Source organism: Clostridium grantii DSM 8605, from assembly GCF_900129965.1.
In the GTDB taxonomy this organism is placed as follows: Bacteria; Bacillota; Clostridia; order Clostridiales; family Clostridiaceae; genus Clostridium_AF; species Clostridium_AF grantii.
Genome location: NZ_FQXM01000020.1, coordinates 1 through 57,671, shown reverse-complemented (window position 1 = coordinate 57,671; position 57,671 = coordinate 1). Strand labels below are relative to the sequence as shown.

General features: G+C 28.5%; 45 protein-coding genes and 3 pseudogenes (1 of these 48 running past the window's edge). 12 read left to right on the top strand and 36 right to left on the bottom strand.

Annotated features, from left to right (window positions below; genetic code table 11):
- The 3 genes from BUB83_RS15370 to BUB83_RS15360 form a co-directional block, all read left to right on the top strand.
- A protein-coding gene (locus BUB83_RS15370) for an NAD(P)/FAD-dependent oxidoreductase (RefSeq protein WP_073339442.1) crosses the window boundary here: on the top strand, positions 1-1,045 show its 3' portion. The gene continues 134 nt to the left of window position 1, outside the view; the window shows 1,045 of its 1,179 coding nt (coding positions 135-1,179); its start codon lies off the left edge, out of view; it ends in the stop codon at positions 1,043-1,045.
- Between the two features lie 300 nt (positions 1,046-1,345).
- Entirely contained in the window at positions 1,346-2,158 is an 813-nt protein-coding gene (locus BUB83_RS15365; RefSeq protein WP_073339441.1) for a glucosaminidase domain-containing protein, read from the top strand.
- Positions 2,159-2,244: 86 nt separating this feature from the next.
- Positions 2,245-3,309 (top strand): 4Fe-4S dicluster domain-containing protein, encoded by a 1,065-nt coding sequence (locus BUB83_RS15360; RefSeq protein WP_073339439.1) that lies wholly within the window; start codon positions 2,245-2,247, stop codon positions 3,307-3,309.
- 67 nt (positions 3,310-3,376) lie between these two features.
- Here BUB83_RS15360 and BUB83_RS15355 read toward each other — a convergent pair whose 3' ends face one another.
- From BUB83_RS15355 to gltB, 10 genes and pseudogenes are all read right to left on the bottom strand, one after another.
- Entirely contained in the window at positions 3,377-4,153 is a 777-nt protein-coding gene (locus BUB83_RS15355) for a spore coat protein (RefSeq protein WP_073339437.1), read from the bottom strand.
- A 133-nt stretch (positions 4,154-4,286) separates the two neighbouring features.
- The gene (locus BUB83_RS15350) at positions 4,287-5,954 is read right to left on the bottom strand and encodes a DUF5050 domain-containing protein (RefSeq protein ID WP_073339436.1); all 1,668 of its coding nucleotides are present in this window, start codon (positions 5,952-5,954) and stop codon (positions 4,287-4,289) included.
- A 107-nt stretch (positions 5,955-6,061) separates the two neighbouring features.
- On the bottom strand, positions 6,062-7,474 hold the full coding sequence (locus tag BUB83_RS15345; protein WP_073339434.1) for a HAMP domain-containing sensor histidine kinase: 1,413 nt from the start codon (positions 7,472-7,474) through the stop codon (positions 6,062-6,064).
- Positions 7,467-8,153, bottom strand: coding sequence for a response regulator transcription factor (locus tag BUB83_RS15340; RefSeq protein ID WP_073339432.1), 687 nt, complete (start codon positions 8,151-8,153; stop codon positions 7,467-7,469). The genes BUB83_RS15345 and BUB83_RS15340 overlap by 8 nt, the downstream gene beginning before the upstream one ends.
- Positions 8,154-8,335: 182 nt before the next feature.
- The gene (locus BUB83_RS15335; protein WP_073339431.1) at positions 8,336-9,733 is read right to left on the bottom strand and encodes an ATP-binding protein; all 1,398 of its coding nucleotides are present in this window, start codon (positions 9,731-9,733) and stop codon (positions 8,336-8,338) included.
- A 155-nt stretch (positions 9,734-9,888) separates the two neighbouring features.
- Positions 9,889-10,017 (bottom strand): annotated as a pseudogene (locus BUB83_RS15330) (ATP-binding cassette domain-containing protein); the annotation flags it as partial.
- A gap of 1 nt (position 10,018) precedes the next feature.
- Positions 10,019-10,324, bottom strand: coding sequence for a nucleotidyltransferase domain-containing protein (locus tag BUB83_RS15325; protein ID WP_073339429.1), 306 nt, complete (start codon positions 10,322-10,324; stop codon positions 10,019-10,021).
- The gene (locus tag BUB83_RS15320) at positions 10,321-10,728 is read right to left on the bottom strand and encodes a nucleotidyltransferase substrate binding protein (RefSeq protein WP_073339427.1); all 408 of its coding nucleotides are present in this window, start codon (positions 10,726-10,728) and stop codon (positions 10,321-10,323) included. Before BUB83_RS15320 ends, BUB83_RS15325 begins: the two co-directional genes overlap by 4 nt.
- Before the next feature lie 320 nt (positions 10,729-11,048).
- Positions 11,049-12,485, bottom strand: coding sequence for a glutamate synthase subunit beta (locus BUB83_RS15315; RefSeq protein ID WP_073339426.1), 1,437 nt, complete (start codon positions 12,483-12,485; stop codon positions 11,049-11,051).
- A 14-nt stretch (positions 12,486-12,499) separates the two neighbouring features.
- Entirely contained in the window at positions 12,500-17,014 is a 4,515-nt protein-coding gene (gene gltB, locus BUB83_RS15310) for a glutamate synthase large subunit (RefSeq protein WP_073339424.1), read from the bottom strand.
- A 561-nt stretch (positions 17,015-17,575) separates the two neighbouring features.
- Here gltB and BUB83_RS15305 point away from each other — a divergent pair.
- Both BUB83_RS15305 and BUB83_RS15300 read left to right on the top strand, forming a co-directional pair.
- Complete coding sequence (locus BUB83_RS15305; RefSeq protein ID WP_073339423.1) at positions 17,576-17,785, top strand: H-type small acid-soluble spore protein; 210 nt, start codon at positions 17,576-17,578, stop codon at positions 17,783-17,785.
- 5 nt (positions 17,786-17,790) lie between these two features.
- The gene (locus BUB83_RS15300) at positions 17,791-17,991 is read left to right on the top strand and encodes a hypothetical protein (RefSeq protein ID WP_073339422.1); all 201 of its coding nucleotides are present in this window, start codon (positions 17,791-17,793) and stop codon (positions 17,989-17,991) included.
- A gap of 106 nt (positions 17,992-18,097) precedes the next feature.
- On the opposite strand, the gene BUB83_RS15295 is transcribed toward BUB83_RS15300, so the two are convergent.
- The 7 genes from BUB83_RS15295 to BUB83_RS15265 form a co-directional block, all read right to left on the bottom strand.
- Positions 18,098-18,439 (bottom strand): hypothetical protein, encoded by a 342-nt coding sequence (locus BUB83_RS15295; RefSeq protein ID WP_073339420.1) that lies wholly within the window; start codon positions 18,437-18,439, stop codon positions 18,098-18,100.
- 69 nt (positions 18,440-18,508) lie between these two features.
- On the bottom strand, positions 18,509-19,147 hold the full coding sequence (locus BUB83_RS15290) for a hypothetical protein (protein WP_073339419.1): 639 nt from the start codon (positions 19,145-19,147) through the stop codon (positions 18,509-18,511).
- A 10-nt stretch (positions 19,148-19,157) separates the two neighbouring features.
- Positions 19,158-20,021, bottom strand: a complete 864-nt coding sequence (locus tag BUB83_RS15285; RefSeq protein WP_073339417.1) for an ABC transporter ATP-binding protein — start codon at positions 20,019-20,021, stop codon at positions 19,158-19,160.
- A gap of 30 nt (positions 20,022-20,051) precedes the next feature.
- A complete protein-coding gene (locus BUB83_RS15280) occupies positions 20,052-21,164 on the bottom strand; it encodes an ABC transporter permease (protein WP_073339416.1) in 1,113 nt (370 codons plus the stop codon).
- 17 nt (positions 21,165-21,181) lie between these two features.
- Complete coding sequence (locus BUB83_RS15275; protein WP_073339414.1) at positions 21,182-21,430, bottom strand: hypothetical protein; 249 nt, start codon at positions 21,428-21,430, stop codon at positions 21,182-21,184.
- Entirely contained in the window at positions 21,405-21,968 is a 564-nt protein-coding gene (locus tag BUB83_RS15270) for an RNA polymerase sigma factor (RefSeq protein WP_073339413.1), read from the bottom strand. Before BUB83_RS15270 ends, BUB83_RS15275 begins: the two co-directional genes overlap by 26 nt.
- A 229-nt stretch (positions 21,969-22,197) precedes the next feature.
- The gene (locus BUB83_RS15265) at positions 22,198-22,575 is read right to left on the bottom strand and encodes a hypothetical protein (RefSeq protein WP_073339411.1); all 378 of its coding nucleotides are present in this window, start codon (positions 22,573-22,575) and stop codon (positions 22,198-22,200) included.
- A gap of 345 nt (positions 22,576-22,920) precedes the next feature.
- Between BUB83_RS15265 and BUB83_RS15260 the strand changes: the two genes are divergently transcribed.
- Positions 22,921-23,580: a LysM peptidoglycan-binding domain-containing protein gene (locus BUB83_RS15260; protein ID WP_073339410.1), complete on the top strand. Its 660-nt coding sequence runs from the start codon at positions 22,921-22,923 to the stop codon at positions 23,578-23,580.
- A gap of 115 nt (positions 23,581-23,695) precedes the next feature.
- Here BUB83_RS15260 and BUB83_RS15255 read toward each other — a convergent pair whose 3' ends face one another.
- From BUB83_RS15255 to BUB83_RS15230, 6 genes are all read right to left on the bottom strand, one after another.
- Positions 23,696-26,131, bottom strand: a complete 2,436-nt coding sequence (locus BUB83_RS15255) for a glycogen/starch/alpha-glucan phosphorylase (protein WP_073339462.1) — start codon at positions 26,129-26,131, stop codon at positions 23,696-23,698.
- A 37-nt stretch (positions 26,132-26,168) separates the two neighbouring features.
- Positions 26,169-27,605 (bottom strand): glycogen synthase GlgA, encoded by a 1,437-nt coding sequence (glgA, locus tag BUB83_RS15250; RefSeq protein WP_073339408.1) that lies wholly within the window; start codon positions 27,603-27,605, stop codon positions 26,169-26,171.
- Between the two features lie 146 nt (positions 27,606-27,751).
- Entirely contained in the window at positions 27,752-28,726 is a 975-nt protein-coding gene (locus BUB83_RS15245; RefSeq protein WP_073339407.1) for a 3'-5' exoribonuclease YhaM family protein, read from the bottom strand.
- A 14-nt stretch (positions 28,727-28,740) separates the two neighbouring features.
- Positions 28,741-32,544, bottom strand: coding sequence for a helicase-exonuclease AddAB subunit AddA (gene addA, locus BUB83_RS15240; RefSeq protein WP_073339406.1), 3,804 nt, complete (start codon positions 32,542-32,544; stop codon positions 28,741-28,743).
- Positions 32,544-35,975, bottom strand: coding sequence for a helicase-exonuclease AddAB subunit AddB (gene addB / locus BUB83_RS15235; protein ID WP_073339405.1), 3,432 nt, complete (start codon positions 35,973-35,975; stop codon positions 32,544-32,546). Before addB ends, addA begins: the two co-directional genes overlap by 1 nt.
- Positions 35,976-36,246: 271 nt before the next feature.
- A complete protein-coding gene (locus tag BUB83_RS15230; protein WP_073339404.1) occupies positions 36,247-37,809 on the bottom strand; it encodes a P-loop NTPase family protein in 1,563 nt (520 codons plus the stop codon).
- A gap of 481 nt (positions 37,810-38,290) precedes the next feature.
- Between BUB83_RS15230 and BUB83_RS22750 the strand changes: the two are divergent.
- Together BUB83_RS22750 and BUB83_RS15215 are read left to right on the top strand one after the other, a co-directional pair.
- Positions 38,291-39,007: pseudogene (locus tag BUB83_RS22750) on the top strand (ABC transporter ATP-binding protein).
- A 13-nt stretch (positions 39,008-39,020) separates the two neighbouring features.
- A complete protein-coding gene (locus BUB83_RS15215) occupies positions 39,021-39,698 on the top strand; it encodes a hypothetical protein (RefSeq protein WP_073339400.1) in 678 nt (225 codons plus the stop codon).
- A gap of 144 nt (positions 39,699-39,842) precedes the next feature.
- Here the strand turns inward: BUB83_RS15215 and BUB83_RS15210 are convergent, their stop codons facing one another.
- The 6 genes from BUB83_RS15210 to BUB83_RS22860 form a co-directional block, all read right to left on the bottom strand.
- On the bottom strand, positions 39,843-40,865 hold the full coding sequence (locus tag BUB83_RS15210; protein WP_207649341.1) for an Rpn family recombination-promoting nuclease/putative transposase: 1,023 nt from the start codon (positions 40,863-40,865) through the stop codon (positions 39,843-39,845).
- Positions 40,866-41,051: 186 nt separating this feature from the next.
- The gene (gene prfH / locus BUB83_RS15205; protein WP_242950693.1) at positions 41,052-41,666 is read right to left on the bottom strand and encodes a peptide chain release factor H; all 615 of its coding nucleotides are present in this window, start codon (positions 41,664-41,666) and stop codon (positions 41,052-41,054) included.
- A 10-nt stretch (positions 41,667-41,676) separates the two neighbouring features.
- Positions 41,677-42,774 (bottom strand): RNA ligase RtcB family protein, encoded by a 1,098-nt coding sequence (locus tag BUB83_RS15200; RefSeq protein ID WP_073339397.1) that lies wholly within the window; start codon positions 42,772-42,774, stop codon positions 41,677-41,679.
- 152 nt (positions 42,775-42,926) lie between these two features.
- A complete protein-coding gene (locus tag BUB83_RS15195) occupies positions 42,927-44,798 on the bottom strand; it encodes an EAL domain-containing protein (protein ID WP_073339396.1) in 1,872 nt (623 codons plus the stop codon).
- Positions 44,799-44,980: 182 nt separating this feature from the next.
- A complete protein-coding gene (locus tag BUB83_RS15190) occupies positions 44,981-45,553 on the bottom strand; it encodes a hypothetical protein (RefSeq protein ID WP_073339394.1) in 573 nt (190 codons plus the stop codon).
- Between the two features lie 76 nt (positions 45,554-45,629).
- The gene (locus tag BUB83_RS22860; protein WP_073339393.1) at positions 45,630-45,944 is read right to left on the bottom strand and encodes a PspC domain-containing protein; all 315 of its coding nucleotides are present in this window, start codon (positions 45,942-45,944) and stop codon (positions 45,630-45,632) included.
- 384 nt (positions 45,945-46,328) lie between these two features.
- Here BUB83_RS22860 and BUB83_RS15180 point away from each other — a divergent pair, with 384 nt between their 5' ends.
- Positions 46,329-47,624: a dicarboxylate/amino acid:cation symporter gene (locus BUB83_RS15180; protein WP_073339392.1), complete on the top strand. Its 1,296-nt coding sequence runs from the start codon at positions 46,329-46,331 to the stop codon at positions 47,622-47,624.
- A 167-nt stretch (positions 47,625-47,791) separates the two neighbouring features.
- Here BUB83_RS15180 and BUB83_RS15175 read toward each other — a convergent pair whose 3' ends face one another.
- The 7 genes from BUB83_RS15175 to BUB83_RS15145 form a co-directional block, all read right to left on the bottom strand.
- Entirely contained in the window at positions 47,792-48,028 is a 237-nt protein-coding gene (locus BUB83_RS15175; RefSeq protein ID WP_073339391.1) for a DUF2164 domain-containing protein, read from the bottom strand.
- A gap of 32 nt (positions 48,029-48,060) precedes the next feature.
- Entirely contained in the window at positions 48,061-50,034 is a 1,974-nt protein-coding gene (locus BUB83_RS15170; protein ID WP_073339389.1) for an SPFH domain-containing protein, read from the bottom strand.
- Between the two features lie 334 nt (positions 50,035-50,368).
- Positions 50,369-51,679 (bottom strand): DUF4179 domain-containing protein, encoded by a 1,311-nt coding sequence (locus BUB83_RS15165; RefSeq protein WP_073339388.1) that lies wholly within the window; start codon positions 51,677-51,679, stop codon positions 50,369-50,371.
- Positions 51,676-52,194: an RNA polymerase sigma factor gene (locus tag BUB83_RS15160; RefSeq protein WP_073339386.1), complete on the bottom strand. Its 519-nt coding sequence runs from the start codon at positions 52,192-52,194 to the stop codon at positions 51,676-51,678. Before BUB83_RS15160 ends, BUB83_RS15165 begins: the two co-directional genes overlap by 4 nt.
- A 148-nt stretch (positions 52,195-52,342) precedes the next feature.
- Positions 52,343-53,032, bottom strand: a complete 690-nt coding sequence (locus BUB83_RS15155; protein ID WP_073339385.1) for an LrgB family protein — start codon at positions 53,030-53,032, stop codon at positions 52,343-52,345.
- Complete coding sequence (locus tag BUB83_RS15150) at positions 53,029-53,379, bottom strand: CidA/LrgA family protein (RefSeq protein WP_073339383.1); 351 nt, start codon at positions 53,377-53,379, stop codon at positions 53,029-53,031. The genes BUB83_RS15155 and BUB83_RS15150 overlap by 4 nt, the downstream gene beginning before the upstream one ends.
- 80 nt (positions 53,380-53,459) lie before the next feature.
- Positions 53,460-55,793 (bottom strand): hydratase, encoded by a 2,334-nt coding sequence (locus BUB83_RS15145; RefSeq protein ID WP_073339382.1) that lies wholly within the window; start codon positions 55,791-55,793, stop codon positions 53,460-53,462.
- Between the two features lie 385 nt (positions 55,794-56,178).
- Here BUB83_RS15145 and BUB83_RS22025 point away from each other — a divergent pair, with 385 nt between their 5' ends.
- The 3 genes and pseudogenes from BUB83_RS22025 to BUB83_RS15135 all read left to right on the top strand — a co-directional run.
- A complete protein-coding gene (locus tag BUB83_RS22025; RefSeq protein ID WP_159434100.1) occupies positions 56,179-56,355 on the top strand; it encodes a hypothetical protein in 177 nt (58 codons plus the stop codon).
- Between the two features lie 199 nt (positions 56,356-56,554).
- Positions 56,555-56,665 (top strand): annotated as a pseudogene (locus BUB83_RS15140) (IS607 family transposase); the annotation flags it as partial.
- Positions 56,643-57,671, top strand: a 1,029-nt coding sequence (locus tag BUB83_RS15135) for an RNA-guided endonuclease InsQ/TnpB family protein (RefSeq protein WP_073339380.1), incomplete at its 3' end; no start/stop codon positions are given. The pseudogene BUB83_RS15140 and the gene BUB83_RS15135, both read left to right, overlap by 23 nt.

Below are 57,671 nucleotides of genomic sequence, written 5' to 3'. Positions count from 1 at the left end.
ACCTCAAGTTTCTAAATCTATAGTACATGAAGTTCCTGCAAAAAGATTTTATCTTACAAATGAACAATGGTTTCTAGATAACCAAATACATATTGAATTAAACACTACCGTAGAAGAAATTAATACTGATAATTCTTATATTGTCATAAAAGGAATTGGTTCTCTTAAATTTGATAAACTGATAATTGCTGCTGGTGCTAACAATTTTATACCTCCAACTGAGGGCATTGAAAAAGAAGGGGTTTTTTCTTTAAGAACAATTCAAGATGCTGAAAATTTAAAATTTTATATGAAAAACTCTAAAAAAGCTGTAGTCATAGGCGCAGGTCTTTTAGGCTTAGAAGCTGCTTGGGAATTAAAGCAACTAGGTTTAGATGTAAAAGTTGTTGAACTTGCTCCTTGTGTTCTTCAAAGACAACTAGATTTAGAAGGAAGTAATATAACAAAAGATCTTCTTAAGGCTAGTGGAATTGAATTTATTTTAGGAGATGCTTGCTGTGAAATCTTAGGAAAAGAAAAAGTAGAAGGTATAAAATTAAAAAGTGATAGAGTATTAGATACTGATATACTTCTTTATTCTATAGGAATTAGACCAGACATAGAACTTATTAAACAAACAAGTATTGAAATTAATAGAGGAATCGTTGTAAATGACAAAATGGAAACCAATATTCCAAATATTTATGCTTGCGGAGATATAGCTGAATTTAAAAAGTGTATTTTAGGAACTTGGCCATCTGCTATAGAAATGGGTAAAGTTGCCGGTTTAAATGTGGTTGGAGAAGAATCTAAATTTGAAACCTTTGTTACTTCCACTCTTTTCAATGCAATGAATGTAAAAATATTTTCATGTGGAGATTTAAATGATGAATACAAAACTTATACTCTAGATAATTTAGATGAAAATAATTTTGGGAAACTTTTCTTTAAAGATAATATTTTAGTTGGCGCATACTTAATAGGAAACATTTCTAAGTCAACTAAAATTGTTACATGTATAAAAAATTCTTTATCTTATGATGATGTTTTAGCTAAAATATTATAATAAATTTTATAAAAGGAAAGCAATAACAAAATACATATTTTGTTGTTGCTTTCCTTTTTATGTTAATATTTATACCTTTACATGATTAAAATAATTTTTTTTATATTTTTTTTTAGCATTTTACTTAACCTTTCAATATTTTTGTGATAGGATAGGAAAGTATTATTTTGAATGGTTTTGTCCATAATTTGTATATTTGTAAATTTTTGATAAAAATTTATTTATTTTCACTTTATTTCTAGTGACATTTATTTCCATTTAAAGTATAATATTTATACAACAGAAAGGTAGGTATATAACATGAATAATTTTCCAATTCAACAATTTACCAGCATAAATGAAAAAGGTAGTTTAAATTTTTCAAACAATAAAAAACAGGATAAACCAAATGATAAAGTTAAACTAGTGGCTTTTAATTTATTATTTTTTACAACTTTAATGCTTTTTAACTCTAAAAATAGTTACGAAGATGGTTTTGCACAAAGTAATGATACTTCATTATCTGGAGATGTAAATTTGTTGAACAACTCTGTTTTAGAACCATTAAAGCCAATCAATCTTCTGCCCAGTAACTTATCTGCTCCTGCAGATAATAAACAAAACCTCTTAACAGCAACTTTAGTGCCCGAAAAAAAAGAAATAACTATTGAACCTAAATTAAACTCTTATGCACAATATAACACTTTATCCTCAGAATTCCGATATAAGAATATTGACGAGGAAAGTTTACGAACTTACTTACAAAACAGAAATTCAATTCTAGCAGAAGAACCTTATTTCTCCACTATAATAAATGTGGCTATGAGTTACGACATAAATCCACTTTTTCTATTTGCAATAACAGGACAAGAACAAAGCTTTGTTCCTACAACATCTAGTAGTCACTCTAAAATAGCAAATAATCCTTTTAATGTACACGGCAGTTGGAAAAAATATAATACTTCCATTGACGACTCCGCAAATATTGTATGTAAAACTTTAATAAATTTAAGTAAGAATAAACCCTCAGATTATGATACTATTAAATGGATAAATAAAAAATATGCATCTGATACTTCATGGTCCTCTAAAGTCTCAAAAATTCTTAATATGTTAGAAGAAATATCAGGCTAAGATTATATCTATATCCATACAGTTCTGTATGCATATAATTTATCGTTTTTTATATTAATTATAATTTATAAAAGGTGGTTTTTTATATGAATAAAGTTGATGAAAGAGATATAATGTTTTCTCGTATGAATTTGAATAAAGATTGGCCTGAATATAAAGATTATTATTCAAGAAATCCAGATAAATTAGAAATAGATGAAGAATTAAGAAACTTACCTTTACTTGGTGAAGAAGGTTCTGTTACTTATAATTCTATTAACTCACCTATTGTGGGCGCAACTTTTCAGTATTTGGCTGACATAAAAAAGTATGCTGAAGGTGATATTTCCCCTACACAGATTCAACTTTCTCCTAATGATATAACTTTAAAACTAAAAGAACTTTCAAAGTTTTTTGGTGCAAAATTAGTTGGAATTACAGAAATGAAAGATTATCATTACTATAGCCATAGAGGAAGAGAAAAAGATAGCTATGGTGATAAGATTGATTCTACCCATAAATATGGAATAGTTTTTGCTGTGGAAATGGACAAAGACTTCATTAATGCTGCTCCTAACCTTCCTGAAGCCGTGGCCGTTGTAAAAGGTTATTTGGATGCTGCAAATATAGGTATGTTTTTATCTTATTATATAAGATCCCTTGGTTATGATGCTAGAAATCATATGGATGGTAATTACCTTGTTATAGCTCCTTTAGTAGCTAAAGATGCAGGCCTTGGTGAATTAGGTCGTCATGGACTTCTTATAACAAAAGAATACGGTCCTCGAATAAGACTGGGGGTAGTAACCACAGATTTAAATCTTATAGCTGATAGTGAAATAGATTTTGGCATTCAAGAATTTTGTAATGAATGTGGAAGATGTGCAAAAACTTGTCCTGGAAAATGTATTCCTAAGGAAGAAAAACATATAATAAATGATGAATTGAGATGGCAAATCAACCCAGAACAATGTTATAAAAGATGGCGTTCTCTTGGAACAGATTGTGGTATTTGTTTGAGCAATTGCCCCTTTTCACAAGATGTATCTTTAGATTTAATAAATGAGATGAAAAACTCTAAAGAAATAAGAGAAAAAATATTAATAGATTTTCAAGAAAAGTATGGAGTAAGGCCTTTTAATAGGGAATTACCTGAATGGATTAAAAAATAGAGGCATATATAGAACAAAGGCCAGTATCACTTTACTGAAAAATTGTAAAGTGATAATGGCTTATGATCTATATTCTTTTTTCCTTTATATCACTTCCATATACCGCCAAATACTCAAACCAAGGTTGGAAATCCCTTTCTTTCCATTGAAGTGAAGTTTGAACCACACCCAAAGAATCCGCATTATATAACCCAATAACTCGACGTAAAGTGAAAAGCTCATAAACTCTATCTCCATTATAATCAATAGGATATAGTCCACTTAAAGGATTGACATAACCCTGAATTGGTTCCTTTAGTTTTCCATTTTCATCGTAAAGCTTAGATAAGTATTCTTCCCCTTTATCTTGAATATCAATAATATATTTCTTCATTAAATTCTCACTTATAACCTCTACCTTGTAATTATCTTGGTAGTTAACTTGATATTTATATTCATTATTATATACTTCATAGTCAAATAATTTTTTAACTTTATTATTCAAATAAGAAAAAATATAATACCAACTCATGCCACCACTTCCACCAGAGAAAATACTGATTAATATATCATCTACTTTATTTCCTGTAAAATCACCTAAAAACAACCTAGGATTATACCCCCCATCACTTTCAAATGATATCATTTCCACAAAATAAGTAGCACCATCAATAATAACTAATCTTATATTCTCTATAAAACTACTTTCCTCTCCAAAATTCTTTTCACCAATCAAATACACAATATCAAAAACTCCATCACCTGTAACATCCCCATATTTAAAATCAAGTATAAGAGTGTTTTCCTTTAATTGCTGTGTCAAAAGATATGCTGGGTTAATTGGGCTAAAAGGATAATAAAACATAGTACGCTCCTCTTTAATTACTTATAAATAAACATATTCTAGTTTATTTATATTTTGCCTATGTTTTTATTTTATGCCAAAGCTTTTCTAATGTAACCATTATAAATACAGAAACTAAAAGTCATATATAATATTACAGTTTTGGTGAAAAATCCACCTTCCAAATCCCGTCTTCATCTTTACTTAATATAAATACCTGAGAGGATTCTGGGATTTCTTCATCATTTTCTAGAAGCCTAGAATTATTAAAAATAATTGTAGCTTCTGTATTACCTTTACTATATCTAATCTGGATAGTCTCTGCATTATTAAGAGTATTTTTAACATTATCATTATTGGCTATATTATTAAAGTATTGCTGCTTCAATACGCCCTCTGAATCTTTATCCTTAGCGTATAACTCAACAGCCATTTTGTAATTATTTGTTTCTGCGCTATATATAAAGAATCTACATATGGATAAGGGTTCTAAATCTTTTAAAAGACTATCATCGAAATCTATAAAATAATTATTATAAATAATATCCTCTTGAATAGATAATTTTAGTAAATTTACATCTTCTCTTATATTATCCTCAAGTGCTTCTAAACTTATATTAAATACTCCTTTATTAATAAATTTAACTTCATTGTCGTCTTTACTAATATTAAATAATTTCATATCGCTAGATAAAAATTCCTCTTGTGTATCTACATTTGCATTCCAACAGTATATTGAATCATCAGTTATATATATACTGCTGGAATCTGAATCCATAAGTTCCTTAGATTCAGTTAATACTTTTTGTGACTCTTCGCCATTTTTATTAATTCTATATAACCCTGTATTCATTATATCAGTAACACTATCCCCATTATCTGATATCTTTGTAGTTATTTCTTTTGATTTAGTATAGTATATCCAATCATTATCTACATTAAAATAAGCTACATCCTCTATGATTTTTTCACCCTCCCCTGCATCTATATTTTTTCTATATAAATTGCCAAATCCTTCACTGTCTTTGAAGTATATATACTTATCCTCTATTAAAAATTCTGAAGTTATCCCACTTATTATTTTAGTAGCAGCTCCGCCTGCTAAAGATTTCTTATACAAGTCATTATAATTATTAGATTCTTTTGAGGAGTAATATACACTATCCCCATATATCAAAAATTTTCCTAAAGTTTTATCTAGGATTTTTTCCTTTGAGCTACCATCTACTTTTATTTTATATAGACTGTCCCCACTCTGTTCTGAAACTCTATGCTCTACAGCTCCATCAGATAAATCAAATTCCATTGATGAGTAGTAAATATATTGGCCTATTACCACAAGATGATTAATATTTTCATCTAAGCCCTCACTAATTATTATTTCTTCCTGAGTACCATCACTCTTCACTCTATATATTCCAGGTTCACCAGTCTCCTTGTCTCCAAATCCAGCATAAAAGTAGACCCACTGCCCTACCACATTGACAAAATAAGCCGTTCTTTCTGACAAAATTGCTTGCTCAGAGCCATCTTTCTTTTTCTTGTATAACCTCATATTATCAGAAACGTTCGAATAATATATCCAATCCCCTTTTTCTGCAATGATGCCTGCAATTAAGAGATTCCCACTTGTGTTTCCAATTTCATAGGTATTATTCTCATCTACTTGACCCTCCACAATAGAATCATTAATCTCTTCTACTCCTCTTTCTGGAGGTATTATACCGTTACTGTTCTTTGAGAAATTACAAGCTCCTAAAGCTAAAGTAAACAAAATTAGAATAACCATGTTAAATTTTTTTATCAATTTTTTAGATATCATATAATCAAATCCCCTTTTCTATTTATCCTATAAAATCAATAGTACCTGAAATTTCTAAAGATAAATTTAAGATTTGCAAAGAAATAGTGAAGAAAAATCAAAGCTTTTTATTCACTAAAATATAAGTTAAAAATACTCCCTTTTCCCAATGTGCTCTCCACAGAAATATTCCATTGATGAAGTTGAACCAGCTTCATTACTATATAAAGTCCTATGCCGCTTCCTTTTTTATCAAAAGCACGAGATTTATCAGCAGTATAAAAATTATCAAATATAAAATTTATATGCTTATCCGAAATGCCTAATCCGTTATCAGTAATTTTTATGCCTCTACTTTGTTCATCATTTTCGTTAAAAGTAGTTATACTTACATATCCACCTGCAACCCCATATTTTATAGAGTTATCCACTAAATTAATTAAAATTTCTTTAATGCAACCCCTGTCCCCTTCTATAGTAAAGTCATCTGCACAATAATTCTCTAGCTTAATACTTTTATCCTTTGCCAAAGGCATTAATAATTTATATACTTCATATATTTCCTTTTTTAAATTTATAACTTCTTTTTGAATCTTTGTTTCTTCAAGTCTGCTTGCTGTTAACAGAGAATTTACCATTATTGAAAGTCTAGTAGTTTCTTCATATATATCATTCATATATTCTATGTAGGTGTCTTTCTCATCCTTATCATCTAAGGACTCAATTAAAACTCTAATTGCAGCTAAGGGGGTCTTGAATTCATGAGATACAGAACTAACAAACTCCCGTCTATTCACATCAATCTTATATAGTTCTTCACTCATATTATTAAAGGTATTAGCCAGCGTTCCTATTTCATCTTCTCTAATAATGTTAACCTTTGTGTTTAATTCCCCATTCTGAATTTTTCTGGAAGCTATGGTTAAAGTACGAATAGGCGCAACAATTTTTCTAGTACTTATAAAGGACAAAATTATAAAAAATAAAGATATAACCATAGATGTGAAAATCACTAGTTTATTAAAAGAGCTGACCTTACCCTTAATTATTTCAACATAAGCTGAAAAAAGAACAATATTCTCTATAGAATTTTCATTCATAATAGGGATAGCTATCATCATCATTTTCTTTCCCTTATATTCATAATATCCAACATTGCTTCCCATTGTTTCAATAACATTGCTAACTTCATTATTGTTTATAGTCTGATCTTTATAAACTCCAAAGTTATCCATTAAAACTAATCCTGAGCTATCCATCAATATTACTCTATCATCAAAATCTTCTACCTGTGTTGATAATAGCGGAATAAAATCCCCATAGCTTTGTGAGCTATACTCCTTCATAAAAGCTATGGTATCCACAATATTTGAATACCTCTCTTCATTTTTATCATATTGTGATTTGCTATAATTATAAATTAAAAGAGTATCTAAACAAGCTATTGATACTAGAAATATCAAACCATATGTAACTGACAACCTAACTGATAGTCTTTTGAAAAATCTATTCCTTATTCTCTTATAAATTTTTCTACCCATGGTTAGAATCCTTTCTAAAATAATACCCCACTCCCCATTTAGTAATAATATATTTAGGATCTGAGGGCTTGTCCTCTATTTTGCTTCTTAAATTTTTTATATGTACATCTACGGTCCTTGTATCAAAGCTAATCTCATCCCAAACAAGTTCAAATATTTGTTCTCTTGAAAAAACCCTACTTTTATTCTGAATAAGATAAAGCAGAATATCAAATTCTTTAGCTGTCAGAGATAATATATTACCCTTTTTACAAACTGTTCTTTCTACTTCATTTACACATAAATCTCCAGATTCAATAATGCTTTTAACTATGTTTGTTTTCTCCACTCTTCTACAAATAACTTTTATTCTAGTTATTAATTCACGTGTATGAAAGGGTTTGGTCACATAATCGTCTGCCCCAAATTCTAATCCTAAAATTTTATCTATATAATCATCTTTTGCAGTTAGCATAATTATTGGTACATTACTATCTTCCCTAATCCTTTTGCATAAAGTCATCCCATCTATCTCTGGTAACATAAGATCTAAAAGAATAAAATCTATTGCCCTAGTTTTTAATTGCTTTAATGCTTCTTTTCCATCATAAGCTACAAATACAGTATACCCTTCTTTTTCAAGGCTTTTTCTTAAGCCTTTTACAAGAAGTTTCTCATCATCCACTAATAAAATATTCATTGAGTATTTCCTCCTATAAACTTCTTAAAGTAGTAGTTTATATATATAATATATTAAAAGTTTGAAGAAATCTTTAATATTCGTAAAGAAAATGTAAAGAGAGTTGTTTGATTACAAATAACTCTCTTTTTACTAATAAAAAGCAACCAATAGTTTTCTCTCTCTATTGGTTACTCTCATACTTATATTTTATTGCTATTATTATCGAATTCTTTTAATAGTATATTTTCATTATCATGGGCAAATTTCTCAACTTCACAAGTAAAACCACTCTTAGAAAAAAATATATAATATTTATTTGTGTATGGTAGAATACTTGCTTTTTCTATTAAGTCATTTACAACTTTCATACCTAGCTTTTCATTTTTCCATTTACACTCTCCAATTAAAGCATTATCCTCCCCAATAGCAAGAATATCTATCTCTTCTTGCTGCTTTTTAATTGGATTATTTCCCCACCAACCGCCTATTTTTTCAAACACAAAGGGCAATTGAAATTTCTTATTCTTTCTTATTAAATAATCTATGCATATATCTTCAAAAATTCCTCCCAGGTAGTCACTAAAATAAGGCTCAATTTTTTTATCATAAGTATACTCTATCATTTCTTGGTCAATAAGACTTATATTACTGAATATAAATCTATACCAGAATTTAAACAGATTGTCCTTTAGTTTATATATAGTTTTTCTAGAATTATCTTTTTCACCAACAGGCACTTGTTTTTTTACTAATTGTAGCTCTATTAAGGATTTTAAATAATTAGCGCTCTTACTAGAATCTTCTCCAATTTTAGTGGAAATTTCATTGGATTTACTATACCCTAAAGCTATTGCTTCAATTATTGAATTATATATAGCTGGCTCTCTTAGTTCCTGCTTCAATAAATTCAATGGTTCCTCATGTAAATAACTTATTTTTTCTAATAAATGCTCTTTTATGTTTTCTTCAATGGATTTACTTTCTTCAAATTTTAATAAATATTGAGGTATACCACCTAATACCCCATAGGCTTTTACCTTTTCATCAAATTCTCTATTGGGGAAAAATTTTATACTATCAAAAAAATCAAAAGGCTCTATTTTAAGCTGAGCGGTTCTTCTGCCATACAAAGGACTTTTATAAGAAAGTACTTCTTTTTCCATAAAACTCATTGATGAACCACAAATCACAATATACAATTTTGAATCTTTTAGCGTGTGATCAATTAAATTTTGCAATATTGATGTTAAACTTTTATTTGAGGTTACTAAATAAGGAAATTCATCAATAACTAAAACAATTTGTTTCTCAGTGCTTTTACTTGCTAAAAACTTAAAAGCTTTTTCCCAATTCTCAAATGATGGCATAAATTTTGCCAAATCAAAATATTCCAAAATCGCTCTAGAAAATCGTTCTAATCCCATTTTATCATTATATTCTTCTGCAGCAAAAAAAATATATTCCTTTCCTTTACAAAATTCAATTAGAAGTCTAGTCTTGCCAACTCTTCTTCTACCGTACATAACAATAAATTGAAATTTATTTTCTATATATAGTTTATTTAATCTATCAATTTCAATATTTCTGGCTATAAACATATTTATCTCCTCCAACTGCTTTATAAATATAATTATACCCTAAAATAAACCACTTAATCAAGATTAACTTAATTACGATTAAGTTAATCTTGATTAAGTAGTTTTGAAATTCAGCTACTCTTATTATAAATTTCCTTCACTAGGATAAGCGTATCAACTTGCAATTTGTCCAGCCCATTCATTAGCTCATCCAATATAATTATTTTAGGATTTTCCATAATAGCTTGAGCAATTCCCAGCCTTTGTTTCATACCTAATGAATACTTTTTAACTTTCTTTTTACTTCTATCTCTCATAAATAATCTGCCCAACCCTTTGAATATGTTCACTTAAATCTTTATGCTCTAAATGTGTAAAATCAACAATATCAAAAAAATATGGCGTTGGACTAAATTCTTCAAGCATAGAATGAAGCCTGGCTACTACACTAAAATTTATCTTCTCACCAACAATAGCTATATCTATATCTGAACCTTGTTTATAATTACCTTTTGCTCTTGATCCAAATATTATTGCTTTTTCTATTTCATCAATATTACTAATGGTAGAAATTATATATTGTAAATCAATTTGTCTTAATCCAAACTTCATATTTCATCCCTCAATTTAGATTCAAGATTTTTTATCAATGGATAATAGTGAGTTTTGATTAGGTTTTCAGCTTCTATTGCATAATCTTCATTATATGTGTGTGCCATTAAATTTCTTTTTTGTAGTGCATCTATCCACATATGGCCTTCAATAATTAACCCAGTTTGAAAAGCAACTTGTATAGCAGATCTAGGACTTTTCACTTCAAATCCTTCTATTTCAAGATAATCCTTCATAGTTTTCCATGCTAATTCAAAAGTATATTCAAAACATTGAATCAAACCTTGAACTTCAAATTTATTTAATTCATCTTTCTGAATAAATTCAGTTAATTGTGAAGTAGCTTTTATGAAATTTGAATATCGTTGTTTCCAACGTATATCGTCATTAATATTTAAATCCATAATTTAATACCTGCTTTCATAAAAATAAAATATCTATACTCATACTATAATTATATACAAAACAGTTCTCGTTAACAACGTGCTATCAAAATTTTTCATCTTATCCAGAGCTGCTTTATAAATATAATTATAACCTTATAGCAAAATACTTAACCGTAATTAAGTTAATTACGATTAAGTTAATTATCAAATTTTATGATTATGTGTTATTTTTGAATACAAGAACAAAGGCATATATGCTTTTTTCCCAACGCTATAGGATAGAATTTATAAATTCCTATACTATAAAAAAAGTGCAGCTAATAGCTGCACTCATTTTATTATCCATTTAAATAGCTTTCTCCCATCAAGTATTCATCAACAAACTTAGCTGTTTTTCTACCATCTGAGATTGCTCTAACTACAAGAGACTGTCCGTTTTTCATATCTCCTGCAGTGAATATTCCTTTTTCGGAAGTCATATGATTCTCATCTGAGAAAACATTTCCTCTTCCATCATATTTTAATCCTAAGTCATTTAAAAGTCCTTCTTGCTGTGGATGTACGAATCCCATAGCAATTAAAACCAAGTCTACTTCAAATTCAAATTCACTATCTTTTACTTCTGACATAGTAAATCTTCCATTTTCATCTTTTGACCATTCCACTTTAACAGCTTTAACTCCAGTTACCTTACCATCTTTTCCAAATATCTCTTTGGTAGCCACGCTCCACTGTCTTTCACAACCTTCTTCATGAGAAGTTGTAGTTTTTAATGCTTTTGGATATAATGGCCAAGGTGTTGAAGGATCTCTTTCTTCTGGTGGTTTTGGAAGAATTTCAAATTGATATACTTTTTTAGCTTTATGTCTTACGGAAGTTCCAACACAGTCTGACCCTGTATCTCCTCCGCCAATTACAAGTACATTTTTGCCTTCAGCAGTTATATCAAACTTATCTATTTTTTCTCCTGAAACTCTTCTATTTTGACTTGCTAAAAAGTCCATTGCAAAATAAGTTCCTTCAAATTCTCTTCCTTTTATGATTAAATCTCTTGGAATAGTAGATCCCCCTGTTAAAACTACTGAATCATAGTTTTCTTTTAGTTCTTCTGCTTTAACATCAATACCAACGTTAACGCCAGCTTTAAATTCTATTCCTTCAGCTTTCATAAGATCAACTCTTCTTTGAACTACAGCTTTATCAAGTTTGAAATCTGGGATACCATATCTTAATAATCCACCAATCTCATTATTTCTTTCAAAAACCACAACTTCATGACCTACAGAGTTTAATTCAGCTGCAACAGCAAGCCCTGCTGGACCTGATCCAACTACTGCAACTTTTTTGCCTGTTCTTATTTTAGGTGGATTTGGTTTTATCCATCCTTCTGCAAAAGCTTTTTCTATAATACTTACTTCAATTTCTCTAATTGACACAGGTTGTTTGTTAACTCCTAGTGTGCATGATGATTCACAAGGAGCTGGACATATTTTACCTGTGAATTCTGGGAAGTTATTAGTAAGAGTAAGTCTTTTAAATGCTTTTTCCCAATTATCTTTATATATCATATCATTCCAATCAGGAATAATATTACCTAGAGGACATCCCCAATTACAGAAAGGAACTCCGCACTCCATACATCTTGCCGCTTGAATTTGAAGCTCTTCATCTGAAGATGGTATATATATTTCTTTATAATCCTCAACTCTTGCTTTTATATCTCTTTTCTTAAAATTCTTTCTTTTATATTCCTTAAATCCCGTTAGTTTTCCCATTATTCACACCCCCCTTATGAAGCCATCTCATTTTTATTATTTTTTTCAAATATTTCTCTGAAAGCTGTTGGAATTAATTTTACAAATTCTTGTTTGTTATTATCCCAATTTTCTAATATATTCTTAGCTTTTTCACTTTCAGTGTATTGATAATGTTCTTCTACAAGTGCTTTCACTTCTTCCAACTCTTCTTCTGTTAATTTTCTGTGTATTTCAAGCATTGGTTCAGTACAAGATTCTTCTAAATGGTCATTTTGGAATACATAAGCTATTCCACCACTCATACCAGCTCCAAAGTTTCTACCTGTTTCACCTAATACAACAACTCTACCACCAGTCATATATTCACAACAATGGTCTCCTACACCTTCAACTACAGCAATAGCTCCACTATTTCTAACTGCAAAACGCTCTCCAACTAATCCATTTACAAACAATTTACCACTAGTTGCTCCATATAATATTGTATTACCAGCAATATGATTTTCTTGTGCTTTAAATCCTGCATCTTTAGGAGTTTTCAGTATTACTTTTGCTCCAGATAAGCCTTTGCAAACATAATCATTTGCGTCCCCTTCTAAAGTCATAGTTAATCCATTAATTCCAAAAGCTGCAAAACTTTGACCTGCTGAACCATAGAAGTTTAACTTAATTGTATCCTCTGGAAGTCCTTTTGCTCCATAAGTTTTTGCTATAGCACCACTAAGCATTGCCCCAACAGTTCTATCTATATTATTAATTTCAAAACTGCCTACTACTTGTTTTTTACTTGTTAAAGCAGGTTCTGCTACAGAAATTAAATGATGATCCATAGATTTATCAATCTTGTGTTGTTGCTTTATAACACAATAAGGTTTGATTCTCTTAGGCATATCTGGTCTGTATAAAATTCTTGATAAATCAAGTCCATTTGCTTTCCAATGGTCAACCGCATCCTTTGTCTTGATTTTATCAACTCTACCAATCATTTCATTCATTGTTCTAAACCCAAGTTTAGCCATATATTCTCTTACCTCTTCAGCAATAAATGTAAAGAAGTTAACTAAATCTTCTGGTTTTCCTTGGAAGCATTTTCTTAAATCTTTATCTTGAGTAGCAACTCCCATTTCACAAGTATTTGTATGACAATGTCTTAGCATTGTACAACCCATGATTACTAAAGCTGTTGTTGCAAATCCATATTCTTCTGCTCCAAGTAAAGCCGCTATAACCACATCTCTACCTGTTTTAATTTGTCCATCTGTTTGTAGTCTAACTCTACTTCTTAAATTATTTAATAAAAGTACTTGGTGAGTTTCTGATAATCCTATTTCCCACGGAATACCTGCATTTCTTATAGAAGATAAAGGTGCTGCTCCTGTTCCTCCATCGTGTCCACTTATAGTAATTACATCAGCATGTGCTTTAGCAACTCCTGCAGCTATTGTTCCAACACCAACTTCTGAAACAAGTTTAACACTTATTCTGCTACTTGGATTTACACATTTTAAATCATAAATAAGTTGTGATAAATCTTCAATAGAATAGATATCGTGATGTGGCGGTGGTGAAATCAAATCTATACCAGGTGTTGAGTGTCTTATTTTCGCAATATATTCATTAACTTTCTTTCCAGGTAAATGTCCACCTTCTCCTGGTTTTGCTCCTTGAGCAACTTTTATTTGAAGTTCATCTGCATTCACAAGATAATTAGTTGTAACTCCAAATCTACCTGAAGCAACCTGTTTTATAGAACTACGTCTGTTATTTCCATTACCATCTAATTTGAATCTTCTTTCATCTTCTCCACCTTCACCGGAGTTTGATCTTGCACCAATTCTATTCATAGCTATTGCAATAGATTCATGAGCTTCTTTACTAATAGAGCCTAGAGACATTGCCCCTGTACAGAATCTCTTCAAAATTTCACTTACTGGTTCAACTTCCTCTATTGGGATTTCATTATAGTTTTTAAATTCAAATAACCCTCTAATTGTACATAAGTTTTTGCTTTGATTATTAATTAACCCAGCATACTCTTTATACAAATTATAATCATTTTCTCTAGAAGACACTTGAAGTTTATATATAGTATCTGGATTAAACAAGTGAAATTCCCCTGTTTTTCTCCAAGCATATAATCCTCCAACGTCTAATTCTGAAACTGGTTTTCTTAATCTATCAAAAGCTTTCTTGTGGCGAATTAGCACTTCTTCTGCAATAGTATCTAATCCTATTCCACCTATTCTTGTAGGCGTTCCACAGAAATATTTATCTACTATTTCATTACTTAACCCCAATGCTTCAAAAATCTGAGCTCCATGGTAACTTTGAACTGTACAAATCCCCATCTTAGAAAGAATTTTAAGTAATCCTTTATTAATAGCTTTTATAAAGTTAGTTTCAGCTTCTTCCACTGTTTTTCCAACTATATCTTTTTCTGTTACCATGTCTTTTATAGTTTCAAAAGCAAGATAAGGATTAACAGCCGTTGCTCCATAAGCGATTAATTGAGCAAAATGAGTGGTTTCTCTAGCTTCTCCTGTTTCAATTATAAGAGATATTTTTGATCTAGATTTTTCTTTTATTAAATGATGTTGAATAGCTGATACTGCAAGTAAACTTGGTATAGCTGCTTCATATCCATCTACTTTTTTATCTGTTAAAACTAATATGTTATATCCTTCTTTAACTCTTCTTGAAGCTCTCTCACATATAAGTTCTAAAGCATTTTTAAATCCTTCAATCCCACTATCTGCTTTAAAAGTTATAGGTATTGTTGTTGTTTTGAAATCTTTGTTTCTTATAGATTTAAATTTTTTCATATCTTTATTAGATAATATAGGAGATTCAAGCTCTATAAAAGTTCTATTATCTACTGAACTTTTAAGGATATTATCTTGAGCACCAATATAATTCATTAAAGACATAACTATTCCTTCTCTTATTGGGTCAATAGGTGGATTTGTTACTTGAGCAAACAATTGTCTAAAATAATTAAACATTAATTGCGGTTTATTGGATAATACTGCAAGTGGAGTATCATTACCCATTGAGCCTATAGGTTCTTTAGCATTTTCAGCCATATGTTTAAGTATTTTATTTAAATCCTCCATTGTATACCCAAATGCTTGCTGTCGTTCTTTTATAGTATCTTTATGAACTGTTGTTCCTTCGTAATTAACTTCTATATCATCTAAAGATTTTCTGCATTTTTCAACAATTTCTTCATAAGGTCGTTCCAATGCTATACCTTTTTTAATTTCTTCATCTCTAAATATTTTACCTACTGCAGTATCTACAATAAGCATTTCACCTGCTTCTAATCTACCTTTTTCTATAATTTCACTTGGCGCAAATTTAAGTACCCCATATTCAGAAGCCATAACGATTTGTCCACTGTTTGTAATTACATATTTAGCTGGTCTAAGACCATTTCTATCTAAAGTAGCTCCAACTCTTACTCCATCATTAAAGAAAACTGCCGCTGGCCCATCCCAAGGTTCTATTAATGACCCATGATATTCATAGAAAGCTTTTTTATATGAAGGCATTTCTTTATTATTTTCCCAAGCTTCTGGAATCAACATCATCAAAGCGTGAGCTGAATCTCTTCCATCATTTTTTAATAACTCAAATGCATTATCCAAAGAAGCTGAATCGGAACAATTTGGAGTTATAATAGGAAATAATTTTTTTATATCTTGATTAAAAGTTTCTGACTTTAAAACACCTTCTCTTGTATTCATCCAGTTTCTATTTCCTCTAATAGTGTTTATTTCACCATTATGAGCTAAATATCTAAATGGTTGAGCTAAATCCCAAGTTGGAAATGTATTTGTACTAAATCTTTGGTGTACTAAAGCTATAGCGCTTTTAAAATTTATATCATTTAAATCCAAATAAAACTTGCGTATTTGTTCAGGAAGTAAAAGTCCTTTATAAATAATAGTTTTATGAGATAATGTACATATATAAAAATACTCTGTTAATCTATCTAAGAGTCTATTAACTTCATTTTCAGTTCTTTTTCTAATAATATATAACTTTCTTTCAAATTCTTTTTCTGATAAATTCATTCTATCAATAAAAAGTTGTCTTATTATTGGTTGAGTTCCTTTTGCTGTTTCCCCAATTTCTCTATTGTCTGTAGGAACATCTCTCCACCCTAATGTCTTTAATCCTTCTTCATCAACAACTCTTTCAAAAATACCTTCACATTGATATCTAAGTGCTGGTTCTTTTGGTAAGAAAGTCATACCAACTGCATATTGCTCTTTTTCCGGTAATTCAATACCTATGTTTTCACAAGAGATTCTAAAAAATTCATCTGGTATTTGAACCATTATACCTGCTCCATCACCTGTTAATGGGTCAGCACCAACCGCTCCACGATGATCTAGGTTTGCCAATATTTCTAAACCTTTTTTAATAATGTTATGTTTCTTTTCACCTTTAATATTTGCAATAAATCCTACCCCACAATTATCTTTTTCAAACTGTGGATCATAAAGACCTTGTTTCTCTGGAAATCCCCTTTTACCATTCATATTAATTCCTCCTGACTAAATTGTATAACAGACCCCGATTATTTATATTTATACAAATAAGTTTAATTAACATTATATATTTAAAATTGCAATTTTTCAATATAAAAATTGCAATTTTTCTGTTTTTTCTTATTTAATTAGCAGTTTATTATTTTAAGTTGTTTATTTTTATTAAATTACCATCAAGCCCTCATAGCTTAATTTTGCTTTACACTCTTAATATAATTCATTTCATTTTCACAATACTCTTAATTAAAAATATTTGTAAATAAACTTTATTTGTGAAAATTTTATTTTTTTAAATTTCAAAATTAATGCTTAGTTTTATAGCAATATTTTTTTAATTATTCTTTATTCACATTATATTTGCATAAAAAAACTATAACTTTTTAAGACTAATTATTTCGCATTTTACACTTATTACAGTAAAAAGTCAATCGTAAATAATGGTGCCCAAAATAAATTAATTAAACTTTTGCATTGGTAATAAAAAATTACACATACTATCATTATATATATACCAAATTTAAATTAAATCAATATAAGAGAGGAGTATGATTAATGGAAGTAGAAAGATTAAAAGAAATTATATCATCATCTGATAATTTTAAGGTGACCTATAAAAATCACCCAGTATGGATAGAATCCTATGACACTGATGCAAACATTGCTGAGGTTAGACTTTTAGATAATCAAGGAATAGAAGGAGTTTATATAAAGGATTTAGTTGATACTGGGCAAGTTCTTGGAAAAGTTAAAGGCAGGAGGTAATAATTATGTTTTTAAACAGGAACGTTTATGAGTATAAAATTGGTGAACTTTCATTTAAATCTAATGAAACAAGAGGCACAGTAGAAGTTTTTGATAATACAGGAAGAATGGTTAAATTTAAAAGAACTGTTCCTAATAACTATAGCGATTTTCAAAGCTTAGCATTTAATATTTACAATGATATTGACGAAGATTACAGAAAGTAACCGGTGATTTTCTCCGAAAATTTTCGACTCATAAAAAAATAAAAACAAGAATTCCTTATTAGCAATATTCATAAGGAATTCTTATTTTTATTTACTATCCATTTATCTACGCTGGTTTCTTAACTCCATTATATCCATATCCCATAAATGCAGTGATAAGGCATACAATTCCTACAATAATAACTATCCACCATACCCATTTAGGGTGATTATTGATTTTCATAAACAGGTTAGTCTTAAAAACAGAATAATACTCTGTCCCCCAATTCCATAATCCATTAAATATACACAATATTCCAAGAATAATTCTGCTAATTATACCAACGTAATATACCTTATCCCCTTTTGTAATTATTAATACCGGTGCAATAACTAACAAAAAACATATCATTGGTATATTAATAATGAGATACATATTTTTAAACTTTTTAACATTCGACTCCTTCATGGAATTCACCCCTTTTACTCCTTATTTTGTAAATACAAATTAATTATACTACATATATTGGTTTGTAATCTACAAATTTTCTCCATGATATTTTATAAGAATAACATTAACTATGAGTAATATAATCCCACCTATTGCTAAATATATTTTTTCGCTAAAGCTATCTTTAAGCAAACTAAATAGATACAACTCTTTAGTGTACTTCCCCTTAGTAGAAAACTCGAAAAAATAGTAACTAAAAGCTATCATGTACCCAACTGATAAATTTTTCGTTAAATTATATGCCGTTAATGCCAAAAACCCTAAATAAATAGTGGTAACTAAACATCCAATGAAAACCTTATGGAAAGGGAAAATTCCCCCTTGATATTTTGCATACAAAAATAATACAGCTAATAAAAAACTTATTAACATTGTATTTATAAAAAATCTAATTAGAAATATATAATTAAATCTAAACTTCTTTGTATAGCTGAACTCTTCAATTAAATTATTTCTTTCAATACTTGTTATATAGGACAATAAAATTATTCCTATTATAGGCAAATAAAGTTCAGCTATTTTAGCAATTTGGGAATATTCTATATTGTTCAAGCTAAAGACAAAAGGCATTGCACCTACAAACAATGCCGCTACAATAGTGTTAACCCCAAACAATATCCTCGCATTATACTTAATTATTTTTATCATACTTTTAATGTTCACCATATAATCCAACCTATACTGCTTTCATGATTTGCATATAAGCATCTTCAATAGTTGGGTTGGCTTCAATAGCATTCTCATATGGTTTAGTGCTACAAAGAACTTTAGCTCGTATATTGTCTCCTTCAGACACAGTAGAAATCACTATATTATTCTTTCTGATTTCATCAATATCTTCTCTTTTAGTAATAATTGTCCACACCTTTTCCTTAGCAAGGCTTAACATATCCACAACTTTTCCAGAGTATAATATACTCCCTTTATCTAAAATAGCTAGATTTTCACAAGTAAATTCTATATCTTCTACAATATGAGTGGACAAAATAACAATTCTTTCAACTGAAAAATCTCTTAATAAATTTCTAAACCTTATTCTCTCTTCTGGATCTAATCCTGCTGTTGGCTCATCCACTATAAGTACTTTAGGATCATTTAATAATGCTTGTGCTATACCCAACCTTCTTTTCATACCACCCGAAAGATTCTTTACTTTTACTCTCAAGTCATTTTCCAAGTTTACTTTTTTTAATAAATCAATAACCAGGTTTTTTCGGGTTTTATTATTCTTAATGTCTGACAAAAGCGCCATGTAGTCCATAGCTTCATATACAGTCATATTAGGATACAAAGAAAATTCTTGAGGTAGATATCCAATACTATTTCTAATAAGCTGCCTTTTAGATATATCTATATCATTAATTGTAATATCCCCACCACTTTTGGTTGATATAGTAGTTAATATCCTCATTAATGTTGTCTTTCCTGCACCATTGGGACCTAATAGCCCAAACATTCCTTCACCAATTTCTAAATTTATATTATCAAGCACTATATTTTTTCCATAAAATTTATTTAAATTATTAATACTTATATTCATCTTTTAAACCACCTCTTTTATATTTTTCTTTTAATAATCCTTTCGTTTAATTGACCATAAATAAACAGTAGCCATTACCATCACTAATGATATTCCCGTAAAAAACAATCTATTTGTAATGATTGTATTTCTCCAATAAATATAATTTTCGTGATTTCCTAATGAATTAAACCTTATAATATTTTTTGTGAGTGAATAATCTCCTTCAAGAGGCATCAAGGATTTGTAACATATTATAGCCTGCACAACAATACCTATAATGGCATTATTAAATATTATGGATAAAAGCATGCCCATTGCTACAGTAAATAAAACTGTAGGAGTAATCCAAGTTATTGTGTATTTTAAAAAAGCAAAATTATCAATCACTAAATTCAATTTATTGGCTACAATCATATATTTTATTGTAGTAAATGTAGCTAAAACTAAATACCCTAACATTACACAAATGCAAACAGCTATATACTTTGAAAATACGTATTTTATAGAAGATATTTTTGAACTATTTATCAATTCATTAGCTCTACTTTTTTTATCTCTCAATAAAACAAAGGCTGCAATGAATATTGGAAATAAACCAGCCGTTATCCCCAAGTAATCAACGAATAATCTAGCGGATCCATTAGTAAATTTATCTTTATTTTTTAAATCCTTATACTCTTGTAAAGCCTCTTCATATGTTTTTCCTCTAAAAGAATGCCTATTTTCATCATTATAAACTGTATTTCCACCCATCAAATCATCGTAGGAATGTATTATATCAATGAATCTATCATATCCTACCTTTATATCTGTTTTAGCATCTTTAATTTCTCCCGTTGGTGCAATTTCCATTAGCCAATTTACTAACTTACTTTTTTCTTGCTCAGTAAGTTTTACAGTTTTGTATAGTGGTGTATATTTCCCCACTTCACCAGATAATAAATCATTTTTTAGTTGAATATAAATTCCACTCATTTCTTCATATTCATCAGTTATCTCTACAACCCCATAGTCATTACTTCCTGGATCTGGTTTATAAATTTCCTGCGCCTCAATTCCAAATTGACTAAAATAAAATAAAAATATAACTCCAAAGAAAACATATATTGTAATGGTTTTAAATTGATATTTAATTTCTTTTAATACTAATTTCCACAGCATAAATATGCCTCCTTTATTTAATTTACCGTAAATGAATTATCAAAATAACATGCAACAGACATAGCATAAATACCCAATAAAAACACTATGCTTGAATCAAGTAACCCTAAAATAATAAAAGGGATTATTACTACTAAAGGACATACTAAATATATTAATATCATTTTTATTTTCCGTTCTTTAGCTTTTTGTAATTTTTCTAATCTATCAACCTTTTGCCAAACACTATTTATAAATTCTCTATCCTTTTGATTTTGTGAAGTCACTATTCAACCCTCCATTACAATATAATGTTTTTATTTTTTTTCTTGCTCTAAATACTAGTATCTTTATTTGAGGAACTGTTTTTTTCATAATTGATGCTGCTTCTTTATATGTAAATCCCTCATAATCTATTAAGTAAACCACTGTTTTATAATCATCTTTCAGTTTTTTCACCTGTGAATTAAGCTCTTCACTTTCTTCCTTCTGCAAGTAAATCTCCTCTGGAGTATTCAAACTAATACCCATCATATCAACTTCACTTGAAGGACATACTCTGTTCCATTTTCTCATGTAATCTATTGATTTGTTTTTTATCATAGCGTACAAATATGTTTTAAATGAAAATTTAATATTATAATTATTTCTGTTTACATACAAATAAGCAAAACACTCCTGTACAATATCTTCTGCAATATAATGATCACAACCAAATCTTATTGCAAAGGAAATGGCCTTATGTCTATATTTACTAATCAATTCTTCAAAAGCATCTTTATCCCCATTTTGAAATTTTATCATTAATAGTTTATCCTCATCCATATCATCACCTCTTTACACCCTTTATTCGTATGAGAAATTAAAAAGTTACACTTTTAACTATAAATAAATTCAACTATTTTTCATTATTTGTATAATCTTGTCAATACTTATTCTCAAGTGATGCTTAATTAACTCTATATAATGGTAACAAAAAAACACCAGTTAACTTTGTTGTAATACAAAACTATCTAGTGTCCTTACTTGTATTGATCATCATTGCAGCATTTTTTTATTGTATATTTTTTTCAATAAATTCACAGAATTTTCCCAACTCTTTTTGTTTAATTTGGTCTAAATAAAAGTTAATAGGTGCTTTCTTTTTCCTATTAATTATAAATTTTCTTTTTGTCCATTTAACGTCTTTTATATCCTTAATTAATATTTCACTTGACCAAAAAATTCTTCTAAAAATTATTTTATTATGGATTATTTCAAATTCTTTTATCCAATTAAATCCTAAAAAGAAAACACTAATTAAAATAAATGCTACGGTACATGCCCCTGTAGCTAATTTTTTATCATCACTCATCACTATTGTTGTTATTGTAGATGCTATAAACCCGACATACACACTAATCAGTATCCCTATATTGCCTTTAAATTTCATTTATCTCGTCTCCTCATATAATTTCCCTTAATTTTAATTAATCTGTCGTCGTAATAATATATTACAAGAATTTTTTTTCACAATCTTCATTTTTCTATTATATAACAAAATTGTTAATTTGAAAAACATAATTACATATTCAACCTACAATAGAAAAAGTACTTCCACCCAGTTAGATTTCAGTACTCTTATGTTTTGTTTGTCCATAGATTTTGCTAGTTGTAATTAAGTAGTTCTTTATTTTATTTGCATATAAAATACATTTTCATGTTTAAAAATAAAATAATTGTCAATACTTCAAGATAGATAGTTAATACTTAAACACTATACAAGGAGGTGTTGATTTTGAAATTTTTCAAAAAACCCATAATTATTATTTGCACTTTGACTTTTCTTATTGTAGGCTTATTTTTTATTTACAGAACTTTAAATTACAATAAACCAGAAGCACCTATTCAAAATGCTATGGAGGCTAAAGACAATACTCTAGATGAAACTGATATTAGTAATAATACTGATAAAAACTCATCAAAGGATAGCGATTCTTCTGCTAAAAATAGTGAAGAGCAAAAAAATGTTGCTGAAGATGAATATATTGAATACTTGGTTAAAGAAGGAGATTCTTTATACTCAATAGCAACAACTCAAATGAGCTGGAGTATTTATAATTCTGCTTTGAGGATGTTAACCGAAATTAACAATATTAGAGAAACTGATGTTTTAAAAATTGGTTCTAAGATTTTAATTCCTCAAAATCAAATAAATACTGCTAATACCATTCCTCATATTATTAATAAAGGAGATACTTTATACAGTTTAGCTATAAAGTACTTACCTTCAACAGACCCTGAAAAAGCTGTGAAAATTATTATGGATAAAAACAATATCACAAATGAAAAAGAACTTAATATTGGCTTAAATATTTATATACCTGACGAAGCAACCACCACAACCAGTACAACAGAGAAAAATACAAATTATAAATCTACAACAACATCAAGATAGTTAAGAATTTTTCAAGAAAAACTTTGATTTTTTAAAAATACAAAATACTAAAAGCCCTTATCAAATATAAATGATAAAGGCTTTTATTTTTACTTTTAAAATCAATTTTAATCTTTTATTTAATATTTATTGGTTTCGTATTCCATATCTCATTAGCATATTCTTTAATAGTATTATCACTAGAGAATATTCCTGAGTGAGCTATATTTGTTATGGACATCTCCATCCATTTGCTTCTGTTTTTATAAAGATTATTAACTTTATCTTGAGCTTTTACATATGAATCAAAGTCTTTAAGCACAAAGTACTCATCATTATAGTTAATTAAAGAATTATAAATATTATTGAACTCATTGTTATAACCACCAAATTGTCCACCCATTATTCCGTCAATAATTCTTTTTATTCTCATATCATCATTATAATAATCTCTTGAGCAATATCCACCATATTTTTCATGATTCATTACTTCTTCTGCAGTCATACCAAAAGTTACAATATTATCATCCCCTACTGCATCTCTTATTTCTACATTAGCTCCATCAAGTGTTGCAATGGTAACTGCACCATTCATCATAAACTTCATATTTCCTGTTCCAGAAGCTTCTTTTGATGCCGTAGAAATTTGTTCACTTAAATCTGCGCAAGGAATAATTCTCTCTGCTAATGAAACTCTATAATTTTCTAAAAATACAATTTTAATTTTATCATTGATGCTTTTATCATTATTTATTTTATAAGCTACAGTATTTATTAATTTTATAGTTTCTTTAGCTAAATAGTAACTAGGTGAAGCTTTTGCTCCAAAGAAGAATGTTCTTGGTACAATATCCATATTAGGATTTTCTTTTAAAGTATTATATAAATGAACTATATTCATCAAGTTCATTGCCTGTCTCTTGTAAGCATGAAGTCTTTTTACCTGAACATCAAAAATTGAGTTAGGATCGATTTTAACTCCATACTTTTCTGCTACATGATTTGAAAATACTTCTTTGTTTTCTTTCTTTATATTATATACTTTTTCTTTAAAGTCTTCATTTTTAGCATATTTCAATAAACTTACTAATTGCTTAGGTTCTTTAACCCATCCCTTGCCAATAGCTTCATTTATAGCTTCGGTTAATTTAGGATTTGATTGAATAAGCCACCTTCTATGAGTAATTCCGTTAGTTTTATTATTAAATTTATTTGGATAGAATCTATTAAAATCTGCAAGTTCTCTATTTTTTAATATCTCTGTGTGTAATTTAGCAACTCCATTAACAGAGTGGCCTCCTACTATAGCTAAGTTAGCCATTCTTACTTTTCCATCATGAATTATACACATACTATTTACTTTTTCCCAATTATTAGGATGTTTTTGTAAAATCTCATCTTTAAATCTTCTATCTATTTCTTTAATGATAGAATAAACTCTTGGTAATAACTCTTTAAAAATATTAATATCCCACTTTTCTAAAGCTTCTGATAAAATTGTATGGTTTGTGTAAGACATTGTATTAGTAGTTATTCTCCAAGCTTCCTCCCAAGTCAATTCATCTTCATCAACTAGAATTCTCATCAACTCAGCTACAGCCATGGATGGATGCGTATCATTAATATGAATAGATACATATTTATCTAAATCATGAATACTTTTTTCGCTAGCTTTATAAGATCTTAGTATGCTTTGAAGTCCTGCACTAACTAAAAAGTATTGTTGTTTTAATCTTAAGATTTTACCTTCTGTATGAGAATCATCTGGATAAAGAATTTGTGAAATTGACTCTATAGAAGATTTATAATTTTGAGCTCTTCCATAATCACCTTTACTAAATCCACAAAAATCAAATTCTTCTTCAGTTTCAACCATTTCTGCACTCCATAATCTTAAGTTATTAACAGTATTATTTTTATAACCGATAACTGGAGTATCATACGGAACCGCTTTTACTGCTGTATAGTTTTCATGAGTAAAATTTAGTCTTCCATTTTTCATTTCAGAAACAATATTTCCATTAAACTTTACTATAATTGATTTATTATCTTTTCTTGTTTCCCAAACGTTCGCTTCTTTTAACCAATTATCTGGTATTTCAACTTGATATCCATCAACTATTTTTTGTTCAAACAACCCATATCTATATCTAATCCCACAACCATGACCTGGAACTCCAATTGAAGCCATAGAATCTAAAAAGCATGCAGCCAGTCTACCAAGACCGCCATTACCAAGTCCAGCATCTGCCTCTAATTCTTCTAATTCATTAAAATCAATATTAAGTTCTTTTAATGCATCAGCACATTGTTCTTCAATTCCTAAATTTATTAAATTACTTTTTAACAATCTTCCAATCAAGAACTCCATTGAAAAATAATAAACTTGCTTATTCCCATTAGCTTTATAAGTTTTATTTGTTTTTATCCAATTTTCAGTACTATAATCTTTTATCAAACTTCCTAGTGCTACGTATTTCTGTAACTTGGAGGAATCATTTAATTCCATTCCAAACATATTCTCAATTTTTTTCTTGAAATCCGATTTAAAACTTTCTTTATTAAATTTCATACTTTCACCCCTTACCTTCATTTGCATTTCTTTTGCTTTAGTGTGTTTGTACCCAATTGTACATATCAATATATTCTCCTGCAGATTTATCCCAAGTATAATCTCCAGTCATACCACTATAAACTAGTTTTGTCCAAGTTTCTTTGTTCCAATAGCAACCTATTGCTCTTCTTATAGTATATAACATATCATGAGCATTAAAGTTTGCAAAAGAGAATCCATTTCCTTCTCCAGTAAACTCATTGTAGGAGAATACTGTGTCGTTTAGTCCTCCAGTTTCTCTAACTATAGGTATACTACCATATCTTAAAGCAATTAATTGACCAATTCCACAAGGTTCAAATTGAGATGGCATAAGGAACATATCTGAAGCCCCATAAATTTTTTGAGCTAGCGAAGCGTCAAAATAGATATTAGCTGATAATTTAGTCGGATATTTCCAAGCAAAGAACTTAAACATATCTTCATATTGCCTGTCTCCAGTTCCTAGCACTACAAATTGTATATCCTCTTGCAACATCTCTCCAATAACAGCTTGAATCAAGTCTAATCCCTTTTGATCAACTAATCTTGTTACCATTCCAATCATAGGAATATCCCTATTAACGGGTAAATTCAGCATTTCTTGAAGTTTTTCTTTATTCTTAGCTTTATTATCTAAAGTATTTTCATCATAATTTACAAACATATGCATATCTGTTCTCGGATCATTTATATCAGTATCAAGCCCATTTAGTATTCCAAATAAATTGCTTGATTTTGATTGAAGTAACCCATGTAAGCCTTCTCCATAATACTCATTCTTAATTTCTTCAGCATAAGTTGGGCTTACTGTTGATACAGCATTAGCATAAACAATTCCACCCTTCATAAAGGAAATTCCGTCGTGAAACTTTAATTTATCTTCGCTGTAGTATCCACTATCTAGATTTAATTGTTGCCATAATACTTCTTCTCCATAAACTCCTTGATATCTCAAATTATGAATAGTAAAAACTGTTCTCATATTTTGATAAATACCTTGATTTTGATAAAATGCTTGAAGCATTGGGATACACATTGCAGTATGCCAGTCATTACAATGTAGTATATCAGGTACAAACTCATCAAAATGCACTATTGAATCTAAAACTGCTTTTGAAAAATAAGCAAATCTTTCTCCATCATCGTATTCTCCATAAGGATTTTCTCTATTAAAATAACTTTCATTATCTATAAAGTAAAATGGTATACCATCATGTTCTAATTTCCATAATCCACAATATTGATTCTTTTCTCCTACTGGCACTTCAAAATCCCATAACTTTGTCATTTTATCTTTAAAATGATCCTTTATTTGAGAATATTTCGGTATAATAACTCTTGCATCTACGCCAACTTTTCTTAATGCTTTTGGTAAAGCATAAGCAACATCGCCTAATCCCCCTGTTTTTATAAATGGGAAAGCTTCCGAAGCAACAAATAGAATTTTCATAAACATAACCTCGCTCATCAGATTTTTTTATTTTGATTTACCTTTTTTTTAGCTATGTCTCATGTAAACCAAGTAGTTACTAAAAATTATAAAGTATACCTTCTCTTTTGTCTATATTGTAAATATTTTCATATAGAAAATAAATTTTATACTCCATTTTTACTTGAAAATGACGGCTTATAAATCCTTCTTCTTTCTAGTGAATAAATACTATCTGAAAATTCTCCTTCTTTTGTATCATTTAAAGCTTTTTTCATATCATACATGCTTGCATCTAAAGTATCTAGATAATGTAACATTTGAGCCTCTGGAATCATAGGCTTTTTAGGGCTTCCATATTCTGCTTCATAATGATGAGATAAAACCATATGCTGCAACAACATAGTTACTTCTTTATCTATACCAAGGCCACTTGCCACTACTTCTATATTTTTTATACCTTGTATGATGTGCCCAAGCAGTTGTCCTTCAATAGTATACTCAGATACAACTCCAAATTCACTTGAAAGCATTTCTTGCATTTTTGCCATATCATGAAGAATAACTCCTGCATATAATAAATCTGTATTTAAAAAAGTATATACCTCTGAAAGTTTTTCTGCCGCTTTTAACATAGTAGTTGTATGATATAAAAGTCCTCCTCTTATAGCATGATGATTCTTTTTAGCAGCTGGGAAATGCATTAATTTTACTTTATTCTCATCAACTATATACTCCGCAATATTTTTTATATCTTCATTTTCTATTTTTTTTAAAAATTCCATAACATCATTAAACATTTCTTCTGGTTTATATGGTGCCGAAGGAACATAATCTTCAATTTGAATATCATCGCTTTCGTTAACAACTCTTATTTTTTCAATTTTAAATTGCACATTATTTTGCCAACTAGTCACTAAGCCTCTTATTTTGACTATAGTATTTGGAATATAAATTTTATCTTCACCTTCATTCATATTCCAATACTTTGCATTTATTTCCCCAGTTTTATCTCCTAAATCCATATCTAAATATTGCTTACTGTTAGTAGAAGTTCTACACTCAGAACTTTTAATCATAAAGTATCCTTCCACTCTTTCATTTAAGTTAAATTCATTTATTTTCTTAATTTCAGTATCCATAATATGTCCTCCAATTAAATAAGTATTCCCTCTTCTATGCCAAATAAGTACAAATATTTTTTTGTGACTTTTTTACCCGTAATTTTTTCGATAGCTTTTGAGTAATATGTCAATTGCATTTTATATCTTTCTTTTATCTCTTCTAAGTTTTCTTTTGTTGCATAATCAGTTTTGTAATCTATTAATATATATTCATTGTTTTTTTCAAAAAAACAATCAATAATTCCTTGTAGCAATACACTTTCATCTTTGTATTTGTATTTGTCTTCTTCTAGTTCTTCATAAATTTCTGTACTTTTTACTTCTATCAAAAAAGGAATCTCTCTTCTACAATTTTCTGATTTAAGCATGCTAATTCCCAATTTAGATTTAAAGAAATTTAGTATTTTATGAGGATTTATAAATTTAGCTTCTTCCTCACTTATAAACTCTTTCTCAACCATTCTTTCAATTTCACTGTAAATATCCTTTATTGATGAAACCTTGTTTAAATCAATTTTTTGCATAATAAAATGTATTAATGTTCCTTTTTCAGCAGCACTTAAATCTTTTTTATCTTCCATAAATGATGGTTTTTTAATGATTGGTGTTTTAAATAAATTTTCTCCTTCGTCACTTTGAACACTATTTCTTTCTGCTTTTTTAAGCTCTGTAACTGTAAATCTTGTCGCCATTGATACTGCTTTATCATATCCATATTTCCAGGATAATCGTTTATCTATTTCTTTATTCAGTTCTTCTTGTTTTTCATGTATTTCCTTTAATTCATCTATAACTATATTACCTTCCATAATTTCTTCACTTACTATTATATCATCTTTTTTCCATATATTTAAATTCCAAAGAGATTCATCTTTGATTAATACTGTTTCAGAGTATGGTATATCTAAATCTTTCATAATTTCATGTCTATTATTATGTCTTAGCAAAGAAGGTACAATCCAATCTAAATAGGTTTTTGCATTAATAGTATCATATTCAGATAATTTTTCTTCGATTGATTGAGATGATAAAATCCATTTTGGAATTTTTTCATCTATTTTATTAATAACACCAGTAAGAATTAGTTTTTCTTTAGCTCTAGTTAATGCCACATATAAAACTCTCATTTCTTCTGAAAGACTTTCTGCTTTTACCTTCTTTTTAATAGCCTGTTTCATCACTGTTGGATAAGATATTCTTTTTTCTAGGTCAACAACCTCTGGCCCATATCCTAATTTCTCATGGAATAAAACTTTTTTATTTAAATCTTGTAGATTAAATTGCTTACCTAAAGCAGATAAAAATACTACTGGAAATTCTAAGCCCTTACTTTTATGAATACTCATAATCCTAACAACATTATCATTCTCACCTAAAATTTTTGCACTTCCCATATCACCATCATTTATTTTTAGCTTATTAATAAAGGTTATAAAATTAAATAATCCTTTATAACTAGTTTGTTGAAATTGTTTTGCTCTTTGGAAAAGAATTTTTAGATTTGCTTGCCTTTCTTCTCCTCCAGACATAGCCCCTACAAATCCAAAGTAGCCTGTTTCCGTATAAAGCTGCCAAATAAATTCATCTATACTTTTATGAATAGAAATTTTTCTCCACTCATTAAGTTTATTAATAAAATTAAAACATTTCTCTTTTAAATTTATAAATGCAAAATCATAATCTTCTTGTTCACTGTTAATCAACATTTCCATGGCTTCATAGAAATCTATATTTTTTCCAAAAGCTCTAATATCAATTAACTCTTCCTCAGTAAAAGAAGCAATTGGAGATCTAAGCACAGATATTAAAGGTATATCTTGTCTTGGATTATCAATGATTTGAAGTAATGAAAGTATAGTACTAATTTCAACGGTTCTAAAATATCCTGTACCCACATCAGAGTAATTTGGGATTCCTTCTTTTTTTAATTCTTCTGAAAATACTTCTGCCCAGTTAGAAGTGGTTCTCAATAGAATAACCATATCTTTAAATTCTACATTTCTATATTTATCCAATTTATTATCAAAAACTTTAAAAGGTTTTTCATTTTTATACTCTTCTTTATTAATCAACTCTTTAATTTTTTTAGCTACAAATCTGGCCTCAATTTGAATCTTGCTAAGAAGTTCTTCATCCTCATTGATACTTTCTTCACTGTGTTTTTCTGAAATCTCTTCCTCAATATCATCGCCATTATTATTTATAAGATGTAACTCTATAGGTCCCCCTACAATGAAGCTTTCATCCTGTTTTTCCTGAAAATGAGCTCCAAAATTAAGACTTTCGTTATCATCGTAATTTAATTCTCCCACATTCTCAGACATAATTTGTTTGAAAATAAAATTCACTCCATCAATAACTTCTTTTCTACTTCTAAAATTTTTATATAAAGTAATCTTACGTTGAGACTCATTAATATATTCATCATCAGCAGCGATATTTTTTTGATGTATGTAAGCACTATACTTTTGCAAAAATAATTCTGGCTTTGCTTGCCTGAATCTATATATACTTTGTTTAACATCTCCCACCATGAAAATATTATTAGCTTTATCTTCAGTAGAATCTTTTCTTGCTATTGTATTAATAATAGTTTCTTGAACATCATTGCTATCTTGATACTCATCCACTAATATTTCTTCATACTTATTTTTTAAATTTATTGCCGCTTTTGTAGGTGTAACATTTCCTTCTTCATCAATATGCGCCAGTATCTTTAAAGCAAAATGTTCAAAATCATTAAAATCTAAAATACCTTTTTCTTTTTTCTTTGTCCCGTATCCTTCAATAAAATTAATAACCAGATCAGATAATTGTCTCATAATTGGGTATAAATAATTTAAATCTTCAAAAACATTTTCTGAACTATAAGGGGCAATATCATTTTTTATTTTTTCTAATTGTTTTTTAACCTTATCCCTTGCTTTTTTTACTGTTTCTTGTGTTTCCTTATCTTCAACACCTTTTATAGTCTTTAACTTTCCAAATTTACTTTCTTGAAGGGCAGTACTAAGAGCTTCCCAAGAATTTTCCGCTGCTTTACTGATATCCTGTAAAATAGCTAAATCATCTGTAAAATTATCAATGTAATTACTTAACTCATCTGTGTTTTTTATAATATTCAAAGCATTTACTGCTATCTTTTGAAGTCCTTCTATTTCAATAATAACATTTTCTAGCATAACCTTTGCCCATTGAGTTTCCGAGAAATCAAAATCTTCTTTAACATTAAATTCCTCTGCCATACTATTTAGCTTTTCAATAGGAAAAGGAGAACTCATTGCAAAATGATACAAACTCATTACCATTTCCTGCAATCTTGCATCATCCCTATTCCCTGAATAACATTCTAATAATCTTTCAAATTCTTTTTTTCTAGTTTCTTCTTCATAAAGTTCTTCAAACAGCTCTTCCATAACCTCTGTTTTAAGTAAAAGTGTTTCCGTACCGTCCCCAACTCTAAAGTTTGGATCTATATCAAGGATATGAAAATTACTTCTGATTACTTCTAAACAAAAAGAGTGAAGCGTCATTATACTTGCTTTATTCATCAAAGCTAATTGTCTTTGAAGTATAGCAGATTCAGGATTTTTTTCAAGCTCCCCATTTATTGCCTTTGTAATTCTTTCCTTCATTTCGGAAGCTGCAGCATTAGTGAAAGTTACAATAAGCAATTTATCTATATCTAAAGCTTTATTAATATTTGCTACCTTATTAATAATTCTTTGAACTAAAACAGCAGTTTTACCTGACCCTGCTCCTGCTGCCACAAGAAGATTACAGCCTTCTGTATAAATTGCTGCTCTTTGGTCATCCGTCCATGTCACCTTTGCCATTATTCTTCACTCCCTTCCTTAATCAAACTCCAAACCTCATCATTATCTCTTTTTTTCAACACTTTATAGTTATTATCCTCTAAAGTGCTATCAAATTTACAAACGGAGGAATACAAACAATATTTACAAGCTGCCATATCTTGATTTTTATAAGGTTCTATTTTAATTTCTCCTTTTAACATTCTCTCGCAAGTAGAGGCTAATCCCTTTCTAACAAAATTTCTAAGGCTGTTAAAGTCTTCATCAGAAGCTAAGGATGAGGATTTCCCTAAATTCCCATCCTTCTTAACACTGGCAGGAATTATTAATGAATGTCCTTCAATTTCTTTATCCATTTCAGTTACAATTTTAACATCCTCTAAAATTAACCCTTTCATTTTTAATTCCTTTAAAATTGCTTGTTGTATTTTCTCTGGACTCATTTCTTTGCTTCCCTTGATTATAGGGTCCTCTATTCTAAAGTAAAATACTCCTGCTGCCTTAGATTCTTCATTATGACTACTATTTTCATTAGTAAGTATGGCGTCTAAATAAAGCATAAGTTGAATTTGAAGCCCATAGTAAACACTATTTAAATCGAAATCCTTGTTTCCAGATTTATAATCAATTATTCTATAATACTCTTTTTCATCTAAAGTAAGTTTATCTACTCTATCAATTCTTCCACTTAAATAAACTTTTTCCCCATCTTCTAAATCCACTTCAATAGAAGGGTAATCCCCATTTTCGCCAAATATAACTTCATAACCTACTGGTTGAAAACCACTTCTTCTCATATGCTCAATTATCACTAAAATAGTTTTTATAAGCACTCTTCTCAATCTCTCAGAAAAATATCTATACCTAGCTGAGCTATTAAAAATTGATGAAGATATCTCTGTTATCTTTCTTTGGAAAATCAAATCCACTTTTTCCTTGCACCATTCATCATCAATTTCACTCCATTGTTTATCAGAATCCTTAACTAGCTTAGAAAAATCATCAATTACTCCATGCATAAAACTACCTAAATCTGGAGGTGTCAATTTGAAAATCTTTCTTTCTTTAGCCCCTAACCCATATTGAGCAAAATAAGCAAAAGGACACTCCACATATTTTTCAAGTCTAGAAACACTTAAATTAAGCTTATTCCCATAAAGTTTTTTAACTTTTTCTTCTTTTATTAGCTTAACTTGATTTGTATAAGCTTCTGCATTAAGAATAATATCACACTTATCCTTCCAATTATTATGACTACAATACCATTTATGTACTTCTTCCCAAACAGGGTTATTTAAAGCTTTTTTATTTTTGCTTGAAACATGCTTTACCAAATTATTAAAAGTTGGTTTTGGCATAGTTATATCTTTTATAAAATCTTCTTGTCCTTTATTAATATCATCAATGATACTATTTTCTTTTAACTTAGGAAAAATCTTTTTTAATCTGTTTATTATAACCGAAGCTCTTAGAGTTTTTCCTTCAAAATCTGCCATTGAATAACTTAAATTCAAATAATTCAAAGGAAGGGTAAGAGTAGTATACACAAGGAATTGTTCTCCAAATGTTTTTGCTTTAGAATCCTCCGAAAGATTTATATCAAAGTTTCTAAGTTTTTCTCTATCCCCATCATTAAATACCCCATCTTCTTTCATAACCGCTGGGAATACTCCATCATTAACGCCTAAAACAAATAAAGCTTTAATGGAATGACTTCTTATTCTATCTATACTTCCCACCGTTACCACATCTAAAGTTGGAGGTATTAACCCCATTTTCTTCTTTTGAAATCCAATACTAAGAATATTCACAAAATCCTTTAAAATTATTTTTTCTTCTTTAAACACATTTACGATTTCATCGAAAATCTCCATTACCATATTCCAAATCTCACTATATTGAACTGCTAACTCTTCATTTCCTTTTTTTCTAAAATCCTGAACCCAAGTTTCAATAGTCTCATTTATTCCTAAATCACATAAAAAATTAAACATAGAAGAACATAATTCAGAAGCTTTATGACTTCCTTTAATATTTTCATGCAAATCAATAAGAGGCCTTGCTATTTTTTCTCTTATCTCGTTAATTTCTTTTAGCATAATTTCATCTTCTTCAGTTAAATTGTTATTTTGAAAATTATAATTTATATTATAATCCCAAGATTCACTCCATCTTTTCTTTCCCCTGATACCCGCTGCTAAAACATAGTTTTCCAAGGCATCAATTTCATCAATATCTATTTTAATCAAGCCAGATTTTAGATATCTAAAAACACTCTCATAAGACCAATTTTTATTAAATATATCAATTATTGAAGTTATTAAAATAATCAAAGGATTATCATCCACATCTTTTTTCTTATCAATAAAAGGTGGAATATCATAAGAATCAAAAATTGCTTTTACAATTTTCTCATAAGTATCTAGATTTCTAGATACTACTACAATATCTTTATATCTATAACCTTCATCTCTACATAAAGAAATAATTTTCTTAGCTGTTTCTTCTACTTCTTCATAAGGATTGTTAGCTTTTAATATAGAAATATTTTTATTATCTTCCTTGTAGCTATCACAAGGATATTTAAAATAATTCTCTTCTAAAAACTTAATTTCCATATTGTTTGAGAATCTACCCTTATAGCCTTTTAATACTATAGGCTTATCTATGCCAATATTATTTTCCATGGCTATTTCAATTAATTTATCGTAGGTTGAAGTAGTCACGTTAAATAAAGATTCATTATTAATATCTTTATAATAATCCCCTATCAAACACACGTTAACTCTAGCTGCTTTTTTAATGATTTTCTCCACAATAAGATATTGCTGAGGAGTAAAAGAATTAAATTCATCAATCCATATCTCTTCCCCATCAAACATAGAGCTTTCATCAATTTTTCTATTTAAAATAGTTAGTTCGTCATCGTCATCAATAAAATTATCCTTCAACTTTTCTTCAAAACTCTTATAAATACTAGCTACATCCTTTAACTTTTCTTTCAATAAATCTCCCTCATCAAAATTAACTAAGGAAGTTTGTAATTCTAAAGCAGATATATTATAATTTTTAAACTCAGAAATCATTGTGGCTACAGAATCCACAAATCCCTTTTGCTTGGCCGCTAATTGAAAAACAGACAAATCATCTTTTATGTCATTCATAATAGAATAAATCAACATATTCTTTCCAGAATTCATTATCCTATCTTTAGAATTGCCCCCAACCTCACTAAAAACCTTTCTAGCAATTCTTTTAAAAGTAAGCACATCTGCATTTATGATGCCCGTTCCCCCAATTTCCTTAACCATAGTTTTCTCTGCAGTATAAGAAAACTGATCTGGCACAAGAAGATACAATTGTTTATCTTTATGTAAATTTTCTTTTATACTATTCATAGCAAAAGAACTTTTTCCGAAGCCTGCTCTACCGAATACAAATCTTAAACCCACGATTTTCCCCCTCCACATTTGCTAATTTCTTTTCTCTATTTTATCACTAAGATATAAATTTTTCTAATTTTATTTACATTTTTTTGTAGGATGATTATATTCAATATTTCTATAATAAAAAGTACCAACTTTAGTTGGTACTTTGATTTTAGCTATTAGTATTAAGCCCTATTAAGTCACATACTTAATTTTATTAATAAACTCTTCTACACCATCCGATAATATAGAGAGCTTCAACCATTTTTTTAAGTTTCAATATTATCCTCTTTATTTATACATAAACTATAAATATCTCTTTTCCATGGCAATTGATTTTTTCTTGATTATATTGTTTATTTTTATTAAAGTTATATACAACTAGGTATCCCTTATCTAATCCTTGAATATCTAAATACTCCACAAGCTGGTTGATACCTTTTTTATGATACTCTTTCCCTCTCCATATTTTCAATTCAATGACATATTTGCTTTGGTTGTAGGTTACAACTACATCTAGCCTTTTTTCCTCTGATATTTGAACTTCTCTAAAATCAAAACCCACTCCATTTATTATTGGTTTTATAAAAGCCAAAAATAGCAATCGTCCTTCTCTTTCTATAAAGTCAGTGTCTACAGAACTATATTGTTCCTTCATAAATTGCTGGTATCTTAACAATACTTTTTCAAACTCTAGTTTATTATCATGATTTATGAAATTGCTCTTAAAATTATAGCTTGACATTTTATCAGATTTGATTTCTAACTTTGATACTAAATAATCATAAATAAACTGCTCATAAATCCTATTGTCTAACTTTACTCTATATTCCTCTTCTTTAAAAACCCCATACCCACATCCAATATTAACTAGTGGATTTGATATATTAAAGCTAATTATGTTTCCATTAAGAACTATATCATTAACCAAATTGTATAATTCTTTATTGTTCTCTAAATTCTTAATTAGATCATCAAATAATGTATTGTCTTCTTTTAATAAAATTTTTACCGCTCTATCAATATCTTGTATGTTCCAAGGTCTTTTATCTATCTCTAAAATATTTTCATCTATTATTTGGCACAGCTTACTTACCAAAAATGGATATCCATTTGTATAAAAGTATATTTTTTCACTTAACATTTCAACATCCATTATTATATTGTTTTCAACAGAATATTCTTTTACCATAGTTTCTATTTCCTGTGGAAAAAAGTTCATGGCTACATTAAAATTTACTGCTATATTCCATGGGCTATTATACTTTTTCTCATCCTCTGCCCTAAGCTTAAGCTTTAAATTTTTAACATCATGAACAGAGGCCAAAATTACACTATGAAATGTATAGTCTAATTCATCATTTGCCATTATATATTTGTTTCTAATCATACCTAAAAAACTTAAAAACAACTGATTATTGCTTGCTTTATCTACTTCATCTATTAGTAATATAACTTTTTTTTCACAATTGCTAATAAACTTTGTTATTGCTTTGGATACTTCAAATAAATCAGTTAATCCATTCCCGGCATCCCTAAGTTCTTTTGCCTTTTCTTCATCTATAAACTCTAAAGCTTCCGCAAATATACCTAGTATTTTTGAACTGAAAATTTCTTCACCCTGAAAAATTTTGTCCCCTATACCTTCAAAACTAGTCCGTATAACTAAATATGACTCATTAAGTCTTTTACTTAGCTGAGATATTATGGTTGTCTTTCCATACTGTCTAGGCCTATTTATTAAAAAATAATCGCCTCTACCTATCATGTCTTCTATTATTTCAAGCTTATTATCTATATTAACCATATAATGCTTTTTAGGATTACAAGGCCCAGTTATATTAAATCTTTTTCTCATGAGAACTCACCTCTCTTATATCATTAATTATATCCAAACAAGCATTTTTTAACAATATAAAAAAATAAACTTAAAGTTTCTGAAAATCGTATATCTTGAAGCTCATCATGGCAGAAAAAAAGAGTTCACCCATAGTTCAGTTATCTAAATTATTTCTGGTTTCAACAGCAAACATCATGTATCTAACTATTACAGTAGAGATAATCAAAATCTATTTCTTTTTATTATTACAGTCACGACAAATACTATTTTTACATCTAAAATATTGTTTGAAATAATTTTTATTTTGACTGTTTTATGGTATATTATTCATATGAGTAAATCCTCCTAAATTTCATATTTTTTGTATTTGTCTTTATATGATTGTTAATAGGAATCGCTCTATTCTGAGGTTTAATAACCTTGATTTATCCATGCTTTAATACGTGTTTTCATGTGCGAAGTTTGAGAAATATACCTTAAATATACAAGGAGACTAACAATGGTAAAATTAGAGAATATAAGTTTTTCTTATAATAAAGGAAAAAATGTGATTAATAATATTAATTTGCAAATACCAAGTGGAAGTTTATTTGGTATTTTAGGACACAATGGAGCTGGAAAGACTACGATGTTTAGATTAATTACAGGTTTATTGAAACCTTGTTCTGGAGAAATTTATTTGAACTCTTCAAAAACTAGTACTACTGGTATAAGTAGAAGACTAATTGCATATATGCCTGAATTTAATGGAATTTATGATAATTTAACTGGATTTCAAAATTTAGAATTTAGAGCAAGAGTAGCAAAAATCGAATATGCTGATTTTAAAGTTAATTCAGAAAAAATTTTAAAAGAATTAAGACTATATGAAAGAGCAAATGAGAAATGCGGATATTGATCAAATGGTATGAAAAAAAGGCTTGCGTTAGCATGTTCTCTGATAGTAAATCCAAAATTATTAATATTAGACGAACCAACAAGTGGAATAGATCCAGAAAGTTTAGATATAGTAAGAAATCTACTTAAAAAAATTAATGATACAGGGACTACTATTATTTTTAGTAGTCACGATCTTAATACTGTAGAAAAACTTTGTACAAATATTGCAATAATAGACAATGGAAGTTTGATATATAATGGGGAATTAAACTACAATACCAGTTCATTAGAGCAATTTTATTTAGAATTAACTACTAAAAACTATGAATTCGAATAGGGGAGACATTTGTATGCAAGATATATTAACTATTATACGAAAGGAATTTTGGCAATTAGAAATTTCAAAAAAAAGAATATTTATTGTAATTATTTTTATATTACTTCCGGTAGTTGGTATATCTTATAATGTATTTATTACTGATGAAAGAGCTTTACTTCCAATTAATTCTATTGCTATTTTTTTATCAATTTTGATAGCTATAAGTCTTAGTTCCCAATTATCTTTAAATACAATATTAGATGAAAAAAAGACTAAAACATTAGAAAGTTTACTTGCTACTAATATTTCTAAATTTGCTATTATTATTGGAAAAGTAATGCCACCAGTTATAATCAGTACTGCAATATCAATATTATCGTTATTACTTTTAAAGATATATTCGTTAATTATTTTAAATCAGAATAATATATCAATAAATTATAGTATATCTTTATTTTATATAATATTTATTTTATCGTATTTTTCCAGCTGCATAACAGTTCTTATGACTATACTCATTACAGACGAAAAAATAATTCCAGTTATTTCAAATGTGCCATTATATTTAATTATATTTGTTTTAATTAAATACGGAGGACAAATTAGTCTCAACTTAACTTATATAGTTATAACTTTATTTATTTGTATTATTGTAACATGGATTGCTACTATAACAATAAATAGAGTGACTCTTATAACAAAAATTTAGTAACTCAGGATAATTAATAAAATCTAACCTTATATATAGGTATTCCATTGTGACACTTAATTTATACTGTTCTAAAATCTGCATCATTTAGGAGCTATGGAACATGATAAATTTATAGTTCAACCGGAATACCTTAACTATCTACTAGGTCACATATTTTATTTTATTAATAAACTCTTCTACACTATCCGATAGTATAGAAATCTTTAACCATTTTTTTAAAGTTTCAATATTATCTTCTTTATTAACTATTTCAACTACCTCATCGGTAAGTTCTCCTAATTCACTTAAATTTTCCAATATATCTTCTCTTCTTGCTAAAATAGCTCCTTCTTCTCTTCCTTCTTCTTTCCCTTCTTCTTTAGCTGTATTCATTATATCTCGTTCAATCGCTACTGTTTCTAGGTATTTTTCGTATTGTCTTCTTTCTTCATCATCTAACTTGCCAATCTTCAAACTTTCTTCGGCCTCTTTAATATATTTTGATTTAAACTCTTTCTTGATTTCAGAATTTTTCAACATATATATCCACTCATCCATATCCTCTTGTACTACATCTTTAAACTTTTCTACATTTATAAGATGATACTCTGGAAAAATGTTTTCTTTTTCTTTGTAGCTAATAATCTTCTTTCCATCTATACCTATACTATCAACTTTCCTCTTAACTTTTAATTTTTCATTGGTATGAACTCCATAAAATTCTGTAGTTCCATAATAAACATAATCATTTCCTAGTGCTAGATTAAAATATAAAATACTAACTGAAATTATTTTAGAAATATCTTTGTACTGAGTACCTAACTTAAAATAATCCACTATAACCTTAGAACTTCCAAATAAAATTCTTTCTAAATAATCAGATTCCCTTTCATTTTGAATTTCAACTATTATTTTTTCTTTATTTTCATCTTCTACAAGAATATCTACTCTATTAAACTTATTAGTTTCACTGTTTTGATTCCCTTCACTCTCTAAAATATTTAAGATAACAATATCTTTCTTAAGTAGAGCTGTCAAAAATCCTTCAAGTACTTTAAAATTACTTTTATCTCTTAACATCTTTTTTATAAACCAATCAAACCGTATCAGTTTCTTCGAATTATCTATTTGAACCACTTCCTTTCTTAAGAAATTCTCCTGCGAAATTTTATGATATTCTTGCACTCTTTTATATCATTAATTATATCCAAACAAGCATTTTTTAACAATATAAAAAAATAAACCCACACTTTTTTATCAGTATGAGTTTAATATTTAACTTATTTTAGGGGGATAAGTTTTTTATTTATCTGTTAATAATATGATAATATATTTATGTGACAACTTAGTGTTGAAATTGTTTCGAGAATGTTAATTAATTTCCTTAAATTCTATTCCTTTAAAAACCCTTTTTGCATTGCCTCGTTGAATTTCTTTATGCTTTCCCCATTTTTCTTCGTTTAATTCCAAAACTTTATTTAACTTTAGTTCAGCCAACTTTTTTTCAAGCCTTTGCATAGCAATTTTTTTATTTTGAAGTTGGCTCCTTTCTTCTTGAGATTTTACTACAATTCCTGTAGGTAAATGTGTTATTTTAACCCCGGTTTCAAGTTTATTAACATTCTGACCTCCATTGCCACTACATCTCATAGTTTCAATCTTTAATTGTTTTAAATTTAAATCAATAGTTTCCTCTTCCTTAAAAAGTTCTACTTCAATAAACCAGTTTTTTCTTTGATGATTTTTTCTGTACGTACTTTTGCATATCCATTGCATGGAACCCTCAATGGATTTTGCGTAGTCTTCTGCTAATTCTCCACTTAACTTAACAAAAGCTGATTTTAGCGTATCTTTTTTTTCTCCTTGTTCATACTCCAAAAGTTCAACCTTTATATTTTGCTTTTGGCATTCGTTTTTTATTAAACAAAGAAATAAATAAACAAATCTACAACACTCTACCGGGCCCTGCCCTGCGCTTATTTGCATCCACATAAGCTTAAACCTTATAAGTAATTAAAGGTTTAAAGCTGGCTACAAGCTTTATCATATTTGCTTCAACCATATCTTCAATTACTCTTTCTATATTTTTATAGGCCTCTGGAGCTTCTTGATAGATTAAATTTTTATCTTTGCAAATAACACTATAATTTAGATTATTTAATCGTATATCTTTCTTTGAATATAATCCTTCAAGTCTTTCTTTACAAGAAAATCTAGACCACTTCCGTCCAGCGCCATGAGCTATGGAATAAGCGAAATCTTTAGGTTCTCCAATGGGTTCAACAATATAAGAATTAGATCCTCTAGATCCTGCAACTACAACATAACCTTCATCTGCAGGAGCAGCACCTTTTCTATGAATATAAAGATTTTCTCCATTTACCTTCTTCACTGTCAAACTATTATGTTGGCTATTAATCACCTCAAAGTAATTATTCATCTTTAAATACTGCATAAGTCGATAAGCCACCAATTCTCTATTAAGTTTTGCAAAATTAATAGCTTCATTGTGATCCTTCATATAAGCTTGAAAAGCTTCACTATCTGTTTTTAGTCCATTTTGGCAAGAATATTCATCAATAAATTTTCTTAAGATAAATTCCCCAAAACTTCTTGAACCACTATGAACAAGTAACATAATTTTATCCTTTTCTAAATTCATGTCTTTCATTGCTTTTTCATTATATATTTCATTAATTTCTTGGAACTCGGCAAAGTGATTCCCCCCACCAATAGTCCCAAGTTTATTTTTAAAAGTATACTCTGTTTCATCTCTCAAATCATCTATATTAATACTTTCTAAGCTATCAAGTTTTTTTAATTTCTCAATGATTTTAGAGGTTTTGAATTTTTTCTTATTTACTGCTGTTGAAAATAGAGTCATTCCACAGCCTATATCATTGCCTATTAAATGTGGATAAACAATATTATTAGTAACAAAACTAGCTCCCACTGGAGTTTTTCCGGGGTGCAAATCTGGCATACCTACCGCTTGAACTACACCTTCTAATTCTGCTACCTTTATAAGTTGTTCAATAGCACTGCTTTCAATCCAGGATTTTTCACTTCTAATAATTTTTATTTCAGTTTTCATATTCTCTCCTTAAAATTTATAAGTTTTTGTCTTTCAAAGTTAGAGAGAATTTAGCAAATTCTTATTACCTATCTTCTCTCACCTTATTATTAGTTTTATCATTTTTATTTTTCAACATAACTACCACATCCTTTCAATTGTTTTATAATAATTTATAAATCTTTTGGATCTCTTGGTTTTGATAGATAATATCCTTGAATTAAATCAACTTTTAATTTGGAAAGTAAATCGAATTGTTCCTTTGTCTCTACCCCTTCTACAACAACTTTTTTATCTAAGGAATGAATTAAAACAACTAACTTATCTAATAATTTTATATTGTATTCATTACCAATAAGTTCATCAGTAATTGACTTAGCAATTTTAATAAAACTTATATATTTAATCTTAAGAGAATCTATTGAAGTATTTCCCGCCGAAAAATCGTCAATTGCAATTTTAAATCCTTTTTCATGTAATATTTCAAGTTTGTCTATCACATCTTTATCAATAATTACTTCTTCTAAAACTTCAATAATTATTTTATCTCTTGGTATAGGAGATTCTCGAAGTGCACTTAGCATACCATTTATATTGAAATTATATAAGGTGTCTTTAGTTATATTTATCGAATAGAAAAAATCATTATGAATTGGATTTTTGCTAAATATTTCTTTGTATATTAACCCTGCATGCTTAATCATATATAAATCAAACTCTTCTATAAATCCATTTCTATAAATTATCGGAATAAAGTTTATAGGATTAATAATTTTACCTTTATGCTTCCATCTAGCCAGTGTTTCTAATCCTTTTATATTCTTATTTAAATCATAAATTGGTTGGAACTTAGCAAATATTTCTTTATTTTGCATAACCTTCATTGTATCATTTTTCAATTCAATCCTGTATTCAGCTTTTTCTACCGTATCGCATATACTCACCTTATTGGGGTAATTTTTACTGTCATACATTAAATCATCTGAAAACTCGATTAATTTTTCAAAACTTTTAAGCCCAGCATTATTTGTAACTATTCCCATAGAAAAACTCAAATAATGTTTTCTTCCTTTTGAATCAATAAAAGGTTGCCCCATTTCTACTTTTATATTTTTCATTAACCTTTCATTAAACAAATTCACTTCATCTATATTTTCACTTTCTCTTAGAACTAAAAATTCATCTCCCCCATATCTATATACTGAATTAAATTCAAACAACTTTTGAATTCTATTTGCCACTTTAATAATTATTTCATCACCAATCAAATGTCCAAATGTATCATTCACCAATTTAAATTTATCCAAATCAATAAAAAATGCGGAGTATTTTCTCACATCTTTCCCTTTTAAATCTACATATATTTCACTTTTATTCTTTAATCCTGTTAAATAATCAAATTTAGCAAATTTTTCATTTTGTTTTATCTTTTTAGTAAGAACAAAACCAAAACCTGTTAATATTATTGAAATAATAACTATCCATATATTAATATTTTTTTGAATCTTTACTTCTATCTCATATTGTTTTTCATATAATCCAACAATTTTATCAACTTCATCTTTTAATTCTAGTGAATTATCAACAATAAAATCAATACTCTCCATATCTGATGGGTCACTTATTATATTTTTAGTTACTTCAATGTATTTATCTGTTAATGGTAACAACTTATTTATTTCTGAAACTATGTTATCATACTTATTTTTATCTAGTTTTATACTTTCATCTCCGTAAACTAATGCCTCCATATACTCTTCATATATAAAAACTTCTGATTCTAAGAGTTTTCGTATACTATCAACATTTTCCTCATTATTTTCTAAATATTCTGTACCTATTTTCTGTGAAAAATTTGAAATCAACATTGTTCGCATTCTTTGTGACCCTGAAATATTTATAGCTGCCCCAAAGTATCTCATCTCAGGATTTTTATGCATAGATATTCCAATTCCTAAAATAAACGGAAGTATAGTCATCATAAGCACAAAAATATTTTTATTTGCAACGCTTATTTGTTTGTAAAAACCAACGATTTTACGCATAAGCTTTTCTCCAATCTTATGGATATTTGAATTGAATTTTTTATAATTATTTTAATTCTTCTAAATGAATATCCTTAAGCATACTTATTAGTATCTATAACATCATTTTACCAAAACTTATAAAGTTATCAATATCAAATTAAAAAACATCATAGTTTTTTAGAATATCATTAAAATAAAAACTAGAAAATAAAAAATAAACTAATTAATATAGGAAGTGAAAACATCACCAAAAAAAGTATATCAAAAGCAATAGATATATTTTTCTTTCTAGTAGGCATACTTTTTAGTTCATATTTAAAATCTTTGATCATTTCATTTAGTAAAGGTATCTCTTTATAGTTTTTAATAATTATTGATTCCCCACTAAAATAAACAATCACTTTATTATTTAATACCAATTTATATTTTTCCTTTGCAAATTGAATATTATGTTTAATTAGTAAGTCTTCAAATTTATCCATAAACAATTTCATAGCCACATTATGTATTAATAATTTATAAGCTCTTGATCTAGATATAATAAAATAAATCATGAAGATAACTAAAGGTACTATAGCTGATATAAATGATAGAGTTCCTTTTGACTGAATATTTTTAAAAAGATTTAAATTCACAATAGGAGCTGCACAATACATTAACACTAAACCTTCGAACTCAGATATATAAGTAATAAAAGCCCTCCCTTTAAATATATATGTAAGTTTAATTACTAAATATATAACTACTGGTAGAACGGTTATATTATTGCTCACTAGTTCATCCCCTTAATTAAAACTTATATTATTTTTTTATTACATTGAACAAAAACTACACTTTCGTGTAGTTTTTTTACTGTTGTACATCATCATAACTTTTGACTTCTTTAAAATTAACATCAGTTACTTTTGTTTCTGGTGATTTTTCTTTGTTTGAAAAATCATTATTAGGTTTTTGTATTCTTCCTTCATAATCCTCTGGTCGTTTTTCTGGTAAAATCAATGCAGCAATTATATAAAGTATAATACCTATTCCATAAAAAATACTTATTACTGCCCAAACTATTCTTACAATAGACGGGTCAACTCCTAAATTCTCAGCTAATCCACCACAAACACCAGAAATTTTCTTATCCGTTGTTGATTTATATAATTTAAAATTACTCATTTTATTTCACCTCCTATACCATAGAATAACACTGTAAATACTTACAACTTATTTATTATAATCTCAGTTTATAATAAATATTACAATTTTTCAACTAAACTTTCACTTACTATTTAACTTGTTTTAGTAAAATAAGTTTTTAATTTCCTTATCTGGATTTTATAAAAACGCAAGTTGCATAATCATTTATTGCATTATTTGATTTTCAAGCTTATGTATGATACAATTTCATCTTGAGTTTAATTTATGAAATGCATAATTTTATGCTCATACTTTCATAAATCAATATTCAAGTCATTCCACTTTAACTATTAATTCATGCGTAAAGTTTGTCTATAAAATGCAATTATTCACAAAATATTATATCTATGGGGGAAATAAAATATGAATAAACAAATGAAAAAAACTAAATTATCCACGAAAATTATTCTTGCAATGGTACTTGGTCTTATTATAGGATTGCTTTTTAATCCTGAAATTTCTTTACTACCACAAAATTTATACAAGTTATTAGAAAGCTATGCTTTTGCTCCTATTGGTAAAATATTTATCAATGCTATAAAAATGTTGGTTGTACCTATGGTGTTTATATCTTTGGTAAATGGTGTAACTCAAATAAGTGATATAAAAAAGCTTGGGAGAGTTGGAGCTAAAACTCTAATTTTCTACTTATCAACTACTGCTCTTGCAATAACTATAGGATTATCTTTTGCACTAATGATTCAACCTGGGTCAAATAGCTCTTTAACTTCTGGTAACGCTGCTTATGAAGTAAGTGAAGCTGTTAATTTTATTGATATATTAGTAGGTATGGTTCCTACAAATCCACTGCAATCAATGGTAGAAGGTAATATGCTACAAGTTATAGTTTTCAGCTTACTTCTTGGCGTTTCCATTAACAGTATTCCAAAACAAAAGTCTAAAATTATTTTAGATTTATTCGATTCTATGAATCACCTAGTTTTAAAAATGATTGATATAGTTATGCTAATGGCTCCTATTGGTGTATTTTCTTTGATACTAAAGGTTGCTGCTACTCTTGGATTTGACTCTTTAATTAAATTGAGTTTATATATGATTACTATATTATTAGCTTTATTTGTTCATTTAACTGTAGTTTATACAGGTAGTTTAGTTATCTTCACAAAACTAAATCCAATAATTTTCTTCAAAAAATTCTGGAATGTTATGACTCTTGCTTTTAGTACCTCTAGTTCTAATGCAACCTTGCCTGTTACCATGGAAACCGTTGAAAAAAACTTTGGTGTTCATAAAAGTATTTTTGGATTTACTCTTCCACTTGGTGCTACTGTAAATATGGATGGTACCGCTATTATGCAAGGAGTTGCCACTGTATTTATTTCTCAAATTTTTAATGTAGATTTAACTTTATCTCAGCTTTTAACTGTAATATTAACTGCAACTTTAGCTTCCATTGGAACTGCTGGTGTTCCTGGAGTTGGCATGATTACTTTATCTATGGTACTTACTTCAGTAGGACTACCTGTAGAGGGAATTGCTCTTATTATAGGCGTGGATAGAATCCTTGATATGTGCCGTACTGTTGTTAATGTAACTGGGGATGCTGTGGTTACTTTAATTGTTGCCAAAAGCGAAAATGAAATAGATGAAGAAATTTTTTATAGTGATAAAAATCTTATGTTAGATAGTACTAACTAAAAAAACAAACCCACACTTTTTTTAAGAAGTGTGGGTTTAATATTATAACTTATTTTAGGGGGATAAGTTTTTTATTTATTTGTTATTATTATAATAATATAGTTATGTTACAACTAAGTGTTGAAAATGTTTCTAAATTGTTAATTAATTATCACAAGTTTTTCTAATTATCTTTTACGTATTTCTAAACCATACATATCATCAATTTTATCTGTCATAAAAGATATACTGTCTTTCACCCCTATATTATAAATCTCTGGTGCAATATTTTCCATAACGAAGTCCAAATATAACATAGCTGCTAATTCGCCAAGGTCTTCATCTCTTTCTTCATAAAAGAATCTTTTAATCTCTCTTATTATTAATTCTTTCGATGCTTTGTCAATTTGAATTTCTTTATTCATTAGTTATATATCTCCTTTTGTTTTTTAATATTTTACTGCTCTGTCTCTTCTTCTTCCATAGATTTTAATATAGCTTCTTTTATTTTCAAAACCCTTGTATCTTCATTATCTTTATTCATATCAAAATTTACTCCTAATTTTTCACTTACCAAAAGACCCAAAAGCATTTCAAAAACATTTCCACTTCCAGAATCTGAATTCCCCATATTCACCAAAGTATTTGGAACTATATTTATTTTTGATTTTTCAATAGCTTGAGTAAACTTACTCATAATTTCTTGAGCAACTTGATATTGTGGTCCGCCATAAGCTTTTACTTGTTCATCAATAGCTATGGCTTTACCTATACCAATTCTAGCTTCTTTTTCTGCTTCCGCTTCTGCAATAGCTTTAATTTTAGAAGCTTCTTGAAGTGCTCTTTGAAATTCTGCTTTACCTTCATTTCCTTGAATTTGAATATTTATTTCTGATTCTGTTAAGAATCTTTGTTGAGCCGCCCTTGACTGAGATTCTTTTAATTCTTTTTCCTTATCTGCCGCCTTTTGCTGCATAGTATAAGTTTCAATTTGTTCCATAGCAATTTGTCTTTCTCTAAGTTGAGTTAAAATATCTTCTATTTTATTATCATTTTCAGATGCAGATGGAGTTCCAATTAAAACTTCTTCTAAGTCTAAATTGTAGTGACCAAATTTTTCTTTCATTTCACTAGAAGCTGTCATTTGAATTTCGCTTCTTTCTTGAATAAGCTGAATTAAAGTTTTAGTTTGTCCAATATTTTTAAAATAAGCTGATACCATTGGATCTAGAGTTTGATCAACTAATTTCTTTATATCTCCAAATCGTTGGATTACCAAAGGAGCTTTTTTATAATCAATATGAAGCACTACTGATAAAGGAAGTGACGGTTGAAAAGCATCCTTTGTTATTAAGCTTACTTCCTTTAAATTTTCATCAAAATTATGAGTTCCTCTTTGATTACTTATCCATTTCAAAATTATGTTAGTTGTTGGGACCATTATAACCTTACCAGCATAAGTATTAAATGCATATTTACCTGGCATTAAAGCTTTAGCCCAAACCCCTCTATAACCATTTTCAACAAGTTCTCCATGGCTATATCCTACCCCAGTAGAATCTTCTCCTTTAGGTCCAATGTAGGAAACAACAACACCTACAAATCCAACCTCTACAGTAATTTTCTCTATAAGCTGAACAGTTGCAAATAATCTATTTATAAAATATGTTCCTTCAACTAAAACTTGGTGTTGTCTTCCTCTAAATCCGCCTGCAATTAAAAATTTTTCAGGATCTTGGAAATTATTATGATATTTTTCACTTTCTGATGAAACATCTCCTACCGCTGGTGCTATAATATCATCCTTATTTAAAGAAGGTCCATCATGAACTGTAACTATACCTACCTTATCATCCACGCCTTTTATTACTATAGGTTTAAAAGCATCTCTTTCTCTTAAAATCTCAGCCATTTTATTAATTGTTTTATAATCATCATTACTTCCAAGGGGAAGATAATAAGTTTTTTCATTAGTTATAACTATAAATTGAGCAAGATTGAAAATATAAGTACCTTCTCTGACTATCCCTCTTTGTGGTCCTTTTTGACCTCCATTTTCCATAAATGCTCTCACATTTTGAAAATTATTGCATTGGGGAACTACTTGTCCCAATGTTTGAGTTGGATCAAGCGGTTTTCCATCTCTTGAGAAAACATAAGCAATTTCTCCTTGAGGTACAGTTACAAATGGACATTTATGGATTTTGTACATTAATGGGGATAAAAAATGTATTCCTCCTCTTAAAACTTGTGGTTGATATCCTGCCTCACCATTTAATGCAATAATTCTTTCTTCCAAATTACCTTTAGGAGACCACCATTTTTCAACTACTGCGATTTTGTCATTTGAAATAATCCTAAAGCCTGCCAGCCATAAAATTAATGCTATACCTACCAAAACACTTACAATAGAAATAATTATTGGAATCATATTGTACCACCCTTTTATAAGATTTATTAATATAAATTATACCATTCATAATTTTTTTTGTAAATATTACTATAATTTCACCTAGTATCCATATCATATTTTATGGGTTTTCCCCAACAAAATAAACCCACACTATTATTTTATCAGTGTGGGTTTTGTATTAAACTTATTTTAGGGAGGGATAAGTTTTTTTATTTATCTGTTATTAATATAATAATATAGTTATGTGACAATGAAGTGTTAAAAATGTTTCTATACTGTTAACAAATTTTTCTGAAGCCCTTTATACAAAATATAAATACTTATTACCTATTATATCTTTGAAATTCTTTTCTTACTTTATAGGTATATCAATGATTGTGTTTATACTTTTATTATATCTTATTCTCTCAATACTTAATTGCAAATTTTCTCCTGTGCCAAGGAACCTAAGTGTTCTTGTATGTGTTATAATTCCAAGCTGATTTTTTTGTTCCTCATCTGAATCCGTATCCTGAAGTTCTATTTTTTTACCATCTACAATTAAATAAACTCTTGAAAGAACCACCTTCTCTTCTGTTGTTATAGTAATAAAAGTTTCATCCTTTGATTCATAGATTTTCTCTATTTCTATATTTTGACCTTCAACCTGAAAAGTTACATTATCATCCTTTTTATTTATTTTAACTTTTTCATCTACATCATAATCTGCTATAAAACCTTTAATCTTTAGTTGCAAATTTTTCAATTCTTCAGGTAAAGGTTCAAATTCTTTATGAAATTTTATGCCCTTGAAATTGGTACTCATTCCTGAACCCTGCCATTGTAACTCTTCTCCATTTGCAATTAACTCAAACTCTACTTGTTCTGGTCTAATTCTTTCTCCACTTAATTGATCAAAAGCTAGGTCTAAAAAGTTTTGTATAGTTCCCTTAATAACTGTAGTTGTTGAAGATGCCAATATTGAATCAAATTTTATTTCTCTATCTTCTAATTTTACAGTTTCATTTAATTTGTTTTTCAACGTATGCCCCATAGCCTTGTTTCTATCCAAAGTAAAAGATATCTCCCCACTCTCTATTTTCCCATCATTATTAACCTCAAATGTCCATTTTAATTTTTTCTGATAAAAATTAGGTGATTCAAATTTCATTATCCATTTGATTTCATTCTCATCGTCGCTTAATTGTCCTTCTCCTGATGAAACCTGTAGATTTCCCATAAAGCCATTTATAGACATCATAGAAGATACAATTGTATTTTCATTTATACTTTTATCAGCTTTTTTTTCGGTGTAGAATAATAATAACTGATTATCATCCACCATAATTCCATCTAAAGTCACTATAATTCCATTACTAAAGGTAAAACTTTTGTTTATAATTTGTCCTTTTCCATTTTCATTTAATTTTTTCAATGACTCACTCATTATTTGGTCAAATCCTATAATTTTTTTGCTATAGTAAGCTAGTGTATCAAAATTGTACCCTACAAGTATAAATACTATTAATATAGATGCCACCTTCATCATTAATTTATTATTATATTTATTCTTTAATGATTGTTTTTCCAGCGCACCCATTAATCTATTTTCCAGTTCATCTGGCACATTTATTTTATCTAGCTTAATTTTATTATTCTTTAACAGCTCTTCTATATTTTTCATAAATTTTCACCTCCCAAACTTTCCTTCAATTTTTTTAGTCCATTAGATATACGAGATTTTACAGTCCCAACTGGTACTTTAACAATATTAGCTATAGTTTTATAATCCATATCTAAATAATACCGTAATTTTATTACTTCTCTATGCTTTTCATTAAGTTTAGATAAATGTTCTTCTAATATAATTCCCTTTTCTTTACTTTGAAAATCTTCTTCGTATATATCTTCTTTTATGTTTTCCAATAAAATTATTTTTTTCTTTTTTCTCAATGTATTTTTGCAGCAATTAACCAAAATTGTTTTGCTCCACCTATCAAAAGCTTTTTCATCTCTAAGCTTATGAATATTTTCATATAATATCACAATCATATCTTCCATTACATCCATTGCATCTTCATTATTTTTCATAAAAACATAAGCAATTTTATAATAGTCTCGCTTATTTAACATTATAAGCTGAACCAATGCATTCTTATCGCCTTCTTTTGATTTTTTCACTAGCTCTTCAATATCCAAACCCTCACCTTCTTTCTATAAATAACTATTAAAATTGTATTAATTATGCTTTCATATATAAGAGTATTATAAGTATTAAAAAGTTCATTTTTATAAATAGTATTCCTTCCAAAAATCAAAGGATGACAAATTGTCATCCTTAACTGTCTTATATAAAAATAATTATTATAGGAACCAATATAACCGTAATAAGTCCTGCTATTCCTATAGCAATTCCACTCATTGCACCTTGTACTTCTCCCATTTCAATAGCTTTTGATGTTCCGATAGCATGTGCTGCTGTTCCCATGGCTATTCCTACTGCAACTTCGTCTTTTATTTTGAAAATTTTACATATATTTGGTCCAAAAATTGCTCCGACAATTCCTGTAATAATGATAGCTGTTGTTGTTATAGATGGAATTCCGCCTATTTGTTTTGCTACTTCTATACCTATAGGTGTTGTTATTGATTTTGGCATTAAAGACCTTAGTATACTGTCCTGCAATCCAAAGAGCTTGGATAACATTACAACACTTAAAATAACTGAAAATGACCCTACGGTTATTCCAATAATTATTGGTAATGCATTAGCTTTAAAAATGTTGAATTTCTTATATAAAGGAACTGCTAATATTACAGTTGCTGGAGTTAGAAAAAAAGATATCAAACTTCCACCTTTATTAAAAGTTTCTAAAGATATATTGAATTTAAGTAACAAAAATATTATAAGACTAATACTTATCAAAAGAGGATTTAATATAACATTCTTAGTTTTTTTATTTATAAATAATCCTATTTCAAAAGCTATTATACAAATTAGAACCCCAAAGAAAGGCGTATCAATTATTTGCATCATATTTTTAACCACCTTTTTATAAATTGTATTGTTAATCCTGTAACTACTATAGCTATAATAGTTGAAATCACGCATATTGTTAAAATAGCTATTCCTTGTTCTTTTAGTAAATCTAAATTTGCAATTAACCCAACTGCTGCCGGTATAAAGAAAAATGCTAAATACCCTAGTAAGAAATTACTTAACGACTCTATCATTTCTATTTTAACAATTTTCAAAAAAAGAAGAATTAATAATATAACCATGCCTAATACATTGCCAGGTATAGGCAAACTCAATGTTTTACTAATAAGTTCTCCTAATAGTGCAATTCCTAATATAATTCCTAATTGTCTTAGAAGTTTCATCTTTTTCCCCCATATTTGTTTTAGTAAATACTACTCATTTTTAAAGCCACTTCTACAAATATAACAGAAGTGGCCAAAAATTAGTGTGTTTTATAATAATTTATCAAGCATCCTGAAAGTATAATTTCTCGCTCATCTTTAGTAAGATCATCAATGTATAAGGTTAATTTTCTAGTATCATTATTTTCCCCAATAATAAATGCCTCTACCTCATTTTCGCCATTTTCTAAAGCTACTTTAATTCCTGGGATAAATATATATTCATTATTTTTTAAAACTATATTTTTTTCTTTAGTTTTAAAAGGAACCATACCCCAATTTATGCAATTACTTCTGTATCTCTTTGTTGCATACTCTATAGCTATATTAGCCCAACCACCTAGAACTTTTTGACAGGAAGCTGCTTGTTCTCTAGCTGAACCATCACCTGGTTTATTTGCATAAATAACACTTCCTAGTGATGTGTTTTTTATTAATTCTTCAACAGATTTACCTGTCTTTAAAATGTTAAATATTTTTTCTATTTCTTCAGTTACTTCTACATTGTTTTCAACTACATTTATTCTATCATCTTCAATCTTTTTAATTGATTTTGCTCTATTCACGTACTCTGGATCTTTTCTACTTAAGGTAAACTCAGCAAGTTTAAAAGGATCTGATCTATAAGAAGATGTTTCTCCTGAAGGAATCAATTCGTCTGTAGTTGTTACTTCATCTTTTATAACACATGCAACTTTAAGTAAAAGATTATCAGTTATCTCGATCATTTCTGGCCATGGTTTTATATTTGGTCCGAAAAGCAATTCTGATTTATCATCAACTTTATTAAATCCTGAATAAACACGATTTTTATATATTTTATCATTGAAACTATATTCTCTAACTTCATTAATTGTCGGACAATCTTCTGCTGATGTTAAAATCCCCTTATTTATTGCTGTAGCTGCAATAGATCTTGAATCCATTAATGCTACTGAAGAAATTTGACCATCCTTTGGTTTTGATCCTTCTCTATTAGGGAAATTTCTAGTTGTATGTCTAATACTTAAAGCATTATTAGACGGAGTATCTCCAGCTCCAAAACAAGGCCCACAGAAAGCTGTTTTAACAATTGCTCCTGTTTCTAGTAATTTATTAATTGTTCCATTTTTATTAAGTTCAAAATTAACAGGTTGACTTGAAGGATATACCATTAATGAAAACTCATCAGAACCTATAAATTTATCAGCAAGCATTTCACCAGCTATACTTATATTCTCATAAGTTCCACCTGCACACCCAGCAATAATACCTTGATCAACATGAATTTTACCATCTTTAATTTTATTAGTTAATTTGAAATTCAAATTAGAATTTTTGAATAATTGTTTTGCATCTTCTTCCACACTTCTTAGTATTTCATAAGGATTTGCATTTAATTCTTTTATTGAAAATACATTGCTTGGATGGAAAGGTAATGCAATAACAGGCTCAATTTTGCTTAAATCTACTTTTATTACTCCATCATAACAAGCCACTTTTCCTGGCATGATTTCTTTGTATTCATTTTCTCTTCCATGAACTTTAAGATATTCTCTAACCTTGTCATCAGTACACCATATACTTGATAAACAAGTTGTTTCAGTAGTCATTACATCTACTCCGTTTCTGAAGTCAACAGTTAATTTTGAAATCCCTGGTCCAACAAATTCCATAACTTTATTCTTAACAAAGCCTGTTTTGAATACTTCTTTTATAATTGATAAAGCAACATCTTGAGGTCCTACATATGCTTTAGGCTCATTTTCAAGATATACTGCTATTATTTCTGGATTTTTTATGTCGTAGGTTCTTTTTAGCAATTGTTTTACTAGCTCTGGACCACCTTCCCCCATTGCCATAGTTCCCAATGCTCCATATCTAGTATGACTATCAGAGCCTAAAATCATTTTTCCGCATCCTGCCATCATTTCTCTCATATATTGATGTATTACCGCTTGATGAGCTGGAACATAAGTCCCACCATATTTTTTAGCTGCTGATAATCCAAATAAGTGGTCATCTTCATTAATTGTTCCCCCAACAGCACATAAACTATTATGACAATTTGTTAGTACATACTCCATAGGGAATTTCTCAAGTCCACATGCTTTAGCTGTTTGTATAATTCCTACAAAAGTTATATCATGAGAAGCTATTGTATCAAATTTAAGTTTCAAATTTTCCATATTTCCTGATAAATTATGATTTTCTAAAATATTAAAAGCCATAGTTTTCTTTTGGGCCTTTGATAATTCAAAATCATCTTCATTTAATCTTTCATTGCCTTCATCAAAGAATTTTCTGTTTAAGTCATCAATGTTTATTTTTTCATTTGCTTCTATTAATTCTTGATTTTTCACTAAAAGCATTTTTTGGTTAATAATATTAATCATCTTAATTGTGGACCTCCTCTATTTTATAAATAAATACACATTATTTTGCATATGTATTCACAATGCTCATTTAAATATATTTATTGTATTATATCATAAAGTGAAATTTTATTCATGAAAATAAACCTCTACTTTCTTATTCAAATCAATCAAATAAAAACTGCCATCCTATAGGACTATATTAGTTTCTACTTATACAAGTTTAATTATTAATTAAACTTGTATAAAATTATTAAAACTGGTGATGATTAAAATTGTAGAGTTTATAATTATTTTTCATAGAATAGTACTATAAAGAAATCTTAGCTATAAATAATAGCTTAAGTGACACCATTATATAAAAAATAATTTATTCTTATAAATTTTAATAATATAGGAGGGGTATATGTATAATTTAGGTATGATTGTAAAGATACATGACTTCAATCCAGAATGGAATAATTGCATAGGAATTATCGACCATATTACTGACGGTATTCCAGCAGTATTTTCTATTACTCATCCTTGTTGCTTTTATTTAATTACAAAGGATACAGAAAAGTATATAGAAGTATTGAATTAAAAAAAAGAGTTGTATATAAATTTATTGAAAATAAATTTATATACAACTGTTAAAAAACCAAATATTATCTTTATATAATTTAATTTTCTTCCTAAAATATTAAAAGAATTATATAATAGAATACAAAAGATAACAAAAGGAGGTATGGCAACAGCAACTAAAATATTATAAAACATTAGAATAGTATGTATAGTTTATTCTAATATTTATTGTTACAGTTTTTAGTTGTAGCCTTCAAGGTAAAAAAGCAAATAAAGCTAAGAAGATGATTAAGGAGTTGTTAGAGAGTGATCCTGGGGAAGAAAGTTAGATTATATCCAACTAAAGATCAGGAACAAAAATTATGGCAGTCAGTGGGTACTGCAAGATTTATTTATAATTGGACACTTGCAAATCAAGAAGAAAACTATAAGAATGGTGGAAAGTTTATATCTGATGGTGATTTAAGAAAAGAATTAACTATCTTAAAGAAAACACAATTTAATTGGCTTAATGAAGTATCTAACAATGTGGCTAAACAAGCTGTTAAAGATGGTTGTGAAGCTTATAAGAAATTTTTCAAAGGGTTAGCTGATAGACCACGATTCAAGAGCCGAAGAAAGTCTAAACCGTCTTTCTATAATGACACAGCAAAGATTAAAGTCAAAGAAAGTTTAGTATTAATTGAAAAAGTTGGGTGGATAACTATAAAGAAAAGTTCAATCCCTATGAATTGTAAATATACTAATCCACGAATAAGTTTTGATGGTAAGTATTGGTTCATATCAGTAGGAATAGAAAAAGAAAAACCAATAGTAGAATTAACAAATGAGAGTATAGGCATTGACGTTGGAATTAAAGACCTTGCTATATGCTCCAATGGAATGATTTTTAAAAATATTAATAAAAAAAGAGTTGTAAAGCAACTTGAAAAAAGGCTACGTAGATTACAGCGTAGGGTATCTAGTAAATACCTAAAAAATAAAGAAGGGAGTAAGTTTGTCAAAACAAGTAATATTATAAAAATCGAAAAGCAGATTAAATTACTTCATAGAAGATTAGCAAATATAAGAAGTAATCATAGTCACCAAGCAACGAACATGATAGTGAAAACCAAGCCATCAAGAGTTGTTATGGAAATACTTAACATTAAAGGGATGATGAAAAATAAGCATTTATCAAAAGCTATTGCACAACAATGCTTATATGAGTTTAAAAGACAAATTCAATATAAATGTGAGTTCAATGGAATTGAGTTTATCGAAGCTGATACATGGTATCCATCATCAAAGACTTGTAGTGAGTGTGGACATATAAAAGCAAATCTTTCATTATCA

Coding starts and splice junctions, on each gene's coding strand:
- BUB83_RS15325 (WP_073339429.1), bottom strand. CDS start 10,324: ATGAAGTTTGGATTAAGACAAATTGATTTACAATATATAATTTCTACC.
- BUB83_RS15345 (WP_073339434.1), bottom strand. CDS start 7,474: ATGGGTAGAAAAATTTATAAGAGAATAAGGAATAGATTTTTCAAAAGA.
- BUB83_RS15155 (WP_073339385.1), bottom strand. CDS start 53,032: ATGATGCAAATAATTGATACGCCTTTCTTTGGGGTTCTAATTTGTATA.
- BUB83_RS15145 (WP_073339382.1), bottom strand. CDS start 55,793: ATGATTAATATTATTAACCAAAAAATGCTTTTAGTGAAAAATCAAGAA.
- BUB83_RS15180 (WP_073339392.1), top strand. CDS start 46,329: ATGAATAAACAAATGAAAAAAACTAAATTATCCACGAAAATTATTCTT.
- BUB83_RS15320 (WP_073339427.1), bottom strand. CDS start 10,728: ATGGATTTAAATATTAATGACGATATACGTTGGAAACAACGATATTCA.
- BUB83_RS15355 (WP_073339437.1), bottom strand. CDS start 4,153: ATGTTTTATTATCCTTTTAGCCCAATTAACCCAGCATATCTTTTGACA.
- BUB83_RS15350 (WP_073339436.1), bottom strand. CDS start 5,954: ATGATATCTAAAAAATTGATAAAAAAATTTAACATGGTTATTCTAATT.
- BUB83_RS15285 (WP_073339417.1), bottom strand. CDS start 20,021: ATGAATATAAGTATTAATAATTTAAATAAATTTTATGGAAAAAATATA.
- BUB83_RS15300 (WP_073339422.1), top strand. CDS start 17,791: ATGTTTTTAAACAGGAACGTTTATGAGTATAAAATTGGTGAACTTTCA.
- prfH (WP_242950693.1), bottom strand. CDS start 41,666: ATGCAAATAAGCGCAGGGCAGGGCCCGGTAGAGTGTTGTAGATTTGTT.
- BUB83_RS15265 (WP_073339411.1), bottom strand. CDS start 22,575: ATGAAATTTAAAGGCAATATAGGGATACTGATTAGTGTGTATGTCGGG.
- BUB83_RS22860 (WP_073339393.1), bottom strand. CDS start 45,944: ATGAGTAATTTTAAATTATATAAATCAACAACGGATAAGAAAATTTCT.
- BUB83_RS22025 (WP_159434100.1), top strand. CDS start 56,179: ATGTATAATTTAGGTATGATTGTAAAGATACATGACTTCAATCCAGAA.
- BUB83_RS15245 (WP_073339407.1), bottom strand. CDS start 28,726: ATGGATACTGAAATTAAGAAAATAAATGAATTTAACTTAAATGAAAGA.
- BUB83_RS15175 (WP_073339391.1), bottom strand. CDS start 48,028: ATGAATAAAGAAATTCAAATTGACAAAGCATCGAAAGAATTAATAATA.
- BUB83_RS15290 (WP_073339419.1), bottom strand. CDS start 19,147: ATGGTGAACATTAAAAGTATGATAAAAATAATTAAGTATAATGCGAGG.
- BUB83_RS15150 (WP_073339383.1), bottom strand. CDS start 53,379: ATGAAACTTCTAAGACAATTAGGAATTATATTAGGAATTGCACTATTA.
- BUB83_RS15255 (WP_073339462.1), bottom strand. CDS start 26,131: ATGAAATTTAATAAAGAAAGTTTTAAATCGGATTTCAAGAAAAAAATT.
- BUB83_RS15340 (WP_073339432.1), bottom strand. CDS start 8,153: ATGAATATTTTATTAGTGGATGATGAGAAACTTCTTGTAAAAGGCTTA.
- BUB83_RS15315 (WP_073339426.1), bottom strand. CDS start 12,485: ATGGGAAAACTAACGGGATTTAAGGAATATAAAAGAAAGAATTTTAAG.
- addA (WP_073339406.1), bottom strand. CDS start 32,544: ATGGCAAAGGTGACATGGACGGATGACCAAAGAGCAGCAATTTATACA.
- BUB83_RS15365 (WP_073339441.1), top strand. CDS start 1,346: ATGAATAATTTTCCAATTCAACAATTTACCAGCATAAATGAAAAAGGT.
- BUB83_RS15360 (WP_073339439.1), top strand. CDS start 2,245: ATGAATAAAGTTGATGAAAGAGATATAATGTTTTCTCGTATGAATTTG.
- BUB83_RS15200 (WP_073339397.1), bottom strand. CDS start 42,774: ATGAAAACTGAAATAAAAATTATTAGAAGTGAAAAATCCTGGATTGAA.
- gltB (WP_073339424.1), bottom strand. CDS start 17,014: ATGAATGGTAAAAGGGGATTTCCAGAGAAACAAGGTCTTTATGATCCA.
- BUB83_RS15230 (WP_073339404.1), bottom strand. CDS start 37,809: ATGAGAAAAAGATTTAATATAACTGGGCCTTGTAATCCTAAAAAGCAT.
- BUB83_RS15335 (WP_073339431.1), bottom strand. CDS start 9,733: ATGTTTATAGCCAGAAATATTGAAATTGATAGATTAAATAAACTATAT.
- BUB83_RS15165 (WP_073339388.1), bottom strand. CDS start 51,679: ATGAAAAATATAGAAGAGCTGTTAAAGAATAATAAAATTAAGCTAGAT.
- BUB83_RS15170 (WP_073339389.1), bottom strand. CDS start 50,034: ATGATTCCAATAATTATTTCTATTGTAAGTGTTTTGGTAGGTATAGCA.
- BUB83_RS15215 (WP_073339400.1), top strand. CDS start 39,021: ATGCAAGATATATTAACTATTATACGAAAGGAATTTTGGCAATTAGAA.
- BUB83_RS15305 (WP_073339423.1), top strand. CDS start 17,576: ATGGAAGTAGAAAGATTAAAAGAAATTATATCATCATCTGATAATTTT.
- BUB83_RS15270 (WP_073339413.1), bottom strand. CDS start 21,968: ATGGATGAGGATAAACTATTAATGATAAAATTTCAAAATGGGGATAAA.
- BUB83_RS15280 (WP_073339416.1), bottom strand. CDS start 21,164: ATGCTGTGGAAATTAGTATTAAAAGAAATTAAATATCAATTTAAAACC.
- glgA (WP_073339408.1), bottom strand. CDS start 27,605: ATGAAAATTCTATTTGTTGCTTCGGAAGCTTTCCCATTTATAAAAACA.
- BUB83_RS15295 (WP_073339420.1), bottom strand. CDS start 18,439: ATGAAGGAGTCGAATGTTAAAAAGTTTAAAAATATGTATCTCATTATT.
- BUB83_RS15195 (WP_073339396.1), bottom strand. CDS start 44,798: ATGCGTAAAATCGTTGGTTTTTACAAACAAATAAGCGTTGCAAATAAA.